General features: G+C 38.7%; 47 protein-coding genes and 1 pseudogene. 16 read left to right on the top strand and 32 right to left on the bottom strand.

The window, feature by feature from the left end; translation table 11 throughout:
* The first annotated feature begins 428 nt into the window (after positions 1-428).
* Positions 429-1,322 (top strand): AraC family transcriptional regulator, encoded by an 894-nt coding sequence (locus MKZ18_RS04065; RefSeq protein WP_025908170.1) that lies wholly within the window; start codon positions 429-431, stop codon positions 1,320-1,322.
* A gap of 60 nt (positions 1,323-1,382) precedes the next feature.
* On the opposite strand, the gene MKZ18_RS04060 is transcribed toward MKZ18_RS04065, so the two are convergent.
* From MKZ18_RS04060 to MKZ18_RS04040, 5 genes are all read right to left on the bottom strand, one after another.
* On the bottom strand, positions 1,383-1,625 hold the full coding sequence (locus MKZ18_RS04060) for a hypothetical protein (protein WP_025908171.1): 243 nt from the start codon (positions 1,623-1,625) through the stop codon (positions 1,383-1,385).
* 377 nt (positions 1,626-2,002) lie between these two features.
* Entirely contained in the window at positions 2,003-3,592 is a 1,590-nt protein-coding gene (locus MKZ18_RS04055; RefSeq protein WP_025908172.1) for a solute:sodium symporter family transporter, read from the bottom strand.
* Between the two features lie 852 nt (positions 3,593-4,444).
* Positions 4,445-5,595 (bottom strand): IS3 family transposase gene (locus MKZ18_RS04050; RefSeq protein WP_144594449.1). Its coding sequence is split into 2 segments (ribosomal slippage): positions 4,445-5,322 and positions 5,322-5,595, totalling 1,152 coding nucleotides; the frame shifts between segments, so codons are not numbered across the junction.
* Between the two features lie 114 nt (positions 5,596-5,709).
* Entirely contained in the window at positions 5,710-8,310 is a 2,601-nt protein-coding gene (gene clpB, locus MKZ18_RS04045) for an ATP-dependent chaperone ClpB (protein ID WP_025908174.1), read from the bottom strand.
* A gap of 103 nt (positions 8,311-8,413) precedes the next feature.
* Positions 8,414-8,593 carry a YjzC family protein gene (locus tag MKZ18_RS04040; protein ID WP_025908175.1) on the bottom strand — a complete coding sequence of 60 codons (180 nt, stop codon included), beginning with the start codon at positions 8,591-8,593 and terminating at the stop codon, positions 8,414-8,416.
* A gap of 224 nt (positions 8,594-8,817) precedes the next feature.
* On the opposite strand from MKZ18_RS04040, the gene MKZ18_RS04035 reads away from it, so the two are divergent.
* Entirely contained in the window at positions 8,818-9,630 is an 813-nt protein-coding gene (locus MKZ18_RS04035; RefSeq protein ID WP_061786502.1) for an undecaprenyl-diphosphate phosphatase, read from the top strand.
* Between the two features lie 37 nt (positions 9,631-9,667).
* Here the strand turns inward: MKZ18_RS04035 and MKZ18_RS04030 are convergent, their stop codons facing one another.
* From MKZ18_RS04030 to MKZ18_RS03990, 9 genes are all read right to left on the bottom strand, one after another.
* Complete coding sequence (locus MKZ18_RS04030) at positions 9,668-10,312, bottom strand: SDR family oxidoreductase (protein ID WP_076513392.1); 645 nt, start codon at positions 10,310-10,312, stop codon at positions 9,668-9,670.
* A 356-nt stretch (positions 10,313-10,668) separates the two neighbouring features.
* A complete protein-coding gene (argF, locus tag MKZ18_RS04025) occupies positions 10,669-11,619 on the bottom strand; it encodes an ornithine carbamoyltransferase (RefSeq protein ID WP_076513393.1) in 951 nt (316 codons plus the stop codon).
* The gene (locus MKZ18_RS04020; RefSeq protein ID WP_076513395.1) at positions 11,616-14,732 is read right to left on the bottom strand and encodes a carbamoyl phosphate synthase large subunit; all 3,117 of its coding nucleotides are present in this window, start codon (positions 14,730-14,732) and stop codon (positions 11,616-11,618) included. Before MKZ18_RS04020 ends, argF begins: the two co-directional genes overlap by 4 nt.
* The gene (locus MKZ18_RS04015) at positions 14,725-15,795 is read right to left on the bottom strand and encodes a carbamoyl phosphate synthase small subunit (RefSeq protein WP_061785610.1); all 1,071 of its coding nucleotides are present in this window, start codon (positions 15,793-15,795) and stop codon (positions 14,725-14,727) included. Before MKZ18_RS04015 ends, MKZ18_RS04020 begins: the two co-directional genes overlap by 8 nt.
* Before the next feature lie 69 nt (positions 15,796-15,864).
* A complete protein-coding gene (locus MKZ18_RS04010) occupies positions 15,865-17,019 on the bottom strand; it encodes an acetylornithine transaminase (RefSeq protein ID WP_076513397.1) in 1,155 nt (384 codons plus the stop codon).
* Positions 16,985-17,809 (bottom strand): acetylglutamate kinase, encoded by an 825-nt coding sequence (gene argB / locus MKZ18_RS04005; RefSeq protein ID WP_025908182.1) that lies wholly within the window; start codon positions 17,807-17,809, stop codon positions 16,985-16,987. Before argB ends, MKZ18_RS04010 begins: the two co-directional genes overlap by 35 nt.
* A gap of 12 nt (positions 17,810-17,821) precedes the next feature.
* Positions 17,822-19,054 carry a bifunctional ornithine acetyltransferase/N-acetylglutamate synthase gene (gene argJ / locus MKZ18_RS04000; protein WP_076513429.1) on the bottom strand — a complete coding sequence of 411 codons (1,233 nt, stop codon included), beginning with the start codon at positions 19,052-19,054 and terminating at the stop codon, positions 17,822-17,824.
* Between the two features lie 26 nt (positions 19,055-19,080).
* The gene (gene argC / locus MKZ18_RS03995; RefSeq protein WP_076513400.1) at positions 19,081-20,124 is read right to left on the bottom strand and encodes an N-acetyl-gamma-glutamyl-phosphate reductase; all 1,044 of its coding nucleotides are present in this window, start codon (positions 20,122-20,124) and stop codon (positions 19,081-19,083) included.
* A 199-nt stretch (positions 20,125-20,323) separates the two neighbouring features.
* Entirely contained in the window at positions 20,324-20,632 is a 309-nt protein-coding gene (locus MKZ18_RS03990; RefSeq protein WP_025908185.1) for a metal-sulfur cluster assembly factor, read from the bottom strand.
* Between the two features lie 451 nt (positions 20,633-21,083).
* Between MKZ18_RS03990 and MKZ18_RS03985 the strand changes: the two genes are divergently transcribed.
* A complete protein-coding gene (locus MKZ18_RS03985) occupies positions 21,084-21,236 on the top strand; it encodes a hypothetical protein (protein WP_153301193.1) in 153 nt (50 codons plus the stop codon).
* Positions 21,237-21,239: 3 nt separating this feature from the next.
* Positions 21,240-21,611 carry a hypothetical protein gene (locus tag MKZ18_RS03980; protein WP_061785607.1) on the top strand — a complete coding sequence of 124 codons (372 nt, stop codon included), beginning with the start codon at positions 21,240-21,242 and terminating at the stop codon, positions 21,609-21,611.
* Positions 21,612-21,653: 42 nt separating this feature from the next.
* On the opposite strand, the gene MKZ18_RS03975 is transcribed toward MKZ18_RS03980, so the two are convergent.
* Entirely contained in the window at positions 21,654-22,502 is an 849-nt protein-coding gene (locus MKZ18_RS03975) for a YitT family protein (protein WP_061785606.1), read from the bottom strand.
* Positions 22,503-22,711: 209 nt separating this feature from the next.
* On the opposite strand from MKZ18_RS03975, the gene MKZ18_RS03970 reads away from it, so the two are divergent.
* Both MKZ18_RS03970 and MKZ18_RS03965 read left to right on the top strand, forming a co-directional pair.
* Positions 22,712-23,575, top strand: coding sequence for a DegV family protein (locus MKZ18_RS03970; protein WP_025911871.1), 864 nt, complete (start codon positions 22,712-22,714; stop codon positions 23,573-23,575).
* A gap of 55 nt (positions 23,576-23,630) precedes the next feature.
* Positions 23,631-23,762: a DUF3941 domain-containing protein gene (locus tag MKZ18_RS03965; RefSeq protein ID WP_076513403.1), complete on the top strand. Its 132-nt coding sequence runs from the start codon at positions 23,631-23,633 to the stop codon at positions 23,760-23,762.
* A gap of 48 nt (positions 23,763-23,810) precedes the next feature.
* Here MKZ18_RS03965 and MKZ18_RS03960 read toward each other — a convergent pair whose 3' ends face one another.
* The gene (locus MKZ18_RS03960; RefSeq protein ID WP_076513404.1) at positions 23,811-24,674 is read right to left on the bottom strand and encodes a CvfB family protein; all 864 of its coding nucleotides are present in this window, start codon (positions 24,672-24,674) and stop codon (positions 23,811-23,813) included.
* Positions 24,675-24,863: 189 nt separating this feature from the next.
* Between MKZ18_RS03960 and MKZ18_RS03955 the strand changes: the two are divergent.
* From MKZ18_RS03955 to MKZ18_RS03945, 3 genes and pseudogenes are all read left to right on the top strand, one after another.
* Positions 24,864-25,354, top strand: a pseudogene (locus tag MKZ18_RS03955) (YajQ family cyclic di-GMP-binding protein).
* Positions 25,355-25,492: 138 nt separating this feature from the next.
* Positions 25,493-26,359 carry an SDR family oxidoreductase gene (locus MKZ18_RS03950; RefSeq protein WP_061785604.1) on the top strand — a complete coding sequence of 289 codons (867 nt, stop codon included), beginning with the start codon at positions 25,493-25,495 and terminating at the stop codon, positions 26,357-26,359.
* 110 nt (positions 26,360-26,469) lie between these two features.
* Positions 26,470-27,867, top strand: a complete 1,398-nt coding sequence (locus tag MKZ18_RS03945) for a sigma-54 interaction domain-containing protein (RefSeq protein WP_025911876.1) — start codon at positions 26,470-26,472, stop codon at positions 27,865-27,867.
* 10 nt (positions 27,868-27,877) lie between these two features.
* Here the strand turns inward: MKZ18_RS03945 and MKZ18_RS03940 are convergent, their stop codons facing one another.
* From MKZ18_RS03940 to asnB, 8 genes are all read right to left on the bottom strand, one after another.
* Positions 27,878-29,536 carry a M20/M25/M40 family metallo-hydrolase gene (locus MKZ18_RS03940; protein WP_144594081.1) on the bottom strand — a complete coding sequence of 553 codons (1,659 nt, stop codon included), beginning with the start codon at positions 29,534-29,536 and terminating at the stop codon, positions 27,878-27,880.
* A 68-nt stretch (positions 29,537-29,604) separates the two neighbouring features.
* Entirely contained in the window at positions 29,605-30,807 is a 1,203-nt protein-coding gene (locus MKZ18_RS03935) for an ornithine--oxo-acid transaminase (protein ID WP_025911877.1), read from the bottom strand.
* A 37-nt stretch (positions 30,808-30,844) separates the two neighbouring features.
* Entirely contained in the window at positions 30,845-32,392 is a 1,548-nt protein-coding gene (pruA, locus tag MKZ18_RS03930; protein WP_061785602.1) for an L-glutamate gamma-semialdehyde dehydrogenase, read from the bottom strand.
* A gap of 275 nt (positions 32,393-32,667) precedes the next feature.
* A complete protein-coding gene (locus tag MKZ18_RS03925; protein WP_025911880.1) occupies positions 32,668-33,687 on the bottom strand; it encodes a LacI family DNA-binding transcriptional regulator in 1,020 nt (339 codons plus the stop codon).
* Positions 33,688-33,776: 89 nt separating this feature from the next.
* A complete protein-coding gene (locus MKZ18_RS03920) occupies positions 33,777-35,222 on the bottom strand; it encodes an alpha-amylase family glycosyl hydrolase (protein ID WP_144594082.1) in 1,446 nt (481 codons plus the stop codon).
* Positions 35,223-35,648: 426 nt separating this feature from the next.
* Positions 35,649-37,046: an ammonium transporter gene (locus tag MKZ18_RS03915; RefSeq protein ID WP_061786621.1), complete on the bottom strand. Its 1,398-nt coding sequence runs from the start codon at positions 37,044-37,046 to the stop codon at positions 35,649-35,651.
* 26 nt (positions 37,047-37,072) lie between these two features.
* Entirely contained in the window at positions 37,073-37,414 is a 342-nt protein-coding gene (locus MKZ18_RS03910; RefSeq protein WP_061786622.1) for a P-II family nitrogen regulator, read from the bottom strand.
* A gap of 359 nt (positions 37,415-37,773) precedes the next feature.
* The gene (asnB, locus tag MKZ18_RS03905; protein WP_138117368.1) at positions 37,774-39,621 is read right to left on the bottom strand and encodes an asparagine synthase (glutamine-hydrolyzing); all 1,848 of its coding nucleotides are present in this window, start codon (positions 39,619-39,621) and stop codon (positions 37,774-37,776) included.
* Between the two features lie 172 nt (positions 39,622-39,793).
* Between asnB and MKZ18_RS03900 the strand changes: the two genes are divergently transcribed.
* Positions 39,794-40,354, top strand: coding sequence for a DUF2777 domain-containing protein (locus MKZ18_RS03900; protein WP_025911223.1), 561 nt, complete (start codon positions 39,794-39,796; stop codon positions 40,352-40,354).
* Positions 40,355-40,837: 483 nt separating this feature from the next.
* On the opposite strand, the gene MKZ18_RS03895 is transcribed toward MKZ18_RS03900, so the two are convergent.
* Positions 40,838-41,179: a DUF1516 family protein gene (locus MKZ18_RS03895; RefSeq protein ID WP_025911221.1), complete on the bottom strand. Its 342-nt coding sequence runs from the start codon at positions 41,177-41,179 to the stop codon at positions 40,838-40,840.
* Between the two features lie 203 nt (positions 41,180-41,382).
* Between MKZ18_RS03895 and MKZ18_RS03890 the strand changes: the two genes are divergently transcribed.
* From MKZ18_RS03890 to MKZ18_RS03865, 6 genes are all read left to right on the top strand, one after another.
* Positions 41,383-41,604, top strand: a complete 222-nt coding sequence (locus MKZ18_RS03890) for a spore germination protein (RefSeq protein WP_076513419.1) — start codon at positions 41,383-41,385, stop codon at positions 41,602-41,604.
* Positions 41,605-41,630: 26 nt separating this feature from the next.
* Entirely contained in the window at positions 41,631-41,903 is a 273-nt protein-coding gene (locus MKZ18_RS03885) for a spore germination protein GerPB (protein WP_061786000.1), read from the top strand.
* Positions 41,904-41,988: 85 nt separating this feature from the next.
* Positions 41,989-42,639: a spore germination protein GerPC gene (gerPC, locus tag MKZ18_RS03880; protein WP_225002436.1), complete on the top strand. Its 651-nt coding sequence runs from the start codon at positions 41,989-41,991 to the stop codon at positions 42,637-42,639.
* Positions 42,636-42,812 carry a spore gernimation protein GerPD gene (locus tag MKZ18_RS03875; protein ID WP_025911217.1) on the top strand — a complete coding sequence of 59 codons (177 nt, stop codon included), beginning with the start codon at positions 42,636-42,638 and terminating at the stop codon, positions 42,810-42,812. The genes gerPC and MKZ18_RS03875 overlap by 4 nt, the downstream gene beginning before the upstream one ends.
* Before the next feature lie 13 nt (positions 42,813-42,825).
* Positions 42,826-43,281, top strand: coding sequence for a spore germination protein GerPE (locus MKZ18_RS03870; RefSeq protein ID WP_025911216.1), 456 nt, complete (start codon positions 42,826-42,828; stop codon positions 43,279-43,281).
* Positions 43,282-43,341: 60 nt separating this feature from the next.
* A complete protein-coding gene (locus tag MKZ18_RS03865; protein ID WP_025911215.1) occupies positions 43,342-43,560 on the top strand; it encodes a spore germination protein in 219 nt (72 codons plus the stop codon).
* 28 nt (positions 43,561-43,588) lie between these two features.
* Here the strand turns inward: MKZ18_RS03865 and MKZ18_RS03860 are convergent, their stop codons facing one another.
* From MKZ18_RS03860 to MKZ18_RS03830, 7 genes are all read right to left on the bottom strand, one after another.
* On the bottom strand, positions 43,589-43,894 hold the full coding sequence (locus MKZ18_RS03860; RefSeq protein ID WP_025911214.1) for an HNH endonuclease: 306 nt from the start codon (positions 43,892-43,894) through the stop codon (positions 43,589-43,591).
* Positions 43,895-43,913: 19 nt separating this feature from the next.
* Positions 43,914-47,300, bottom strand: a complete 3,387-nt coding sequence (locus MKZ18_RS03855) for an SMC family ATPase (protein WP_340842928.1) — start codon at positions 47,298-47,300, stop codon at positions 43,914-43,916.
* 3 nt (positions 47,301-47,303) lie between these two features.
* On the bottom strand, positions 47,304-48,479 hold the full coding sequence (locus MKZ18_RS03850; protein WP_340842929.1) for a metallophosphoesterase family protein: 1,176 nt from the start codon (positions 48,477-48,479) through the stop codon (positions 47,304-47,306).
* A 51-nt stretch (positions 48,480-48,530) separates the two neighbouring features.
* Entirely contained in the window at positions 48,531-52,253 is a 3,723-nt protein-coding gene (addA, locus tag MKZ18_RS03845) for a helicase-exonuclease AddAB subunit AddA (RefSeq protein WP_340842930.1), read from the bottom strand.
* Positions 52,231-55,737, bottom strand: coding sequence for a helicase-exonuclease AddAB subunit AddB (gene addB, locus MKZ18_RS03840; protein WP_340842931.1), 3,507 nt, complete (start codon positions 55,735-55,737; stop codon positions 52,231-52,233). Before addB ends, addA begins: the two co-directional genes overlap by 23 nt.
* 178 nt (positions 55,738-55,915) lie before the next feature.
* Complete coding sequence (gene fabG, locus MKZ18_RS03835; protein WP_277716970.1) at positions 55,916-56,656, bottom strand: 3-oxoacyl-ACP reductase FabG; 741 nt, start codon at positions 56,654-56,656, stop codon at positions 55,916-55,918.
* Positions 56,657-56,988: 332 nt separating this feature from the next.
* A complete protein-coding gene (locus MKZ18_RS03830) occupies positions 56,989-57,591 on the bottom strand; it encodes a TVP38/TMEM64 family protein (RefSeq protein WP_025911206.1) in 603 nt (200 codons plus the stop codon).
* Positions 57,592-57,671 lie beyond the last annotated feature (80 nt).

The following is a 57,671-nucleotide window of genomic DNA, read 5'->3' as shown; positions in this document are numbered from 1 at the left end:
GAATGTAAAGAGTTTGGGACATAGCAAAATGATTGCTTCTAAAAGACGAACACTCGCTGTTCCCATCTCTTTGATTTGTCTCAACTCGTTCGTTCCATTGCGCTACGGTCACTCGCTTTCCGCGGGGAGGAACCTGAGCTTCCTCGCTGCGCTGCGGGATCTCCGTTTTCCCTCTCTTTCCCGCAGGAGTCGAGTGTCCTACGCTCCATTCCACCCTGTTTCCAACATTGTTTTCACAATCAACCAAAAAACCTGAACGATTAAAAGTTATGAACTCTCAATCGTTCAGGTATAGTAAGGACTGAATTACTTATGTCTCAGTCTCCTTTTTTAATATTTTCATAAATAAAGTGAAATATATATAGCGAAATGAAAACGATTACGTTAAAGTATAAATAACAACATTTTTAAAAAAAGAAGGTGAAAATTTGCTACCACAATTTCAAACAAAAGAATATGCTACCTATGCTTATCGTTTCTTCGAATCCCGTACCAGTGATGTTGCACAGCTATGGTCAGTGGGATGGGATGAAGTATACTCTCCTCTTTATAATTGGAGCGGGAAACAGCGAAAAGAGGTAGGGAAATATATTTTTCAATATACAGTGTCTGGATATGGAATGATTGAAGTAGACGGAACTCAATATAAGGTAGATGCAGGTAAAGCCTTTATTGTCAGCACGCCGGGAGACTATAGATATTATTTACCTAAAGAGAGTGAAAATTGGGAATTTATCTTTTTAACGTTGTATGGTGATGAAGTGAAAAAATGCTGGGATTACATCAAAACAAAGTTCCAGTCAGTCATTCGATTCCACCCCGAATCAGCACCGATACAGCTTCTGGCTCAAATCTATAAGGGAGCAAGTGAAAAAAACATTACAGATCCATTTTATGCATCAAGCCTGTGCTATCGCTTTGTAATGGAGCTTTATCAATATGTAAAGAATATGGACTCCTTTACTGAAGACTGGCCTGAGAGCATTATTAGCTCTATCTTATTTGCTAGAAACCATTATCATGAAGAAATCGGCCCAGATGAAATGGCGGAATCAGCAAATTTATCTCGCTATCACTTCAGCCGCTTATTTAAGCAAACAACGGGATTGACTCCGATTCAATATTTAACAAAGATGCGGGTTCAAAAAGCAGCTGAACTTTTGAACCAAACAAAATACTCAATTGAAGAGATTGCAGAAAATGTCGGCTATGCCAATGCTAATTACCTTACGAAGGTGTTTCGTAAAACCACAAATATAACGCCTGGACAGTATCGAAAGAGCAACGCATCAATTGATGAGCTTTTTATTCTTCCAAAATAATCGTACAAGCAAAAAAATCCCTTTGTTGTCCAAGATTCTCGACAACAAAGGGATTTTCATTTATTTTTCCGGTATTTCTACAACAACAGAGCCGTTTTCATAAATAAAAGTAAGTTTCTTACCCGGAATAATCATATTTTCTAAAATGTCGCGTGCTGCTTGCAAAGCAATTTCCGTACGCTGTCTTTTTTCTTTTATTTCATCATCTGCTTCTTCAGTGCATTCAACGCTTCTAATTTGTTGAAGTGCTTGATCAATAAAGTCATATGCCTCATCATATACGCGCTCAACATGTTCTTTCATAAATTCAACCGATTCCTTTCCTTAACCTCTAATCGAATTACGCTTTGTGCTTATTATCTTAAAGGATAGTACTTCGTTCGACAATATGCAAGATAAGAAATATTCATTCAACCCGTAAAATACTCTACTCTCTAGAGACAAGTTTGTTACATTGCGCCCCAGACACTTGCTTTCCGCGGGGAAGAATCCCAGCCTGTTCGCTTCGCTGCGGGTTCCCAGCTCTTTCTCTCTTTCCCGCAGAAGTCGTCTTTTACGCTTCATTCCACCAGTTTTTCAACTTGTTTTCGGAACGAACAAAAAATATCCGACCGATTGCAGGTTAGCAATCGGTCGGATATCTCGTTGACTGAAATATTTATATCCCAGCCTCTTTTGTCTTAAGAAGCAATTCCAATTGGTGAAAAGAGCGCGTAAACTACTAACATTGCAAGAACCGCTGCAATTCCCATCGGATACAGAAGCTTCCAAGGGGTTAAATCTACTGCTTTTTGATCTTCTAACACATATAGATCTTGCTTTGGAGCAATTTTTCCGATGATAAACATTAATCCGCTACATAAAACGAATAAGATGGCTAAAATGTGAAGATAGTGTAAGCCTGTATCCCATACTAGCTGCGTTACGGCATAGATTGAGATAAATACAGCTAATGACACTTTTGCTGCAACCGCAGGCACTTTTTTCGTTACATAGCCGATAAATACAATCGTAAAGATTGGAACGTTATAAAAACCGTTAACCATCTGAAGATATGCAAAGAATCCGTTTGGTACATTTGCAATTAAAGGCGCTACGCACATTGCAAAAATAGCTAAGAATACGCCTACCAATTTTCCATTTTTCACAAGCTCTTTATCCGTAGCTTTTGGCTTAAAATAAGGCTTGTAAATATTTAAAACAAAAAGCGTAACGCTCGAGTTTAACGCTGAGTTAAACGATGATAAAATAGCTCCGAATAATACAGCGGCAAAGAAACCAACAAGTGGCGTTGGCAATACATGATTAACCAGCTTTGGATACGCTTCCATCGGTGGAAGTCCTGGTCCAAAAATATTAAATGCAATAATACCAGGGATAATTAAAAATGCTGGTCCTAATAGCTTTAAAAATGCTGCAATAATTAACCCTTTTTGCCCTTCTTTAAGATTTTTGGCAGCTAATGCACGCTGCATAATATGCTGTGCTGTTCCCCAATAAAACAAGTTTACAAGTAGCATTCCCGTAAACATCGTGCTGAACGGCACGGGATCTTTCTCTCCACCAATTGAGTTTAGCTTCTCGGGGGTATTTTCCATAATTTTATTGAATCCATCAACTGGTGAACCATCACCTAAAGCCATCAGCCCTAAAAATGGAATCATTAATCCTCCAATCAATAAACCAATGCCATTTACCGTGTCTGATACAGCAACCGCTTTCAATCCTCCGAATATTGCGTAAATTGATCCAATAATTCCAATTCCCCACACTGTAATCCACAGCGCGGTCGTTGAACTAACTCCAAACATGCCTTGAACATTAAAGATGCTGCTTAGTGCAGTGGCTCCTGAATATAAAATAGGAGGTAATAAATTTAGTACATAGCCAAATAAAAATAAAATGGTAACAATCTGTTTAGTGCCTGAATCAAATCGAGATTCTAGAAAGTCTGGAATTGTTGTAATTCCACCTTTTAAATAGCGTGGAAGTAAAAATAACGCAACCAATACAAGAGCGATTGAAGAACCTACTTCCCAGCCCATTGCGGACATATTAAACGAATAACCATCCGCATTTAAGCCTACAAGCTGCTCTGTTGATAAGTTCGTCAATAACAGAGACCCAGCAATAACCCAACCAGTTAAGCTTCTTCCCCCTAAAAAATATCCTTCTGATGTTTCAAGATTTTCATCGCGAGTAAAGCGATATGAAATATATGCTACTAAAACGGTAAAGAATATAAATGATCCCACAGTGACTATATTCATTGATGAACACCCTTTTCTATTTTCTGTCGTGTGCATTTTGATGAAGGAGAGATATTTTTGAAGCAAACATCTACTTTCGTAACGCTTACAATTAGCTGTTTTCATATCATCATACTGTTTTTTGTCAGACAGTTCGATGATTTCTATACCTCTTTAATGAATCTATTTATACTGCTGCTTACTTTTTTTTATACGCTATTGATTCAACAAGCGCTAAACAAAGTAATGAAAGTAAGAGCTTGTCTTCTTTTCGTGCAAATTAACGACTTATTTTTTTTCATATTATATATGGTCGTAATTTTCAACGGAATTTTTTCATTTATAAACGAGCAGGTGTTACATAGCTATCGTTTATTTACGCTCGTATGTATGATTCCATTTTATTTCATTTTAGTCTGGCTTTCTCTTCACCTCTTTATAGAAATGAAAAAAAGCGCGTTGTTGACTCTTTCGTTAGGTGCTCTGCTATTAGCTTGTTATCCCTTAATATCGCTTATTTCGTTAGCATCACCTTTCTCTAGTTTACTATTGCTTTCCTCCTTTATCTGTATAAGTTCTTTTGAAACCAAACAAGTATACGCATAATTATTTACTGTCCGTTGTTTCTTTTAGGATCCCAAATAGTGCTTTGCTAAGAAAGCGAATTCAATAATTTATACTCATTCTATAAGCGCTTACAATTATAGTCAATAGTAAAAATCCATTCTCACAAAGGTAGTTTTTTGCTCATTAAAAAGATCGATTCTATAGCTCCAATGCTTACGAGAATACACTTCGTTTTTTAAAAGCACAAAAAGACCATTTAGCAATCGGGACTGACCCCTGTTTTTGAGACAGGAATCAAAACACCTTTTAAACAACCCGTTTTCTGTATTGTACAGGAGACTGGTTGTTTAATTTTGTTTGAATACGGGCATGGTTATAATACGTAATATAGCTTTTGACGGTTTGCTCTATGATGGTAGTCGTAGTGTATGTCAACTCGTCAAGGTAGAACGTTTCAGACTTTAGTGAGGAATGAAACGATTCAATTGAGGCATTATCTGCAGGCGTCCCTTTTCGGGACATACTCATGATAATGCCTTTCTCTTTAATTGTTTGTTGATAAGCATACGATGTGTACACAGAGCCTTGATCACTATGCAACGTGCACCCTTCCGGTAGAGAAGGGAGTTGGTTAAGCGTGTCTAAAACAAACGCGACATTTTGACAATCACCAATGGAATACGCAATAATTTCTCCGTTAAATAAATCTTGAATACTTGAAAGATACAATGGTTTCGGCCCAAAAGGCAAGTACGTAATATCGGTCACAAGCTTTTGAAGAGGGCGTTCAGCTCGAAAGTCACGATTTAATATATTCTCTGCAACCTGATAAGGTTGCCCTGTTCGCTGCCGTTTCTTCCGTTTAACGCGACATTGCCAACCGTATTTCTGCATGGTACGCTGCACAAACTTGTGGTTAATCTTCATGGTTCGCTTGAGTACAGCTGTGATCTTCCGATAGCCATATCGAAACTTGTGTGCACGACATTGTTCACCCACTTGCTGTTCCATCCATTTCTTTCGTGTATCCTGTTGACTATGCTGCTTCCAACGGTAGTAAGTGGACCGAGGAATACCAAGATGGAAACAGATTTGATAAATAGGGATTTGTTCTTTTAACTCTTCCACTAGGTTCACTGCGATTTCTGGTACCACTTCCTTTCCAATTCCTTGTACTTTTTTAAAATCTCGATTTGTTGCTTTAATTGTCGGTTCTCAGTCTTTAACTTAGCTGTCTCGTTTTCAAAATCAGGACCTTTTCCATAGGCATATTGCTTGCCTACTGGCTGTTCCAACCGGTGTACATCCCCATTTTGATACCACTTCATCCATGTTTTTAATTGGGTAGGATTCCGAATGTTTAGTTGTGATAAGACTTCTTTTACAGGTACACCGGCTAACCTCATTTCAATCGCTTTTAACTTTATTTCGACTGGATAACTGACTCTTGTTCCCATAGAAAAAACACCTCCAAGTGATTGTTAGGTACTACATACCCAGTTTTCAACTTAAAGGTGTTTTTTATTTGTCTCACTTTATGGGGTCAGTCCCATCACTAAATGGTCTTTTATTTATTGTTCAATAATGAACTCTTCACCTCTATTATCAATAACTACATCGCTATGATTTGTGATATGGCCAGCAATTAATTCCCTAGCAATTTTAGTTTCAACATACTTTTGAATAAATCGTTTAAGCGGGCGCGCACCATAAACAGGATCAAACCCTGCTTTCGCAATGTAATTTTTTGCTTCTTCAGTTAGTGTCAGCGTAATATGTCTTTCTTGCAAACGGCTTTCAAGCTGCTTAAGAAGCTTTTCAATAATTGATTTTACTTCACTCACTGACAGTGGCTTAAATAAAATCGTGTCATCCACACGATTTAAAAACTCAGGTCGAAAATGCTGGCGAAGCTGCTGAAGTACTTGTTCTCGACTTGACTCCTCAATGTTTCCATCTTCTGTTAAACCTTCTAACAGTGTTTGTGAACCAATATTCGATGTCATAATAATAATCGTATTTTTAAAATCAACGGTCTTTCCTTTTGAATCTGTTATCCTTCCATCATCCAACATTTGAAGGAGCACGTTAAACACCTCTGGATGTGCTTTTTCAATTTCATCCAGCAAGACCACGGAGTATGGTTTTCTACGAACAGCTTCCGTTAACTGTCCTCCTTCTTCATAGCCAACATATCCTGGAGGAGCACCAATCAAGCGTGAAACTGCATGCTTTTCCATGTACTCAGACATATCAATACGAATAATATGATCTTCGCTGTCAAACAACGTTTCAGCTAACGTTTTAGCTAATTCTGTCTTTCCAACTCCAGTTGGGCCCAGAAAGATAAACGAACCGATTGGGCGATTTGGATCTTGAATGCCTGCTCGTGCTCGAATCACCGCATCAGTTACAAGCGACACTGCCTCATCCTGCCCAATTACGCGCGCTTTTAAAATAGATTCCATTTTTAACAGCTTTTCTCGCTCTCCTTCTACGAGCTTTGACACTGAAATGCCTGTCCATCGTCCCACAATTTCTGCAATTTCTTCTTCCGTAACTTCTTCACGCAGCAAACGAGACTCTTGTTTTTTTGCAGCTTCGGCCTCAAGCTGTTTTAATTCTTTCTCATAGGCTGGAATATGTCCATGACGAAGCTCTGCTGCTTTATTTAGGTCATAACGCCCTTCTGCTTCTTCTAGATCTCGCTTTGCTTTTTCTAGCTTTTCCCTGACGTCTTGGACAGCTTGAATGGACTGCTTCTCCTTCTCCCATTGAAGCTTCATCACGTCTGCTTTTTCAGTTAAGTTCGCTACTTCTTCCCGAATAGCGGTTAGACGCTGTGTACTAGCAAAGTCCGTTTCTTTACTTAATGCAGCCTCTTCAATCTGCAGCTGCATGACTCTTCTTGTTACCTCATCTAATTCTGCTGGCATAGAATCAATTTCTGTTCGAATGGTTGCACACGCTTCGTCAATCAGATCAATTGCTTTATCGGGCAAAAAACGGTCAGATATGTAGCGATCTGACATAACAGCAGCTGAAACAAGAGCCCGGTCATGGATGTTTACACCGTGATGAATTTCAAATCGTTCTTTTAACCCTCGAAGAATAGAAATCGTATCTTCTACCGTTGGCTCTTCAACTAACACTTGCTGAAAGCGGCGCTCTAACGCAGGGTCTTTTTCAATATATTGACGGTATTCATCCAGGGTTGTTGCTCCAATGCAGTGAAGTTCACCACGAGCAAGCATTGGCTTGAGTAAATTTCCAGCATCCATGGCTCCATCTGTACGGCCAGCTCCTACAATGGTATGAAGCTCATCAATAAATAATAAAATTTGGCCATTGCTTTTTTTGACTTCTTGTAACACCGCTTTTAAACGCTCTTCAAATTCACCGCGAAACTTCGCTCCTGCTACTAAGGCTCCCATATCTAGAGCAAACACCATTTTATCCTTTAATCCTTCCGGCACATCTCTTCGCACAATACGCTGTGCAAGTCCTTCTACAATCGCCGTCTTCCCAACGCCTGGTTCTCCGATTAATACTGGATTATTCTTCGTTTTACGAGACAGGATTCGAATCACGCGACGAATTTCTTGATCTCGTCCAATAACAGGATCTACTTTGCCTTCTCGTACTTCTGCTACCAAATCACGACCATACTTGCTTAAAACTTCATATGTGCCTTCTGGTGTTTGGCTCGTAATGCGCTGGTTGCCACGAATTTTTTGCAGAACTTCCATTAGTTTTTGCTTCGTGATTCCGTACTGGCTAAACAACCTTCCCAAGCTAGTTGTAGAGGCCTCATTAGCAGCGGCTAAAAATAAATGCTCCACCGCCATGTACTCGTCTTTTAAACCGTCTGCCTCTTCTTGAGCTTTAACGAGCAGTTGCTGTAGAGCAGACGTAATATATATTTTGCCAGCTTCAACACCTGAACCTGTTACAGACGGCTTTTTCGCTAGCTCCGCTTCTACACTTTTTACAAACTTCTCTGTTTCAATATGTAAGTGCTCTAAAATACGAACTGCAATTCCATCTGGCTGATGAATCAATGAGTAAAGCAAGTGTAGACTATCAATTTCTTGATGACCTCGCTTGATGGCCTCAGATTGTGCGTTCATAACTCCTTCCTGAAGCTTTTGCGTCATTTTATTTACATCCATTGAAACCCCTCCGTTTTTGACTATTTTTGACCTTTATTTCATATTATAAAATGGTTTTCCCACGCAAGTAAAGCCATCTGCAGAAGATGGCTTTACTTGCGTATTATGGCTTTCTAATATATGTCCAATGACGATCATCATTAGACGTTTCTGGAAAGCGATCTCCTGCTTTTAACTTCACTTTTTTCGGATGATTCACGTTGCTTCCAGTTTCACCAATTTCTATATAAACACCGTTATTTGGCGCTTTTTGACCTGCTGTAAAATGACGATTTTGTCCCATTTCCCTTCCTCCTTCATTAATAAAATCCAGCTCTTCTCTTATACTATGCCCCCTGTTTTTCATTTCATAATCAGGATATGAACTAGGAAAACATTAGAAAAAGCGTTTACATTTAAAGGAATTCCCCTTTTCACTTCACAGTGGCGCAAAGTTTTTTTATACTGGGATATGTACCTTTAACAAGTATCTAAATTAACTATTAAAAATGTAGAAAGGATTTATGCATGGAACAATTTTATTTGCTTTTGAAATATTTATTTTTAGGCCTTTTCCAAGGGATTACAGAGCCAATTCCTGTCTCGTCTAGCGGACATATTGTACTAGCTCAACATTTATTCGGTTTAAATATTGAAGGCCTCAGTTTTGAAATTTTAGTCAATACAGCTTCTCTCATTGCGGTACTCATTATTTATCGTGAAGATATTATTCGACTTATTGTAAATGGCCTTAAGTTCTTAAAAACAAAAGATCCAAATTCGAAATCAGATTTTCAATTTATTATCTATTTAATTATAGGAACAATTCCAGCAGGCGTTATCGGTGTACTGTTTGGCGATGTAATTGAAGCCAATCTAAAATCATTAAAAGTGCTTGGTTTTGCTTTAATTGCTACAGGTATTGCCCTTTGGATTATTCGTAACCTTCGCGGGCGAAAAAATGACGCAGCGCTTTCTGTAAAAGACGCTATCATTATTGGATTAGCACAGGCCGTAGCGCTTATCCCTGGAATTAGTCGCTCAGGGGCAACAATTGTTGCTGCTATGCTACGCGGAACAAAGCAAGAAACGGCTCTTCGTTTCTCATTTTTACTTTACATTCCCGTGAGCTTAGGTGTAACAGTATTAGGAATTAGCGACATCTTAAATGATCCAAACGTTTCTGAGCTATTACTACCCTATACAGTAGCTTTCTTTGCTTCATTAATCGCTTCTTACTTCTCATTAAAGTGGTTTATGGGCATTATGGCGCGAGGAAACTTAAAATACTTTGCCATTTACTGCTTTATTGTCGGTGCATTAGTGGTTATTTTCCTTTAAACAAAAAATGCGGATGGTTTTTTCCATCCGCATTTTTTTAATGAGCAAATTGAATTGCTTGTTCAATTTCTGTTTTACCGCTTAATATTTCAAACGTTTTGCCAACTGTTGTTTCTTCATCTAAGCTTGCTACAAGTACTTTGGCAACGTCTGCTCGAGGAATTGTTGCTGATTTGTCAGCAATGTCTGTGTTCACATCAATTTCTCCAGTGGCTTTATCATCTGATAAACTTCCTGGACGAACAATTGTATACGCTAGGTTTGATTGTTTTAAATACTCATCCGCAATTGCTTTGGCACGAAGATAGAGTTGAAGCCCATCTGGACCTTGCTCAGGCGCATCCGTCCCCATTGAACTTAACATAACAAAGCGCTTCACTCCTGCTTTCTTTGCTGCATCAATAACATTCTTCGCTCCATTTTGATCCACGGCAATTGTCTTATCATCTCCCGTATGACCACCAGATCCTGCGGTAAAGATAACAGCATCCATTCCTTTAACTGCTTCTGATACGTCTTTTTCTAAATCAGCTAATACCACATCTACATTTTGTTGTTCGAATGCTTGTTTTTGTTCTTCTTCACGAACCATTGCATATGGTTGGTGTTGACTAGAGCTAGCTAATAATTCAACTACTTGCTTACCTGTTGTTCCATTTGCTCCTACTACTAAAACTTTCATTATGTCCTCACCTTTCGTTCTGCTTAATATGTTTATCGTGTTCCCCGGGATTGTCCAAATTAAACATGATACGAAAGGAACATATATACAACAAGCTGTGACATAACGAAATGATTCCATCTCTAAGACGAACCATAACGTTTCTAAACGAGTTAGGTTGTAAAAACAAGTTCGTTCCACTGCGCTTAAGACATTCGCTTTCCGCGAGAGTCGAGTGTCTTAAGCTCCATTCCGCTAGTTTTTAGTGGTTTTTCAAACCAACAAAAACTATCCGAGCTACCAAAAGAATTTAACTTTCAATAGCTCGGACAGTTCATTGGCTGAAATACTTATGTCCCAGTCTCTTTATGCCATCATTATGCTAATATTGCTTGCAGCAATGCTTTTTGTACGTGCATGCGATTTCCGGCTTGCTGGAATACAACGGAGTTCGGCCCGTCAATAATGCTTGCTGTTACTTCTTCTTCACGATGTGCAGGTAAGCAATGTAAAAACAGATAATCTGACTTAGCATGCTGAACAAGCTCATCGTTCACTTGATACGAAGCAAATACTTCTAAACGCTTTTTCGCTTCTTCTTCCTGCCCCATACTCGTCCATACATCTGCATAAATAGCATCAGCATTTTGAACAGCTTTAACAGGATTTTCTGTAATTGTAATGGTTGCTCCAGTTTCGCTGGCAACTTTTTTTGCATATTCCGTTACAAATTCCTTTGGTTCATAGCCAGAGGGACAACCAATTGAACAATCAACTCCCATTTTTGCACATGCAATCATTAGTGAATGAGCTACATTATTTCCGTCACCTACGTAAGCTACCTTTAAACCGCTGAACGTTTGTTTATGCTCATAAATTGTAAGCAAATCCGCTAGTGCTTGGCACGGATGATAATCATCCGTCAAGCCATTAATTACCGGGATAGAAGCGTATTCTGCCAGCTCTTCTATTTTAGAATGTTCAAACGTACGGATCATAATCGCATCGATAAACTGCGACAGCACTTGAGCCGTATCGCCAATTGTTTCACCGCGGCCAATTTGAAGGTCTTGACTGCTTAAAAACAAGGCATTTCCACCTAGCTGAAGCATGCCTGCTTCAAACGATACACGCGTTCGTGTAGATGACTTTTCAAAAATCATTCCCAATGTTTTTCCTTCAAGCGTTTTAACGATTTCTCCATTTTCATGCTTTTCTTTTAAGATAATGGCGCTTTCTAGTAAAAACATAATATCTTCTGGTGTTAAATCTTTTAACGTGAGCAAATCTTTACCTTTTAAGTTTGCGGATGCTGATACGGTACTCATGAGATTGTCACTTCCTTTTCGTTATGTTGAAACCATTCTTGTATTGACGATACACTATACTCACTTACATGATATGACTGTAAGAACAGTTCAAACGTTTCTAGTTCTGTTAGTACTAGCAGACCGTGCTTTAATGCAAGCATACGATTATCTTTCTTTGCAGAATCAAAACTTACAAATAGTAATGCTTCTTTACCTTTTGTCCAAGCTTGTAAATCTTTCGTATCTGCCAGTTTCAAGCCAGCATGGGTAATCGCTGTTTTTAACTCTTCTGATACTTCTGCTGCATCAATATAGACTTCAACAGCTTCTTTTTTAGATGTTACGTATTGATGAAATGCTTTTTTAGATGCTTCTTCAATTGTAGAAGCAATCGCAATTCCTTCTCCCGTTGATTTCATTTCCGGCCCAACAAGCGGGTCCACTCCTGATAACTTACTTGTCGAAAAGACAGGAAACTTAACTGTTACGTATGATGGGTCTGGCAATAAACCCGTTTGTTCGCTCATTTCCGACAAAGATTTCCCGAGCAATACTTGCGTTGATAGCGAAATAAGCGGAACATCGCATACTTTACTTACAACAGGGACTGTACGACTTGCACGAGGGTTTACCTCTAAAACATATACTTCGTCGTTATAGATTACATATTGAATATTCATAATTCCTTTATAGTTAAGCTTTTGAACAATTTTTTGAGCATATAAAACCATTTGTTGTTTATGAGCGTTCGTTACACTTTGAGCTGGTAGAAGCGCATAGCTATCACCAGAGTGAACACCTGCTTTTTCAACATGCTCAACGATTGTTGGAATTAAAACGTCTTTTCCATCGCAAACGACATCCACTTCAGCTTCTTGCCCTGGATAGTAAGCATCGAGAAGCATTGGGAAATGTGATGGTTTAATGGATGATAAACAATCCATGAGCTCCTGTTCACTTTGAAGCGTAAGCATTCCTTTTCCTCCAATAACGTAAGAAGGACGAATTAATAATGGAAAGCCCATTTCTTTTGCCTTTTTCACAAGCTGTTGCTCGTTGTCTGCCATCTCACCAGGAATATGAGGAATATGACAATCGTCTAACAGCTGATAAAATTGTTCGCGGTCTTCCAGTGCATCAATCATGCTGTTAGTAATACCAAGCAAGTTCACTCCTGCTTCTTCAAGTCCTTTAACTAATGAAATAGCCGTTTGCCCGCCATACTGAACGATAACGTCATTTACGCTTTCTGCTTCTAAAACGTTTAAGACATCTTCAACCGTAACTGGTTCAAAATAGAGGCGATCTGCTACTTCAAAGTCTGTGCTAACCGTTTCTGGATTGTTGTTAATTAAAATTGTTTCATAACCGGCCTTTTCAAGCGCCCACACACCGTGTACAGAGCTGTAGTCAAATTCTACACCTTGCCCAATTCGAATCGGTCCAGACCCGATAATTGCCACTTTTTTGTTTGAAGACGTTTCGATTTCATTTTCCCCATAGTAGCTAGAATAGAAATATGCAGTAGATGATTCAAATTCTGCTGCGCACGTATCAACCATTTTGTAGCTTGGATAAATCTTCATATTTTTACGCTTCGAGCGTACTTGCAGCTCTGAAACATTCCAGATCGATGCTAAATATGCATCAGTAAAGCCTTGTTCTTTTGCATTCTTTAGTGCTTCTTTTTCAATTGAATCCAAATTAACGTTCTTTAATTCTTGCTCTTGTTTAATTAAGTTACTGAAATGATTTAAATAGAAATAATCAATTTTCGTTTTTTCATGAATCTCTGTTGTTGTCACACTTCGACGTAGCAATTCTAAAATGATAAAGATTCGCTCGTCACTTTGATCTGCTAGCTTATCAAATAGAGCTTCTAAAGATAAAGCTTGTAGTTCTTCTACTTCTAGTCCATTTAAATCAATTTCAAGAGATGATAATGCTTTTTGGAAGCTTCTTGTAAAGGTACGATCAATCGCCATTACTTCACCTGTTGCTTTCATCTGCGTTCCGAGCGTTCTTTCTGCATAGAAGAATTTATCAAATGGCCATCTAGGAAACTTAACAACCACATAGTCTAACGCTGGTTCAAAGCTAGCATACGTATCGCCCGTAACAGGGTTTAATAACTCATGAAGGTTATATCCAACGGATAGTTTCGCTGCAATCTTTGCAATTGGATATCCCGTCGCTTTTGATGCTAAAGCTGATGAACGACTGACGCGCGGATTTACCTCAATCAGATAATATTGCTTGCTAGTAGGATCAAGCGCAAATTGAATATTACAACCACCAATAATACCAAGCGCTGAGATAATTTTAATCGATGATGAACGCAGCATCTGATACTCAACGTCTGTTAATGTTTGTGAAGGTGCGACTACAACAGAATCCCCTGTATGTACACCAACTGGATCAATATTTTCCATGTTACAAATTGTAATGCATGTTCCGTTGGCATCACGCATGACTTCATACTCTACTTCTTTAAATCCTGCGATGCTTTTTTCAACTAAACATTGGTGAATAGCACTTTCCCGAAGACCTGACGTAGCAAGCTTTTCAAGTTCTTCTAGTGAATGTGCAATCCCTCCACCAGTTCCACCCAGAGTATAGGCTGGTCGAACAATAACTGGAAAGCCGATTTCTTTCGCAAACGTTAACGCTTGCTCAACTTCTGTTACAACTTCACTTTCAGGAACCGGTTCATTTAGTTCTTGCATCAGAGCACGAAACTCTTCACGGCTTTCTCCTTGCTTAATAGATTCAATTGGTGTACCTAGCAGTTTCACACCGTATTTTTCTAAAATTTGATGTTCATGTAGCTCTAACGCTAAGTTCAGTCCCGTTTGTCCTCCTAGTGTTGCTAAAAGTCCATCTGGTTTTTCTTTTGCAATAACCTTTTCAACAGAATCCACTGTGAGTGGTTCAAAATAAATGCGATCAGCTATATGCGTATCCGTCATAATGGTAGCCGGGTTGTTGTTAATTAAAATGACTTCATAGCCTTCTTCTTTCAGTGAAAGACACGCTTGTGTGCCCGAGTAATCAAATTCCGCTGCTTGCCCAATGACAATTGGACCAGAGCCAATAACTAAAATGGTTTGTATTGTTTTATCTTTAGGCATATACTTTTTCGCTCCCAACTTGCTGTACTTGCTTCATAAATTCATCAAAGATATATGTGCTATCACTTGGTCCCGGATGCGCTTCTGGGTGATACTGTACTGATAACACCGGAAGTTGCTCATGTACAAGACCTTCAACTGACTGATCATTTACATTTTTAAATCGTACTTTAAGAGGCGTTTGTTCGATTGTCATTTCATCTACCACATAGCTATGGTTTTGTGACGTCATACATACTTTGTTCGTGAATAAATCAATAACAGGCTGATTTGCTCCACGATGACCGAACATTAATTTTTTGGTTTTTGCACCGAACGCTAGGCCAATTAACTGGTGACCAAAGCAAATTCCAAGCGTTGGATACTTACTGATAATTGCTTTGATTTCTGATAATTGATTCGCCACTTGCATCGGGTCTCCCGGTCCGTTTGATAGAACAATTCCATCTGGCTTTAAGTCTTTAATTTCGTCTAGTGAAGTCGAATAAGGAACCACCGTCACTTTGCAACCACGGTTTAACAATTCTTGTAAAATAGACTTCTTACAGCCAAAATCCATTAGTACAATATGTTGTTTATCTCCAGCGTGTGATACAACTTCTTTCGTTGATACTTGCTTAACTACGTATGGTTCAGAGTGCGTTACTACGTTACCTTGAGCAGAAGCGGAAAAGGCTGCTTGCATTGTACCCTCTTTTCGAATTCGTTTAACGACCGCTCTCGTATCCACATGTGTGATAAGAGGAATATTCCACTTTTTCAAATATTGCTTAAAGCTATACATCGCTTCATAATGGAATCCTTCATCGGAACATTCGTATACGACAACGCCTGCTACATGAGGTTTTTTACTTTCAAAGTCTTTTTCATTAATTCCGTAATTTCCAATCAATGGATAGGTGAAAACAATAATCTGGTCTTTATAAGAAGGATCCGTCACAACTTCTTGATAGCCTGTCATTCCTGTAAAAAAGACAATTTCTCCGCTTGCTTGGTGAGAGGCAGTATGTTCAATACTACCTTCAAATGAATCTCCGTTTGCTAAATGTAAATATCCATTCATTTTGCATCCCTCTTCGAATAATTATTTATTTTAAAGAATTTTTATACATAAATCCCAAAAAAATACCGGTTATATCGTTACCTTAAGCTCTTGAAATACTTGCTTTATAATATTTAGTGCTTCTGCCAATTCTTCATTACTTACTGTTAATGGCGGTAGTAAACGTATCACGTGAGGACCTGCACCTAACACTAAGAGCCCTTTTTCACGCATCTCAGTGATTAACTGTGCTTGATATTCACCGCATTCAATACCAATCATAAAACCTTTTCCACGAACTTCTTTAACAACCGAATAGCTTTCTAGCATTTCTGCTAACCGATTGTTGAAAGTGACTGACTTGGCATTGACTTCTTCTAAGAATTGCTTATTAAAAATAATTTGTAGCGTTGCTTTAGCCGATGCTAAGGCAATTGGATTCCCTCCAAATGTCGTACCATGGCTTCCTGGTCCAAATGACTCCGTTAAAAAGGCTTTCCCAATCATCGCACCAACAGGCATTCCGCTTCCTAACCCTTTTGCAGCTGTAATAATATCAGGAGATAAATTAAAATGCTGATAAGCAAATGGTTTACCTGTTCGACCGATTCCTGTTTGTACTTCATCGACAATAAACAGCGCACCGTATTCCTGACATAGCTTTTGAATAGTTGTTAAAAAACTTTCTGTTCCTGGCACTACCCCGCCTTCACCTTGAACAACTTCTGTCATGATTGCAGCTACCGTATCATCCATTTCCGCCTCTAAGCTTTCTACGTCATTATATGGAAGATAAACAAACTCATTAACAAGCGGTCCAAATCCTTCATGAATTTTTGCTTGCCCAGTTGCCGTCATTGTTGCAAACGTACGACCATGGAATGATTTCGTAAACGTAATAATTTTATGCTTTTTGGTATGCTTTCTCGCTAGTTTAATAGCTGCTTCGTTAGCTTCTGCTCCGCTGTTACAAAAGAATACTGCGTCTCCGCTTGAATTAGCAACAAGCAAGCTAGCTACTTCTTCTTGAATGGATTGATGAAATAAATTAGACACGTGCCATACTTTATTTAACTGTTCTTCTACTGCTTTTTGAACTTCCGGATGACGATGTCCCACGTTACATACGGCAATGCCTGAAATAAAATCTAAATATGTTTGATTCTTTTCATCCGTTAAATGTGTTCCGTTTGCTTCTTTTACATGTATATCAAGACGTTGATACGTTGGAAATAACGAGCTCATCTTTGTCCTCTCCACCTTTAATAGTATGTTTAATTGCAGTTCCGACTAAGTTTCCATTTTGATCTAAAAAGCCGTTAATACCGCTGATAATATTGACTTCGTGTAGCGTTGGAGACAGCGCTTTGACTGCTGACATGACCTTCGGAATCATACCACCATAAATGGTTTTCTCTTCGATTAGGTAGTTCACTTCTTCTACCGTCAATTCTGGTAACAGCTGCTGGTCTTTTAAAACACCTTGCACATCCGTTACAAACATGAGCTTTTCTGCTCCGAGTGCCTTAGCAATCGAACCTGCTGCTACATCAGCATTGATGTTAAATATCTCACCTTGTCTATTTAAACCAATTGATGAAATAACTGGAATATAACTTTGATCTATTAGCTGCTTTAAAAGCTGCTCATTAACAGAAACCACTTCGCCGACATAACCTAACTTTTCAAAGTCGATAGCTTCAGCTTCTAAGAGCTGTGCATCACACCCTGATAAACCAACTGCTTGGAGGCCTTGAATTTGAATATCACGCACCAGCTGTTTGTTTACTTTTCCTGAGAGCACCATTGTCACTACTTCTAAGGCTTCTTTAGATGTTCGGCGCAAGCCATCGACAAACTCTGCTTCAATATTAAGCTTTGCTAGCATATTCGCAATATCTGGACCGCCACCATGTACCAATACAATATTATGTCCACTGTCAATCAGCTTTTTTAAATCCCGAAAAAATGAATTGGTTAGCTGATTAATGATGCTTCCTCCACATTTTATAACAATTGTTTTTACACCTGACATCGTCTTCTCTCCTTACGTTCGGTAACTTGCATTAATTTTCACGTAATCGTAGGTTAAGTCACACCCCCATGCTTTCCCTTTGGCTGTTCCTTCATTAAGAGATACATTCACAGCTACATGTTCCTGCTGTAAATAGTTTTTAGCCGCTTCTTCATCAAACGCTTGAGGCTGACTATTTTTCAGCATCACGATGTCACCTAACGCCACCGTTATATCATTTGGATTAATTTTGACTCCACTGTAGCCAACTGCGCAAATAATTCTTCCCCAGTTTGCATCCGCTCCGTACATCGCTGTTTTGACAAGACTTGAACCAACAATTTGTTTAGCAATTATATTGGCTTCTTCGTTGGTAGCAGCGCCTTCAACATTTACTTCAATAAGCTTTGTTGCGCCTTCTCCATCGCGAGCAATTTGCTTGGCAAGATCCTCACACACAAGTCGAAGTGCCTCATAAAATGCTTTCCAATCAGAGTGATTGACCGTTAGCGTTTCGTTTTCAGCCTTGCCATTTGCAAGTACTAACACCATATCGTTTGTTGATGTATCTCCATCAACCGTAATTTGGTTAAAACTTTTATTCGTAATAGAGCGAAGCGCATCTTGTAAAACAGCTGATTCGATATTGGCATCTGTCGTTACAAATCCAAGCATCGTTGCCATGTTAGGATGAATCATACCTGACCCTTTTGCTGCTCCACCAATCGTAACGGTTTTTCCATCTACGACCACTTCATAACAAGCAGTTTTCATCACCGTGTCAGTTGTTAAAATCGCTGTTTGAAAAGCTTCTGCTCCTTTCTGTGTGTTTACTGGTTGGAGTTGCTTAATTCCTGCATTAATCTTCTTCATGTTTAATAGTTCGCCAATTACTCCTGTAGAAGCGACGGCTACATAATGAGCCGGTACGTGAAACTGCTCAGCGCTTGTAGCACGCATTTCATATGCGTCTTCTAAACCTTGCTCACCTGTACAAGCATTCGCACAAGCGCTGTTCACAACAACGGCTTGTAATTTTTGTTCTTGACTGATGCTATCTTTTGTCACATATAAAGGTGCTGCTTGAAACGTATTCAGCGTATAAACTGCCGCACAATTAGCAGGCACTTCACTCATAATAACCCCAATATCTTTTTTCTCATATCGAAGTCCTGCGTGAACTCCCGCAGCGGAAAATCCTTTTGGACTAACAACTGTACCATTCTCTATCTTTTTAATATCTAGCAAACTCTTTTTTACTGTAATCACATTATTCCCTCCTACGCTGCTCATCATGGATAAACAGGTAATCCATTAATACCTAAATTCTCTTCAAAGCCCAGCATGATATTTGCATTATGTACGGCTTGCCCTGCTGCACCCTTCATCAAGTTATCAATGACTGAGACAATTGTGACCCTTTTTGTACGCTCATCGTAATCAAGGCCTATATCACAATAGTTTGATCCGCTCACTTCTTTTGTTGATGGAAATTCTCCCAGCTTCCTCACTCGAACAAAAGGCTTTGCTTCATACGCCTGCACATACAGTGCATGAAGTTCTTCTATCGACTTTTCTTCTTTTAATTGTGCGTACATCGTAGTCATGATTCCTCGCGTCATTGGAATGAGATGCGTATTAAACATTACGTTACCAATTTCAGAATCCCATCGTGATAATACGGATTCAATTTCTGGAATATGTTGATGCTTATTAACTTTATAGATTTTCATATTTTCATTAATTTCAGCATAATGTGCGAGTTGAGACAGCCCACGACCCGCTCCTGAAATACCGGACTTTGCATCAATAATAATAGAATTAGAAACCACTATCTTTTCTTGAGCAAGCGGTGCTAGCCCTAATAACGTTGCCGTTGGGTAACATCCTGGGTTTGAAATAAAGTCAGCGGATGATACCTCATCTGCAAACCATTCTGATAAGCCATAAATGGCCTTCTCTAAATCTTCCAAACTAGCAGAAGGCTTTTTATACCATTGCTCATATAACTCTTCATCTTTTAATCGAAAATCTCCTGAGAGATCAACTACTTTTAATCCTTCGTTAATTAGTGTGGGAACTAGTTTACTCGATACCCCTGAAGGAGTTGCTGTGAAAACCAGTTCAACTTCTTTTGCCATTTCTTTAGGATTAATTTCTTTTAATTTATATGCAAAATGGGATAAGTGTGGATAAACTTCAGATATTGGCAAATCATTCTGTGAAGATGAATAAACCGAATGAATATTAAAATGTGGATGACCGTCTAACAACCGAATTAGTTCGACGCCACCGTAACCTGTTGCTCCAACAATACCGACGTTAACCTGTGTCATAATACTACTCCTTTTTCTACGTAACTGTTTGAATTATTTCTCATTATAATACTGTATAAAAATAAAATCAAACGAATATTTAAAAAAAGTCTATCTTTTTTGAAGTTTATTATTTTGTTTTAAATATACATACAAATTAATTTTTATTACATAATATTCAAAAAAAGTACTCCAACTTTTAAGCTGAAGTACTTTTTCTTCACTGAATGCCTAATGCGATTTTCGCATATCGTGACATTCTCTCCTTTTCCCATGGAGGGTTAAAGGTAATATTCACTTCGACATTTTCAACGCCGTCTACCTCGATTACATTTTTCTTTACGTCTTCTGTAATTGCTCCTGCTAACGGGCAACCAATTGATGTTAACGTCATCGTCACAACAACTGTTTGGTTTTCCTCCATAATTACGTCGTAAACAAGGCCTAAGTTTACAATATCAACGCCTAGTTCAGGGTCAACTACCTCTTCCAGTGATTCCATGATCTTTTCTTTTAATTGTTCATCCATGTCGCAATCTCCTTTCATATATGAGATTCTTTTTTGATTGTTTTACCGTAACAATCTCATTTCTATCTGTCAAACGTTGTGCTTTGTTCTTTCCACAAACTTATGTAAGATAGAAAATAAGCGAATGAATTACGCTCTTTTTTAATATATATAAATCCAACTAATTAAGTTCGATTACTTATTAAGATGTGTAAAGGAGACTGTATGAATACAAAAAACATTTAATTGCTTTAGATTTAGACGGCACGCTATTAGCTGATAATAAAACCATTCTACCTTTCAAATGAAGACAATGGTATTGCTTATTATTTGGAAAAGACCTTAAATTTATAACTTGACTATTTTTTGAAAGCACAGGTAATTTTTTTACGCTATCTTTTCATCAAAGCTGCACACACTATAATCGACGCTTAGTTAAGTGTCGATTTTCTTTATTTTAGAGGAGGAAGATATGATGGGTAGAAGCAATCGATCAAAGCGTTTTGTCAAACAAGGTGCAGATGCAGTACAAAAGCATGATGAACGTATTCCTTATCATATGACACTGGCGGAGGCTGAAGCGTTTCAAGCCCAGCAAAGCCACGCTCCTCATGGAGGTCAATAACGTATGAAACAGTCATTTTTTCAACAAGTAAAAGAGACAATCCAAAATGTTGTTTCAAATCGCTCTGAGCATCATAAAGGCGAGAGTCTTTCAAATCATGAAAATCATAAAAGCCACAACGGCGAACTTGATATTTCAGGCGAAATGTTAAAAGCCGTGATGTCGGATGCTTCACCTCAAGAACAGGAGCAAATTCAGCATTTCGAAAATTCTTTAAATCAAACATATAATACAAAGCAGGCTGCTTCATCACACACGCCAGCAGGTCAGATGGAAATTGCGGAAGATATGTTATCTCATATTGAAAACAATGCCTCTCCATCTGAACAAGCACAGCTGCATGAGCTTGCTGAAGATTTAGAAAAAAAGAATTAATAAAAGTAAAAGCACGCTATGTATTGCAGCGTGCTTTTGCTTTTATTCTTCTTTGCGAAATAACCCGAATATGCCTGTCGTTTGTACAATATTCGTAAACGCATGAGGATCGACGTCTTTAATAGTTTTTTCTAAATCAAAAAGCTCATATCTTGTCAAAACAATCATTAGCATTTCTTTTTCTTCATTTGTAAAACCACCTTTTGCAGGAACAGCGGTGATACCTCGTACCAACTTGGAATGAATGGCTTTTCTAAGCTCCTCGCCTTTTTTGGTTACAATCATCGCTGTCACTTTCACGTGACGCGTATGAATAACATCGATGACTCGAGTCGTTGTATATAAGGCAACGAGCGTATATAACGATTTTTCAGCCCCATATAACAGACCTGCAGCTGCAATAATGACAGCATTTAACGTAAATAAATAGCCACCGATTGGCTTATCTTTCATACGGGACAACACCATAGCAATGATGTCTAATCCTCCTGTTGAAGCACCAAACTTCAGCGTAATTCCTACTCCTACAGCTAAAATGACTCCTCCAAATACCGCGTTTAAAATGATGTCTTGAGATAAAGCTTCAATCGGTACAAACTCTAAAAACACCGTTGTAGCTAAAACGCTATAAAAGCTATAAATCGTAAACGTCTTACCTACCTTTTTCCATCCTAAAATTGTTACGGGAATGTTTAATAAAAGCAGCAAAATACCTGTGGAAATTGTAAACGGCGTATAGTCAGTTACAACGCTTGAAATTAATTGGGCGACTCCTGTAAATCCACTGGAATAAACATTCGCTGGAATTAGAAATAAGTTTAAAGCAACTGCGTTTAATAAAGCACCAACTGTAACAACAATAATTTTTTTGACTTCCAGCCACTTGTTCAATCGTTTCAAACCTCCAAACTTATGTATACATGTAGTATTTGCTCATTCTTTTTTTATAGTATGAACATTTTTATTTCATAAAAAAATTATTCATAAATTGTATTTTTTCCTCAGTGCTTATACACTAGTATTATTATTGTATTTATTTTCTTTTCATCAAACCGTAAAAAAATAAACGCTTAGATAAATGTAGTAGGAAGGTGACATTTATGTCAATAAAAATTTTAACAGATAGTGCTAGTGACTTACCTTGTTCTTTTTTCAAAGAAAATAACGTTTCATTGCTTCCTCTTCGCGTTCATTTACGCGACACGGAATATTTAGATTTAGAAACAATTAATCCTGCAGAAGTATACGAAGCCATTCGAGAAGGAGCAATGCCGAAAACATCTCAAGCTGCTCCAGCTACTGTATATGAAACATTTGAAGAGTTGGCTAAATCAGGTGAGCAATGTATTTATATTGCATTTTCTTCTGAACTCTCAGGAACCTACCAAACGGCTGTGATGGTCAAAAACGAACTATTGGAAACATACCCTAACTTCGAGTTAGAAATTATTGATACAAAATGTGCGTCTCTTGGGCAAGGTCTTGTTGTACACTATGCTGTTCAACAGCTGGCAGCTGGTCTCAACTTTAAAGAACTTGTATCTAAAACAAGACAATATGCGTCTAGCATGGAGCATATCTTTACTGTAGACGACCTTGATTTTCTTGCACAAGGCGGACGCGTAAGCAAAGCTTCTGCATTTGTTGGAGGATTGCTAAATATCAAGCCTTTATTACATGTTGAAGATGGTAAACTTGTTCCAATTGAAAAATTAAGAGGGCGCAAGAAAGTGTTAAAGCGTATGATTGATATCATGGACGAACGCGGTGCAAAAAATCTAGCTGATCAAACCATTGCAATTAGCCACGGTGATGATGAAGAAACAGCTATGCAGTTAAAAGCACTGATTGAAGAGCGATTCGGCTGCAAGTCGTTTTTAATTAACATGATTGGAGCTGCCGTTGGTTCTCACGCTGGACCTGGGACGATTGCTCTTTTCTTTTTAAACGAAATTATCGAATAATGCTTGTAGTTAAGGGTAATCTAACGATATGTTCTAAAAAGGAGTGTGTGTTAGAATGCCTCATACAAGTGATAACGATAAAAAGGCAAAAGATAATCAAGCAAAGCAAGAACAAAAGAATCTACATGAACAAAGAAATAGACAAGCAGGAAAACATTCATTTTCTAAAAAAACGGATCATCTATAAAGGCATCACAAAACCGCTTGGAAGCTTCCAAGCGGTTTTGTAATGCCTTTATTTATCTTTTTTGAAGTATGTCCATCCTTCTTCTTGATAAACCTTGTCTTCTTTCATCAGCTTTCCTAATGCGCGCTTAAACGCTGCTTTACTCATATTGAAACGCGTGCGAATATCTTCTGGGTAACTTTTATCCCAAAATGGCATAACGCCTCCGCGGCTTTCCATGTAATCGTATAGAACTTGCGCATCTTCATCCATACTTTCTTGCTTACGAGGTAGTAACGAAACATTTAGTGTACCGTCTTCTTTTACATTCACAACGCGTCCCGTTACAAGCGCACCAATCTTCGGTTCTTTCTTACGTTCTGATTCATGAATAAATCCAACGTAGCCTTCTTCTGTCATAATGAAAGATCCTACTCGTAGCACGCGATAGATACGACCCGTGACTTCACGATTAAACAGGTGACTTGGAGCCGGCTTAGCCATTGCTTTCATAACATCATCTGTTGCCACTTTCCCGTAAATTTTTCCATGCTTTGATATTTTCATGGTACAGTAAAGCTTGTTTCCTACATCAGGCCACAGACTTTCTAAAGCTGGAAGATCCGTTGAACCGATCAGCATATCTTTACTCATACCAATATCCACAAATACACCTAAGTCATCATTTACGTCAACTACTTCGACCCACGCATACGTTCCCTCTTCGACAACTGGCATATGCATAGTAGCAGTTAATCGACTTTGGTTATCTAAATATACAAACACTTCTACTTCTTCTTGCTCTGCTAGCTCTTGCGTTGTTTCATTTTTATGAAGAAGGATTTCTCCATCTTCACTGTCAAGCATATATCCCATCGGCGTTTCACGACTTACAGTCAAATATGCTCTTTGGCCTGGTTCTACTCTACTCATTTTTTATCCATCCTTTATGTGAAGTTCCTTTATTTCTTTTATGATCAAATTGTATTATCATCATTGATTCTACATTATGAAAACAAACGTTCAAAATTGTATTGTATCAATTTCAAGATGCTTGTTCAATATCAGTTGTATCCCCTTTTCGTTTTATTTATAATTAAAGAAAAAAACAAGGAGGATTCTATGGCAAAAGATAGCTCATTTGACGTAGTATCACAGGTTGACTTACAAGAAGTAACAAACGGAATTACAATGGCTTTAAAAGAAATTCGAAACCGCTATGATTTTAAAGGAAGTAAAAGCGACATTTCTGTCGATAAAGAAGAGCTTGTATTAATTTCCGACGATGAGTTTAAGCTAGAGCAGCTAAAAGATGTTATGGTTTCAAAATTAATTAAGCGCGGTGTACCAACAAAGAACATTGAATATGGAAAAGTTGAGAACGCTTCAGGCGGTACGGTCCGCCAGCGCGGTAAACTGATTCAAGGTATCGATAAAGAAAATGCTAAAAAAATTAATAATTTAATCAAAAAAGCGGTTTAAAAGTAAAGAGCCAAATTCAAGATAATCAGCTTCGCGTAAGCGCTAAAAGCCGGGATGACCTACAGCAAGTAATCGCAGCGATTAAAGAAGCGGATTTGTCAATTGACGTGCAGTTTATTAATTACCGCTAAGTTTATTCATTATTGTTAAGGGTAAAGACCAGTAGCTATGCTATTGGTCTTTTTTTCCTTTATGCATACTTATTCTAGCACCACGCATACTATTTACATTCTATATCATCAATTACTTTTAAAGGAGTGTATAAGCAAATGAGTCAACAACAGCAAAAACAAACCTTTCCCCCACAACATCAGCAAAAACAACCTGGCATTGAATCAGAAATGAACCCAAAACCAACTGCGATTGAGCCGGAATACAAAGCTAGTGGAAAACTTTCTGGAAAAGTAGCGATTATTACAGGCGGTGACAGCGGTATTGGACGTTCAGTTGCGTATCATTTCGCAAAGGAAGGCGCCAATATTGTTATTACGTATTTAGATGAGCATGACGACGCAGATGAAACGAAGAAGACCATTGAAGAATATGGTGTATCATGCTTAGCTCTTTCTGGAGACATTGGTGAAGAGCCGTTTTGTGAAAAAGTAGTTCATGAAACCGTTGAGAAATTTGGACAGCTTGATATCTTAGTAAATAACGCTGCTGAGCAGCACCCTCAAAAAGATATTACACAGATTAGTGCTGAGCAGCTGCAGCGAACATTTCAAACAAATATTTTCTCATTTTTTTATTTTACAAAAGCAGCGATGCCTCACTTAAAAAAAGGAAGTTCTATTATCAATACAACATCTGTGACTGCTTACCATGGTCACGATCAGCTTATTGATTATTCATCAACAAAAGGAGCCATTGTATCATTTACGCGCTCGTTGTCAGCATCATTAGCTGCGAAAGGTATTCGAGTAAATGGTGTTGCTCCTGGACCTATTTGGACACCTCTTATCCCTTCAACCTTTGATGAACAACAAGTAGCTTCATTTGGTGCAGATACGCCGATGCAGCGTGCTGGCCAGCCTTCTGAGCTTGGACCTGCTTATGTATTTTTAGCAAGCAACGATTCATCCTATATATCTGGACAAGTTATCCATATAAACGGTGGAACCATTGTAAATGGATAATACGTTACTGAAGCTGTAGATTTCCCTACAGCTTCTTCTTTTTTGCATATAAAAGACATATCTGCTTAAATAATAAATGATAAGATGCTGCTTTAAAGGGGATTGAGGAAATGACAAAGTCTAACTATTCTACACCGCTGGTTCAGTCCATCTTTGAAAAAATCATTAATGAAGTTGATGCTGGTATTCATGCAATTGATGAACATGGTACAACCATTATTTATAATGAACAAATGATGAAAATGGAATCAATGGAAAAACATGATGTGCTTCATAAGAACTTGCTTGATGTCTTCATGTTCCAAGATAATCAAGAAAGTACGCTTGTCAAAGCTCTACGTGAGGGTAAAACAACCATTAATGTCAAGCAAACGTACTTTAACAATAAAGGAAAGGAAATTACTACAATCAATAATACCTTTCCAATTATTGATGATGGAAAAATTAAAGGGGCGGTTGAAATTGCGAAAGATGTAACTCAACTTGAAAAGCTCATCCGCGAAAACAACCGACACCGAGAGTCAAAAATGGTGACGTTTGAGCAGATCATCGGTAGCAGTACCGCTATTCAAGATGTAGTGAATATCGCTAAACGAGCCACGCGCACTCCTTCATCCGTTTTGATTGTAGGTGACACAGGCACCGGGAAAGAGTTATTTGCTCAAAGCATACATAATGGAAGCAGTCGATCAGCTAAACCGTTTATTTCACAAAACTGCGCAGCAATTCCAGATACCTTAATGGAAAGTCTTCTTTTCGGCACAGTGCGTGGTGCTTTTACGGGCTCAGCAGACCAGCCTGGACTTTTTGAACAAGCTAATGGAGGAACACTGCTGTTAGATGAAATAAATTCGCTTCCTACAAATCTTCAAGCAAAGCTGCTTCGTGTTTTGCAGGAAAAAACGATTCGTCGCATTGGTGACACGAAAGAAAGAACGATAGATGTTCGCATTATCGCTAATATGAACGAAGATCCCATTGACGCTATTAACGAAAACCGATTGCGAAAAGACTTATACTATCGCTTAGGGGTCGTTACGCTACAGATTCCTCCTCTAAGAGAGCGTAAAGAAGATATCCCAGAGCTTGTTCAAACATTTATTCAAAAATACAACGATCGCTTTCAAATGGAGGTAATGGGAATTGATGAACGAGTCATGTCGTCTTTTTCACAATACGAGTGGCCAGGTAACGTTAGAGAGTTAGAACATGTCATTGAAGGCGCGATGAATCTCATGATTGGTGAGGAGGAAATTCATTATCATCACTTGCCATTTCAATATCAAAACCGCTTCCTTCCCCCTGTTAATACCAAAGTGATAAGCCAGGTACGGAATGAAGATCAAGCCTATGTCCCTTTGAAAAAACAGCTTTTACAGTTTGAAGCTCACTGTATTAAAGAGGCGCTAGAACACCATGAAGATAACATTTCACAGACAGCTAAGGCACTAGGAATGAGTAGACAGAGCTTACAATATCGGATGCGCCGTTTGAATATAACGAAATAAGGCTTTTGCCTTATTTCGTCTTCAATAGCTCCGTTGTCACATGCTGGATGAACTGAGGTAAAATCTTAAATGAATAAGGCTTATAGACTCTTTCCGTCCATTTATGACCATCTTTTCCGTATACGCCAAGGTTGATAGATGGAATGTCTAAATCCTTAATTTCTTGAAATGGGAGGGTTTGATCAAACTCCCAACCTGGAAAATTCCTCGTGAAAGACTGTATTTCTTCTTGCGTTTCTGAAAATGATAAAAAACTTCCATCAGATAAATAAGGAAAAAACTTTCGCACTTCGAATTTCTCATTCGTTTCAGAAGTGAACTTTTCCACACAAGCATGTATCACGTTCACAAGTTCATGCCCTTTCTCAGTGCTTACGTCTACGTGATTATGCGGTAAATAAGGTGGTGCATAAAACAAAATCACTCGAGGCTTATGAGAAGCATCCAAAGCTTGAAGTGCTTCTACTAGTTTAAAAGCTTTCATTCGAGCTTCTAACGACTCATATTTAATTAGCGTTTGCTCGATATGAGAGCGCGGATCAATGCCTTGTATTTGTAAGTCTAGAAGGTACTGGTGTAACGTAACGACTTCTACCTCAAATGACAGGGTGCGATTAGGCAATTGTGCTCTTCTACAAAAATCTTCATACGCATGAGCAAGCCTATGTTCAACCTCTTTACATGCTTGACGTGCCACTTTCAACAATTCATTCGTTACTTCATTGATTTTCTTTTCATACATAAAATAATTAAAGTACAAATGCGTATATACAGCCGTCTGCACATTATATGCGTCTTTTCCATCTCTCTGGTACAAACAAGTCGGTGGTAAAATCATTTCACCTTCAAGCTCTTCTGCTAAGCTCATATTATTATGAATACTTCGCGTCAGCTCAGAGGCAATCACATTTGGATCAATTCCTAGCAGCGTATCGCCTACGTGCACCGTACGACCATGAATGTAAAAGCATGGCAATACCTTTCCAGCCGTACCCGTATAGAGATAGCGTGTTTGATCTCCTTCATACAAAGGCGCAATGAAGTCATTGTTAATGGCCGTTACGTAGTCTAGCTGATACTCTGCTTTCACTCGTTTCAACTCTTTAACAGCAGCTAAGATTCCTCGGTGCTCACTTTCTTCATCCCCATTAATGACCAATAATACATTTCCTTCGAGCTCCTTAATTCTTTCCGTAAAGTAAAGAGTGTTAACAAGATGAACTGCAATCCCACTTTTCATATCAAGGGCCCCACGACCAAATAGCCAGTCACCAGATGCTGCATCAACTTGAACTTCTGCATCCTTTTGCTGAATCATAAAATATGTCTTTAATTCATCAGCATCGTATGCAATGTGCTTAAGGTGTCCATAATCATCTACCCCCACCGTATCTAAATGTGCATGGTACACAATGGTTTTTGCCGATTGCTTTTTACCTTTCACAAATGCAAAGATATTTTTTCGATTCACGGGATCTTGAGGAACGCTTTGTACCCATAGGTGATGGGGGTTTTCAATAAAATAAGGAAATGTTTGAAGTAACTCTTTTACAAATTCAGCAAGCTTCTCCTCTCCTTCTGTTCCGTTGACGCTTTCGATTTTCACCAATGTTTTTGTGAGCAGCTCCACTTTTTGTTCCAATGACAAATGAACAAGTTGTTCATACATATTATCAACATCTCCTTCTATCGTAAAAAAGCTCAGTCGCACGATGTAACACCGTACGACTGGGCTTTTTAGATATGAAATACTTTTTGAATTCGCTCAATTGCCCAATCAAGCTCTTCTTTCGAAATCGTGAGCGGTGGAGCAAATCGAATAACTGTGTGATGCGTTTCTTTACATAAAAGTCCTTCTGCTTTTAACTTTTCACAATATGGTCGAGCTGCTTCGTATAGCTCTACACCAATAAATAGACCACGACCTCGAACTTCTTTAATAATCGGGTTTCCAATTTTGCTGAGCTCTTCTTTGAAGTAATTACCTAATTCCAATGAGCGCTTTGCTAACTCTTCTTCTTCAATCACTTCTAGCGATGCTAGGGAAACAGCACAAGCAAGTGGGTTTCCTCCAAACGTAGAACCATGCGACCCTGGATTAAATACACCTAGAATATCATCGTTTGCAACAACGCATGAAATTGGGAATACGCCTCCCCCTAATGCTTTTCCTAAAATCAGCATATCAGGCTCAAAACCTTCCCACTCGTAAGCAAATAACTTTCCAGTACGAGCCAGCCCCACTTGAATTTCATCTGCAATGAAGAGTACATTATTTTCTTTACAAAGTTCAAAAGCAGCTTTTAAGAATCCTTCTGGTGGAAGTACTATCCCTGCTTCACCTTGGATGGGTTCAATAAGAAATGCTGCTGTATTTGGTGTAATGGCAGTTTTCAAAGCTTCTAAATCACCATATGAAATTATCTTAATTCCAGGTAGCATTGGACCGAATCCTCGTTTATACTCCGCTTCTGATGATAACGAAACAGCTGTCATTGTACGGCCGTGGAAATTTCCTTCACAAGCGATAATTTGCGCTTGATCTTCCGCAACGCCTTTTATATCATACGCCCAGCGACGAGCAGCTTTAACTGCTGTTTCAACCGCTTCAGCTCCCGTATTCATCGGCAATGCCATATTTTTATTTGTCATTTTGCAAATTTTTTCATACCATGGACCTAACTGATCATTGTGAAAAGCGCGTGACGTTAACGTAACTTTATCTGCTTGGCACTTTAGTGCCTCAATAATCTTAGGATGACGATGACCTTGGTTCACTGCTGAATACGCGCTTAGCATATCCATATATTTATTGTTTTCTGGGTCATGCACCCACACTCCTTCTGCTTTTTCAATAACAATTGGTAGTGGATGATAATTGTTTGCTCCGAACCTTTCCGTTTGTTGAATAATTGTGTCTGTTTGTTTTACCTGTACCATTTAAGTCATCCTCCTTCGTTTTATTTTACGTATATTATTAGAACATTTCAGATGTTGTTTTTGCTTGCATATGAAGCAGTAAATAATCAGGACCACCAGCTTTTGAATCAGTACCCGACATATTGAATCCACCAAATGGTTGGTAACCAACAATCGCTCCCGTGCACCCTCTATTAAAATATAAGTTTCCGACATGAAATTCTTCACGCGCACGCTCAATATTAGCGCGTGTATTTGATAGGACTGCGCCTGTTAATCCATAATCCGTGTTGTTCGCAATTTCTAACATATGATCAAAATCTCTCGCTTTACAAACCGCTACAACAGGCCCGAAGATTTCTTCCTTCATCAAGCGAGCATCTTGATGTATATTCCCAAACACAGTTGGCTGGACGAAGAAACCGTTAGATGAATCCCCTTCCCCTCCTACTAATAAATCTCCTTCTGTTCTACCAATCTCAATATATTTCATAATTTTATCAAACGACGCTTGGTGAATAACCGGTCCCATGTACGTATCTACGCTTTCTGGATTCCCTACTTTTAATGTTTTTGTTAAGGAGACAATCTTTTCGACGACCTCATCATATACGTCTTCATGAATAACTGCTCTTGATCCTGCTGAACACTTTTGACCAGAAAAGCCAAAAGCAGAGTAAACGATGGATGAAGCAGCTAACTCTAAATCAGCATCGCGGTCAACCAACACAGTATCCTTGCCACCCATTTCTGCAATCACACGCTTTAGCCAAATTTGGCCTGACTGTACTTTTGCTGCGCGTTCATAAATACGACATCCTACTTCTCGAGAACCTGTAAACGAAACAAATCTTGTTTTTGGATGCTCAACTAAATAATCTCCAATAATAGATCCTTTACCAGGAATAAAGTTAAGGACACCTTTCGGTAAACCTGCTTCTTCCATGAGCTCTACAAACTTGGCTGCAACAACGGGCGTTGCATCAGCTGGTTTTAATAGAATGGTATTGCCAGTTACAATGGCCGCAATTGCTGTTCCAGCCATAATTGCAAGCGGGAAGTTAAAAGGTGAAATGATGACCCCTACCCCTAACGGAACATAGTTATATTGATTATATTCGCCTGGACGACTATTAACTGGCTGCCCTTTTGTAAGCTCTAGCATTTGCCTTCCATAATATTCAATAAAGTCAATTGCTTCTGCTGTGTCTGCATCCGCTTCGTTCCAAGGCTTCCCAGCTTCTTTGACTAGATAGGCAGAAAACTCATGCTTTCGGCGTCTTAGCATTGCTGCTGCACGGAACAAAATATTTGCTCGGTCTTCAGCTTTCCATTTTTTCCAATCTACAAAAGCTTCTAACGCAGCATTCATTGCTTTTTCAGCTAGCTCTTGATTTGCTAATGACACGTAGCCGATTACTTCTTTCTTATTTGAAGGGTTAATAGACGTTGTTTTTTCATCCGTTTCAATACGCTCACCGTTAATGATGAGAGGGTATGTTTTTCCTAATTGTGTATTCACGTATGATAAAGCCTCTTGAAATAGCTCTTGATTCTTTTCATCTTTAAAATTAGTAAATGGTTCATGTTGATATGTACGCACCATGTAAATACCTCCTAAAGTTGACTTTTCTACTCACTAATCTTTATTGCAAGATTGATGCCAACATGCGTATCTCCGTTTTTTTCTTATTTTTCAAGAAATTCAGCTCCGACCAATAGCAAAAAATATTTGCACGCAAAAGAAATATCTATCAATAAGCAAAATTATTTTGCGTAACCTTATGCACCCTCACTCCCACAGGGTTTTTGGTATTTAAACAAACGTTTGATTAATAAAAAAACGACCGTATATACACATATACAGTCGTTTTCTACTCATTACCGCTTTTTACACGATTGCCTTGTCACAATTGAATGTGGAATGCGAATACTTTCAATTGGTTGAGAAGAAGCTTCGATTTTTTTCGTCAAGCTACGTACAGCCTGATATCCTAATTCAAAAATATTAATATCAATTGATGTGAGTGCAGGTCTTGCCATTTCAGCAATTAATACATTATTAAAACTAATAATCGACATATCTTCCGGAACTGAAATTCCAATTGCATCAAGAGTATTGAGTACACCTAAAGCCATTAAATCATCTGCTACAACGAGAGCAGTTGGTCGTTCCTCTAAGCTTAATAGCTCACAAACAGCTTCTTTTCCACCTTCTTGTAGAAATTCTTCATGAATGACATATTCACTACGGTAAGCAATCCCAGCTCCTTGTATTGCTTTATCGTAACCTGTTAAACGATCAATCGTTACAACAAGGTCCAAACTACCTCCAATAAACGCAATTCGGTTATGCCCCAGTTCAATTAGGTATTCTGTTGCTTCTTTCCCGGCTTTGAAATTATCGTTGTCTACATATGTGATATACTCACTATCTTTGAACGGTTTTCCCACTACGACAAATGGAATGTTTTGTTCTTTTAAATATGCTAATACCGGATCATCAATTTTAGAATATAAGAGAATCAGCCCGTCTACTCTTCTCCCTTGTACCATTTGCATTACTTCTCTTAAAATTTCTGATTCTGCTTCACCGGTTGACATATATATAGCTCGCTTTTTTTCATGAGCACCTGTACTGATTCCACGCAGTACTTCTGGGAAAAATGGATTTTGAAAAACGTTCCCAGCAGAACTTGGCATAACTATACCAATTGCTTCTGTTGTTTTATTAGCTAAGTTACGAGCAATAATATTAGGGTGGTATCCTAATTCTTCCATCGCTGCGCGTACTCGTTGTTTTGTTTTCTCACTAATTCTTGAACTATTTGCAATTACGCGTGAGACTGTAGAAGGAGCTACCTTTGCTAAATTTGCTACATCTTTTATTGTTACGCTCACCGCATGTCCCCTCCTATATGATCATCTCTCCATTACTTGATAGCGCTGACATTTTATAGTCAAATAGTATCATCAAACGATCGAAAATCCTATTGTTTTTCAGCATTGATTAACTTACCTTTTTTTCTTTTTTTAGAAGCAGCAATCAAAAAAATCAAAAAGCCTCCATAAACAAAAACCATCATACTAATATACCATATATTAACTCCTTTATCTTCAGCTATTCGATATATATTCGAAGAATCTGAATCTAACTGAATATGATATTGTCCACCTTGAGACCGAATGATGCCACCTTCTATAAGACCTCTCAACTCTTGATCTTCACCTATTTCTTTTTCTTCTATTTGAGCAACTTGCACGCGAGAATCATTATTTATAACAAACAACGTTTTTTCACCCTTACTTTTATGAAGGTACACGCCCATTCCTTTATCATCTGAAAGCTGAGTGACATCTCCTTGGCGAACGGACAAAAGCTCAGCTCTCACGCCTGCCAACTTTGTGAGATACTCAATAATTTCAGGGTTCGATTGAAAGTTCATGAGCCGATGTGCATCGCTTCCTTTTCCACCATCTAGCGCAATTTCCGTACCATAATAAACAATCGGCACAGAAGAAGACAAATACAAATACGCTAATGCTTGTTTGGTTCGTACCACCGGGTGTTCCTTAGCATCTAGTACGGTTCGTGTAAAACGCTCAGTACGAGGATTGTCTAAGAACGTACCGCTCGCTTCGTTTGAATAATAACTTAACTGAGGAAGTGCACCACCTTTACTTAATTGTTGAGTCTGTGCATTAGACTGCTTTTGGTTGACAAATAAATCCCATGAGAGAGATTCTATATCGGAATCTTTCGTACCTTCACCAATTAAATAAAAGCCTGCTTTCTTATTATGAAATTGCTGGGATAGCCGATTTACAAACGCTGCTGGAAAATCATCGACACCCGCAAAGTAATAGCCATCTAAGTTTGTTTGTTCAATCCACCATTCTCCAACTTCTTCTATGTACTTCTGCACATCCGGTTGCTTGACTTGTAGCTCTACACGTTCTCCTTGCTCGGTAAACCACTGCTCCTTACTCAAATCTTCTAGCATAGGATGCTTCTTGCTGACCGTTACAGGCAGCTCCATGACCACTTTCATGTCTTCTTTATGAGCTTGTTTGATAAATTCCTTCAATTGTGGAAAGGTTCCAAAGCGTTCATCCATTTGATAATGATCGATAACGTTATAACCATGATATCCACGTTCATCATTCTTGAAAATTGGCGTGATAATAATGGTTGTAAACCCCATATCTTTTATATACGGAATTCGATTTTCCAATCCTTTTATGTCTCCACCGTAAAAGCTAAAAGGATTATTATAGTCTATTTTTACATCATTGCTCTCGTCTCCATTTTGAAAACGATTTACCATTACATAGTACATAATTTCATCTTTAATTGATTCTCTTGCATCGGCTTGTACCGGAATAAAGCTAACAAACAGCAAACCTAACAGTAAGCTAATAACTTTTCTCCCCAATCCTCATCTCCCCTGTCATAGAGCCTTTCCTCTAGAGTATCGCTTTTGACAATTAAACTCAACGCTTTCTTATCCCCTCTTAATTAACACAATAAAAAAAGAGTTTGGGACATAACAAAATGATTGCTTCTAAGAGACGAACAATAGCTGTTCCAATCTTTTTGGTTTGTCTGAACACGTTCGTTCCATTGCGCTGCGGCCACTCGCTTTCCGCGGGGAGGAACCTGAGCTTCCTCGCTGCGCTGCGGGATCTCCGTTTTCCTTCTCTTTCCCGCAGGAGTCGAGTGTCCTACGCTCCATTCCACCCTGTTTCCAACATTGTTTTCACAATCAACAAAAAACCTGAACGATTAAAAGTGAGAAACTCTCAATCGTTCAGGTTTATCATTGGCTGAATTACTTATGTCCCAGCCTCTTAATATCTTTCTAAACCGATTCTTTAACACCGCTATTTACTTTACTAGAGCTTTTTCCGACGCTGTTCAAGCGATCAATTAGCCCTAATCCAAATTCCGGATTGATATCTGCACTTCCTTTAGATAATAAGTTTTCACGAAATTCGTAAGCTGATGAGCCATGCTCTGCGAAATCTAAACCAGCAATTTCTTCTTCGCTTGATACACGAATGGATGTAATTCTCGTTAAGACGAATAAGAAAATTCCAACTGTCCCCATTGTCCAAGCCATAACTGCTAGAATACCAATCGCTTGAACTCCAAGTAATTGAGCGCCTCCACCATAAAATAATCCATTTGCTGTATCGAATAACCCAACTGCTAATGTTCCCCAAATTCCACATACGCCATGAACTGTAATCGCTCCAACGGGATCATCCAACTTCATTTTACTATCAATAATATTAACAGCTTCAACAAGGATTACACCAGAGATTAAACCTATCACGATTGCACCTGGAATAGATACATTTGCTGTTCCTGCTGTAATACCAACTAACCCAGCCAAAGCACCGTTTAACGTTAAGCTTGCATCAATGCGCTTGTAACGTAATTTCGTATAAAGTGCTGAAGATAATACTCCACAAGATGCTGACATTAACGTTGTGGCAATAATTGAAGGCACTAATGATGGATCAGCAGCCAGTGTACTTCCACCATTAAATCCAAACCAGCCAAACCATAAAATGAATACACCTAACGCTCCAAGAGGGATGTTATGTCCTTGAATTGCATTTACAGAACCATCTTTACCGTATTTACCAAGACGCGCTCCTAAAAATGAAACTGCAACAACCGCTCCTAATGCACCTGTTAAGTGAACAACCGTGGAACCTGCAAAGTCCACAAATCCTAGTTCCGATAACCAGCCACCACCCCAGATCCAGTGGCCTACAACTGGATAAATAACGGCTACCATCGCAATCGTTAACAACATGTAGCTTGATAGCTTCATACGCTCTGCAACAGCACCTGAGATAATTGTTGCACATGTAGCAGCAAATACAATTTGGAATACAAAGAAACTCATTTGATCGCTTTGACCATTTAAGAAAAAGCCACTTGTTCCAATAAAGCCGCCGCTTGAATCTCCAAACATTAAAGCGAAACCAATAACAAAATATAAGACCGACGAAATTGCCACTGTTAGCATATTTTTCATCAAGATGTTTAATGCGTTTTTAGAACGTGTAAAACCTGTCTCTACCATGGCAAAGCCGGCATGCATCAAGAATACTAACACCGCTCCAAACATGACCCACATCATATCAACCGAAGCGCTGACCGATTCTACCGTTGGATCTGCCGCGTAAGCTGTTGTCGATGTCAACAAACCTAACATTAATAAGGTACCTATTTTCTTCTTCATACAATGATCATCCTTTCACACTGTTTTTATAATATCGCTTGTAAACCCACTTCGCCTGTGCGAATACGAACCGCATCTTCAACTGAATAGACAAAAATCTTACCGTCACCAATTTGGTTTGTTGAGCAAGTAGATTGAACGATTTTGATAATTTCATCAACATGTTCTGCTTCTACGACCATTTCAACCTTCACTTTAGGAACGAGTTTAATTTCGAAGCTCTGACCTCGAAACAACCCTTGCTCTCCCTTTTGTTGACCACAACCCGCAACTTCTGAAACGGTTAAACCGTTAATCCCCACTTCTTCTAACTTCTCACGTAACGATTGAAACTTTTCTGGACGGATAATTGCTTCCACCTTCTTCATTCATCGTTCCCCCTGTTTAAATGTAAGATTTTATTACATTGTATGTTATGTTTAATATCATATGATGATTTTTCAAAAAATTCAAGCTAATTTCAATAAAAAATAAGTTTTTTTTCAAAAACATGTTATGTAATCGTTATCACTAAATAATTAAGAACAAAGTTTGTATTTTTTGTAAAAAAATTCATTTTTTTTGTGTTTTTAGACACAAAAAAGAGCAAGTAGTTTAACTACTCACTCTTTTACCCTACTCTATAAAAATATGTATGTGTTGTCCAAATAAAATAGACGTCTCTAGCACGCCATATAAAAAGCCTTTTGATTCAGTAGAAATTTCTGAATCAAAAGGCTATATAACTTTACTCTTTAATTTGAATGTTATTATGCGCAAACCACACGTGAATTTGTGCTAGGTGAGCAAGCAGCTGAGGTCCTGTCATTAATTGACCAAACCAAGGCACTTTAAAGTCTTCTCCACCGGATTTAATAATCGCGTTTAATTGCTCACGATTAAAGAATTCATGAAGCGCTGAAGATTTGTCTCCTAAAAGCGACTCCAACCAGAGCGTTACTGCTTTTGTATAGGCTGGATTATGGGTTTTAGGATAAGGACTCTTTTTACGATATAAAACATCATGTGGTAAAACCCCTTCTAATGCTTTTCTCAAAATCCCCTTTTCTTTATTACCAACCATTTTCATATCCCAAGGAATGTTCCATGCATATTCTACTAGTCTATGATCAGCAAACGGAACCCGTACTTCCAAACTAGCTCCCATACTCATGCGATCTTTTCGGTCTAATAAAGTTGTCATGAACCAAACCATGTTTAAATAAAATAATTTGCGGCGCTGCGCATCTTCACCTGATTCTCCATCTAGTTCAGGCACTTCTTTAATCGTCTTATCGTAGGTAGCTCTTACGTATTCTTCTAAATTAAGTTTCTTTCTCCAAGAATCTTGTAGCAAGTTCATTCGTCCTTCTAAAGAACGCATCCAAGGAAACGTATCGGATTGCAGGTCGTGTTGGCGATGAAACCACGGATATCCCCCAAAGATTTCATCTGCACATTCTCCAGATAATCCAACAACAAAATCCCTCTTAATTTCTCTACAAAACCATAATAATGAGGAATCTACGTCAGCCATTCCAGGCAAATCACGTACAATTACAGCTTCTGTTAAATGATGCACAAGGTCTTCCGTTGATATAACGCAACGATGATGATTGGTTTGGAAGGTATCAGACATGAGCTGAATATACGTATAGTCTGAGTTCGGCTGAAATTCATTTGCTTTAAAGAATTTGTCATTGTCTTCATAATCAATCGAATACGTATGAAGCTGACCTTTCCCATTCTCTTTAAATGAATTAGCTGCAATTGCTGTAATGGCGCTGGAATCTACTCCACCTGATAAAAATGTACACACTGGAACATCCGATACTAATTGACGCACAATCGCATCTTCAACTAAAAACTTTACTCTTTCCGTTGTTTCTGCTAATGAATCCGTATGCTTTGCACTTTTCACATTCCAATATCTCCACACTTTAAGTCCACTTTTACTTAGCGTCATTGCATGAGCAGGCCTTAATTCATCAATTCCTTTAAAAACACCGTGCCCTGGAGAGCGTGAAGGGCCTAATCCTAACACTTCAGCTAATCCATCTAAGCCAATTTCAGCTGGTACTTCTGGGTGAGCTAAAATCGCTTTTAATTCTGATGCAAATTGTATTCCACCATCATACGATCGATAAAATAAAGGCTTGACGCCTAGACGGTCACGTGCGATAAATAACTTTTCTTCAGACGCATCCCAAATAGCAAAAGCAAAAATTCCGTTGAAATAGTCCACACACTCCTCTTTCCATTCAACATAAGCTGTTAGTAGTACTTCCGTGTCAGAGTGCCCTTGGAATTCATACCCTCGCTTCAATAACTCTTTGCGAATATCTTCTGTATTATAAAGCTCACCATTATAGCAAATCGTATATTCTTTTTGCTCTTTCTGTCTAGTCATCGGCTGCTTGCCACCTTGTGGATCTACCACAACCAATCGCTTATGCCCAAACGCCGCATGCTGTTGAACCCACACGTTTGTATCATCAGGACCTCGCTTTTCTAATGTTTCCGCCATTTTTTTAACGGTGCCTTGTTCACCTAACAAGGACCGTTTAAAATCAACCCATCCGGTGATACCACACATTAGTTATCATCCTTTCCTTACGCGCTTTGTAATGAATGAAATAATGCCATTGTATGCATGGAATTCACACAGTTGATTTGTCCATCTATTTTATTTCAATTATTTTGGTTATAAACGCCTTTGTTTTAGGAAATACAAACAAATAACAATTTTGTATATGGAGGTTTGTAAAATGAAGAGTGATTCAAAACATTCTATTCTACAAAATCAGCCCCGTTCTTTTATGACGGGAACTGTTGAATACATTGATTCAGAATGGATTTTCTTTGATGAGGAAACAGATGAAGCATCTATGCTAAACGATATCTTAAACGAATCCGTTGAGCTATACGTCAATATGAGTTGGGAAAAGGGACTATTCGTCTCAGACCACCAATTTAAGATTCACAACATGATTTATCGAATTAAAAATGGTGATAAGCTTCGCGTAACAAGAAAGCTTCCATACGCATATGAGCAATTACTGAAACACCTAAAAAAAGAAGCTTTTCACACCCTTACAACTCACTTAAATTCATTAAATATCTCACTTTATGACTGTATCTATTGTCACAATACGCTTTGTTTCCTGCCAGAAGATAAAGATACAAAAGGAGCAAACTTTCTAATCTTTGATAATGAAGAAATCATTTGTTCCGTTCAACACTTATTTGAACGTGGCGAAAACGGTTTAGACCGCTTCGAATACACGTTAAGCGACGGAAATCGCTCAATGAATTTAATTCTTCACTAAGCTGCAGAAGTACAATCATACATCAATAAGCAAAACAAAGAATACAACACACCCATGACATTAGCGGGCCCATACAATTGTACGGAAAGAATCCTTTGTTCCGTACGATTTCTTTGTTAAACGCAATCTAAAATAAGGATGTATAACAAGCAGTATAAATGATAAATAGATAACGTGAAGAGGATGGGACATAACAAAACAAATTTTCCAAAAGACGAACACTCCCTTTTCTCACCTCTTTACGTTGTCAGAACACGTTCGTTCCATTGCGCTACGGCCACTCGCTTTCCGCGGGGAGGAACCTGAGCTTCCTCGCTGCGCTGCGGGATCTCAATTTTCCCTCTATTTCCCGCAGGAACGTAGTGACGAGGAAGTTCAAAGCGAGCCCCGTGGAAAGCGAACAATCCGGAGTGGAAATCACCCCAGTTGCATGCGTCCTTCCCTCTTTCAAATAACAAAAAAAGCTGCCTATATCAGCAGCTTTTAACCTAAAACAACATATCCGTAATAGAATACTAGCACAAGCGCTACGATTAGAAGTGCCCATGCACCTCCCGTTGCTTTCGCTTTTTTCGTTCTAACAAGTACCATTTCCATACCAACTAGCACTAGAACCCCAGCCAATCCTTTAATAAGAGCTTGTCCTTTAAACTGATACCAGTCTGCTAGCAAATGAGCACCTGATAACAACACAAGCACATACAACAGACGAGTAATCATATGTACAATCTTTGCGCCTCTTCCTTTACCAGACTTCGTTAAAACAACCGCTACCACAAAACCAATCAACAATAATGTCCATAATGTTACATGTAAATGAATCATCGTATCCACTCCTTTCATTCCATATCATACCACGAATACATGCCTTCTCACCACTGCACATAAGCACCAAACAACAATGCACTTATCACTTTCACATATCTGCCATATATCGCTTTAAATATGAATACATATGAACAGAAAGAACTTTTTAACATTCTTTTCATACCATGATAAGAGACTATAATGAAAAAGGATGTTTGCTTATGCCAGCCATCGTCGGTGTTGTCAACGTAAACAGTGTCGGTTCTTCTGGAGTTCTGCATATTGGCGATGTATATAGTATTGCTCCCATTTCAACAGCTAAAACATTCGCTGGAGCGGGATCGTTTAATACTGGAGACCGCCTGCATGTCATTAACCAACAAAGCGCAACGAATGTTCAAGATAGTGATTTGAATGACCAAAACATTACCGCTAATGCTTAAGTTTTAACAGAAAGGAGCTATCTCCATTGAACTTCTATGTAAATCAAAGCATTTGTATCCAAAGTTTAAAAGTAAGTGCTGTCAGTAACTCATCTGTATTACAAATCGGCAGCGCAGGCATCATTAAACCTAACTCTAACTTATTTAATACAGGTGGCTTTACTGGACCAGCCCCTGATGAACAAAAAAAAGGGATTCTCGGCTCAGTTTCTCCATCTACTTTCACACCGACACAATCTTCAGCCGTTCCAGCACCTTATTCTCAGTCGCTCACCCCACCTGTTCGGCCGAACAACTGACATGTTCATAACTTCTTCACCATATGTATAAAATATATCATCTTTAAATGACAATTTGCATACAGGGTGAAAGAAGGTGCCAAATATGAAAAACATGGACTATACACAGCAAATGCATCGTTATATTGAACAGCTATCAGTGCGAGTTGCTACCCTTGAATCAACCGTTCAAAAACTAGAGCAACAGTTAAAAGAGTTAGAAGAACAAACGCCTATTAATATTGAAAAAATTGAATATAAATTTGAACAACTAAAAATCGACTCCCTTGATGGCACATTAAACATTGGCTTAAACCCGCTTACACCAGACAATCTAGAAGACATTATCATAAATAATCAAACTCCTGAAATTACGCTTCCACAGCAAGGACCACAAAACCCGAGTCTAAAGCCACTTGATCGTAATACGCTGAAACATTGGGTTGAAGATATATACGCATCTATGACGTCTGAACTTGACCAACACGGCTATTCAATGGTTCAGCATGTTCTTGACCAGCGCTCTATGACCATTGAAGGAGCGTACTACGACTTTATAATTGAAGACGTAAAAAAGCAGTTAGAACAACGTATTACCTATTATCTAAATCAAGTTCAACCTGAAGAATTAGAACAAAACTTTGAAGCAATTAAGCCTCAAATTATAGAGAAAATTTATGAAGATATCAAAAAAGGCATCGATGCTTTCTTAACTTATTTACCCGATTCCTTAAAGAAAGGCGGTCACAACCAATGAACTATACCGTCATCAATCGAGAATTAATGGTTGGAAACATTGATATCACCGGCGTATCTTCATCCTCTGTATTTTTAATTGGAGACGCTCACTATATCAATTTATCAGCAACATTTGATACACCAGCGGAATCTCTTATTATTGGTCCTTACGTTCCACTATCTCTTTCATAAAGGAGACTTTTTTATGCTATCTAGAATTTCTCAAGTCAATCATTTGACATTAAATTCTCTTTTATCATCCTCATTATGCCAGATTGGAGATTCTACTCATATAGTATTAAAGACGCGTGTCCTAGCAATAAAGCGGGAATATCCTTTATTTTATGGACGTGAAGGAGATTTCAATTCTTACGATGTTTTTAATGAGCCTATACCACAGCCAATAAATGAGTTTATCAATATGCAAGTAAATAATACTGCCCCACTTATTAAAGTGGACCGCGTTACTATTCGAGGATGCTCATTCTCTTCAGTTATTCATGTGGGCTCCACATGTACCATTGATGCGGAAGCACGAATTAAACATATCCGCCAACTTGAAGGAGATACACCACAAACTCCTGATATCGGCCTAGAAAAACAGCTAAGTACAACAGCCAGTGAACTTCAAGACACCCTTCAAGACGATGCAACAAGATGAACAAATCTTACCGCTTCATCATACACTAGATTATTATCACGATAGTAAAGGGTGGATATTATGCCAGCTTTAATCGGTCCTGTTAGTATTACAAGCGTGGGCGGCGGTGTTGTAACGTTTGGAGATACCTTTTATGTGTCCCCAAAAAGCTCATCAAAAACGAGTACGGGCTCAGGAGCAGTTAACACCGGTAACTTCGTCAATACCAATACCGGAATCTCTGGAACAAATACGCTTGATCCCGATTTTGCAGATCAAAACAACGTTGCCAATGCATAAAAAAACAGCTGAAATGTCAGCTGTTTTTTTATCTTTTTTTTCGTTCATTCGACTTTTTAATTTTAGGCACTCGTGAAGATGGCTGCTTTTGAATCCACTTTATAAATGAATGAATCTGTGGATCATCTCTTAGTAGAGCAATTGTATTTAAGCGAACCGCTAATTCTGCATTCGTATAAAGCGCATGTATTTGCTTATGACACGGAATACAAAGGTTAGCAGTAGGCTCAAATGTCCCTCCCATTTCTTTGGGAGTGAGATGATGAACGGTAATTTCAACATCTTCTCGTTCACATAATTCGCACCAGCCAACGTGACGATCTTTTTTCCCCACTGCTTTTCAACCTTTCCCTTTATAACGTTTCAACGGCTACTCGTGTTCCCATACCAGTAGCATCAGCAGGCTGTACAATTAAACGCTTAGGTAAGCGTGCTCGAAGCTCTTGCACGTGACTAATAACTCCGATTGATAGGTTATCGGACTGTAGCTTTTCTAAAGCCGTCACAACCGTATCGAGAAGCTCTCCATCCAGTGTTCCAAATCCTTCATCTAAAAAGAAAAATTGTAAAGGGTACTCTCCCCGAAGCTGGATTTGTGCAGATAATGATAGGGCTAATGCAAGAGACGTTAAGAATGTTTCTCCTCCTGAAAGAGTTGAGACCGGGCGCTTAACTCCACCGTTAGCATCGTCTCTCATAATAAATCCACCTTGAGAATCCACTTCAATTGCATAGCGGTGACGTGTTAAAATAGCTAATCGCTCTGAAGCATCTCGACTAATCGCCATCAGCTGTTCTTCAGCCATATACTCAACAAACGTATTACCTTTAAACACAGACTGTAGCTTTTGATACTGTTCAAACAAAGTTTCTTTCTCTACCCTTTGCTTTTCAAGCTCGTTAAAGCGTTCATGTCTCTTTAACATATCTTTTAAGGTCTCTTCTGCTCCACCCTTTAGCTGATTTGCTTCGCTAACCGCTTCTTTTCTGTTTACCAGCAGAGATTTAGTTTCTTCCCACTTATCTTTAGTTATAGCTTTACCATTAAGTTTTTTCTCAACTTTAGCTATGTCAGCTTTGGCTTGTTTTAGCTTATCCTCAAACTCTTGAATTTCTTCAGTTAATTTCTGTATATCATCACTTGTTTGAACTGCTTTTTTTACTTCCTCTTTTTCTGTAAAGCCTGACGGTTGAAGCTGCTCTTCCCATTGTTTTTTAACTTCTTCATACCGTTCTGTCAAATCTTCTAATGCTTTACGCTCTGCATGCTCATTTGCCTGTAGCTTTTGATAGGTCACTTGCATACCATTTAGCGTTTCATAACAGGCATTCTCCGTTTGATCTAGCTCACGAATGCGCTGTTCAACCTCTTTTAGCTCTGACGCTACATCTCCTGCTTTTGAAAGTTCCGTAAGCATGCTTTTTTGTTCTTGGAGGGCTTGATGAAGGTTTTTCTGTTCTGCTTCTAACTGAACACTCTTACGCGTTGCTTGATCATACCCTTCTCTCGTATGCGCAATTTTAAGTTGGTGTTCATCAAAAAACTGATAGCTTTTATTGATGCGTTCAACAAGTGTTCGCTCCTCTGCAATTCGCAATTTCATTTTTTCTTGAACTTCATGAATATTATTCATCTCTAGATGTGGATATAGCTGATGCCATTCTTTAATAAGCGTATCCTGATGGTCGTTGTGCTTACTTAACTCTTCAGTAAAATTTTCCACCTCTTTTATGAGTTGCTGCTTGCTAAACAGTAAATCTTGCTGCTGCTTTTCACTTTGTTTATAGCGCTGTAACAAGTCTGATTGCTTCTCGCGAACTTCAATGTAATCTTGCTGTAAGGCTTTCAGCTCAATTTTTAACCTAGTGCTGTATTCACCGCCATTCTCTTCTAACCGCTGGATAGCCGGCAAGTCATACTTCGTATCAGCGACCTCGGGGTAAGCATCGAGTAACATTGAATGAAGCTGCTCTAAGCGAAGTTTTAACGCTCCGTACTCTTGCTTTTGCTCATCCAGTATATGCTTCTCTGATTCATAACTGGTAATCTGTTCATCCAATTGTAAGTTGGTGTGTACCTCATTAGATACTGCAGGTGAAGGGTGGTCATTTGAACCGCACACTGGACATGGTTTTCCTTCACTGAGACCATCGGCTAGCTGGTGAGCTAAGTGGTTAACCTTTTCCTTCATTTGTTGCTCACGCAGTGACTGTAATTGACGATTTACCGAGCTAAAAAGCTGTTCAAATTCACGTTCACGCTCACAAACGATATGATACGTGCGCTGAGTGGATACAAATAGCTTTTGTGCTTGAGAAGCTTGACTTTGTTTTAACTCTTTTTGTTTTTCAATGTTTGCTTCAGTTGCTTTCAGCTCTAACTGCTTTTTCTGTACTTTTTCTTCTTGTTCTTTTATAACTCTCTTTAATTCCACTGCTTTTTCTGCTTTTATTGCAGCTTCATAAACTTGTTCACGCTCTGTGTCAGAAACTTTTACCGTTTCTAATTCTTTTTTCAAGCTACTTTGAAGCAATTTCCCTTTTTCTAACTGTGCTTCAAGCTTTTGTAGCACTTCCAAACTCTCTTTTACATCAGCTGAGGCCTGGTTATATGCTGCTTGCTTTTCAACGTAGTTCTTTTCTAGCTCCTGTATCAGTTCTTGAATTTTTTTCGCTTGCTCTAACTGTTCTTTCCGAATAAAGAGCTTTGGCTGTTCTTGCTGTTTCGTTAACCGTGCTTGGTCATACGCCACCTGGCTTTTTTCATACTTATCATACTGGGTACGCAGCTTCTCTTGAATAGCTGATACGTTTTGACGAGTCTTTTGCTTTTTCACCGTAAGCTGCTCGTACGCGTTTAGATATGGCAACAATTTTTTTGCTTCTTCAGCTATAGCTACTTGTTTTCGCTTCTCATTTATAAGCAGCTCTTGCTCATTTAATTCTTTTAACGTTTCTTCTAATTCATGTTTGATTTGCATCTCATTCCAAATCGCAGTTTGTTCATCGTACAACTTTTCAATGTCTTTCAGTTCGCACTCACGCTTTTCCAGCAAAATGATACGCTCTTGAAGGACCTGCTCTGCTTGCTTAACACTTTCCTCTGATGCTTCCCCTAATCCCGTCTGCTCTGCAGAAATCGTATCAATTTCACCTTTTAATAGCTGAACATTTGAACGAATTTTTTTGTTAAGTTGATCACCGTACTGCTCTAAATTAAATAAACGCTGCAGCATTTGACGGCGCTCCGTGCCTTTCAATGATAAAAACTCAGCAAATTTCCCTTGTGGCAATACAACAGCGCGCGTAAAGTCGTCGATTGTTAAACCTAATAGCGACTGAACCTGCTGGTTTACGTCATTTGTTTTATCAGCCAGTACGATTGTTTCATCTCCTATTTCAATAAAACGGCTGGTTGCTGACCTTACTCGCATTTCATCTGAACGCTTGAAGCTACGCTCGACGGTATAGCGCTTTTTATGATTTGCATTTTCTAATTCAAACGTAAAAGCAACTTTTACTTCGTTTTCGGCGTGATTTAAAATGCCATGTGTGTTGTTAGCTGCCCTTTCTACTTTGCCGTAAAGCGCAAGAGTCATCGCATCTAAAATAGAAGATTTACCGCTGCCTGTTGGACCAAAAATACCGAACACACCGCCAGAACATAAGCTTGTAAAATCGATAACTTGTTTTTCTCTAAAGCTGTGCAAGCCTGCTATTGTTAACGTAATTGGCTTCATCTTCTACTCCTCCTCTTCTGCTTCTCGTGTATGAATCAATGATAAAAAGAGTTGAACCAACTCGTCGCTTGGTGTCGCTCCCCCCGTTTGCTTCCGATAGAATTTAGCAAACGACTCTTCGATTGGAACGTTTCGCTGTTCTTGTTGAACTTGAACAGTTTCTTCCTCTTTAAAAATCGGTCGGATATGAATGAACCCTTTGTGCAGCTTACGTAATCGGTGAATTTCTTCAAGAGACAATGCATCTTCTAAGTGAATCTCTAAATCAATCCAAGCAGTGCTATCTTTTCCTTCATCCAGCCACTGGTACACTTCTGCGATACCGTTTTTCGCTTTCCATCTTGTAAGTGGTCTTCCGCTTGATAAAGGAATTTCCGTTACCTTCACTTCTTCTCCCGGCTTAGCATCGAGTATCGTTACGGATTTGGTATAGCCTGATTCAGAAAAGCTATAGGCAAGAGGTGAACCCGAATAACGAGCTTTTGTAGAAGCTCGCTTGATGTCCTGAGGTCGGTGAAGATGCCCAAGCGCTACGTACTGAGCTGCCGCTGGAAGGCTTGACGCTGCCACCGTATACGCTCCACCTACTTCAATTGGCCGTTCAGAATCTGTTGAGCTTCCTCCCGCAACATAGATATGACTCATGGCAATGTTTACACTGTCGTTTGTAAAATGTGAGCTCATCTTTAAAAAGATTTCGCCTACTCGCTCATCATATGAGTTTCGAAGCAACAATTCATCGTCTTCCTCAGCCAACATTTCCTTTAATCTTGATTCTGATGGATAAGGAAGTGCACCTACTTTTAACGTTTCTTCAACAGTTGGAAGGTAAATCTCTTGTACATCAGTTGTCGGTAAACCTATGAGCGTAATATTTTGTTCAAATGCAAGCGGAGAGGCTGCAGATAAGCGATCGGGATTATCATGGTTACCCGCAATTACAATAATTGGACGCTTGCCTTTTTCACTCAGCTTCGACATACTATCATAAAATAATTGCTCTGCTGCTGCGGGCGGATTAACGGTATCAAATACATCACCGGCCATTAAAATTGCGTCAACTTTTTCTTCCTTTACAATTTGAGCTAACTCATCTAAGAACTGAGCTTGTTCTTCAATTCTGCTCCTACCTTCTAAGGTTCTCCCTAAGTGCCAGTCGGCCGTATGTAATAACCTCATGTGCTCCCCACCTTTTCTTGACAAAAAGAAGACGAAAAGCTCGCCTTCTTTTTACTCTTCTATTTCTATTACATGTCCACCATCTAAAAAATATAAATAGCTATGTGCTATCGGCTTTTTCACGATGGTTTCTACCGCTTTTCGATACAGCTTCAGCTGCACTTCATAGCGGTTTTTCAAGATTTCTTCAGCGCTGTTAAAGTCATTGCTAAAGCGATTTTTTATATCATCGGTTTTGTAATCAACGAGGATTAGCTGACCATTCCATTCATATAAGCAATCTATAATCCCTTGGACTAAAATTGCTTCATTATCGTTCCACCCGTATACTTCTTCCGTTGAAACATTTAAGCTAAACGGCATTTCACGATAAACCTTTTCTGCTTCTTTGAGCTGTTGTCCAATGAAACTTTCCGTAAATTGAGCAATGTCAGAAGGGTTAATACTTTCTGCTTGCTCAGTTGTTAAAATTTCATTGGTAACGAGGGAATCAATAAGCTCTTGTACGGCTTCAATTGTTAACGATTCCTTAAATGGTAAATGCTGCATCACTGTATGCACAGCTGTTCCACGTTCTGCTGCGGTTAATGAATGCGACTGCATAAAGGCCGGGCGATCTTCAATGGTTGACTTAAAGCCTGTTATAAGCTGACTTTCTTGTTCTTCACCGCTCGCTTGGTACTGTCTCTTTAAATCAGAAACAGATTGCTTAGAGCGATGTGTTGTTGCTTCTAAATGACCATACTCCCAACGTAATCGCTCTTCAATGCGTTCTTTATGGATACTTTCAATATGAACTTGATCACCTTTTTGTACCGCAGCTAACAGTTCTTCATGCTCCAATTGTTCTTCAACAAGCTGTTCAGATAGCTCCGCCGCTTGGATCGTTTGAATTTCCCACTTGGAGCTGTGCTCATACACCTCTTGCAACACCGCTCTTTGTTCTTCTGGTATCCATTTTTCGAAGTGACGATGTCTGGCCAGAGCAAGACCAATCCAATCAAGATAAGACTTTGCATCTACACGCATATAAGCGGGCAGTTCCCATTGATCATGGGTCAACACGTGACTCCATTTTTTCATTTGAGCCTCAGCATCTTTTACAGTTCCTACTAAAATTAATTTTTCTTTAGCACGTGTCAGCGCTACATATAAAACACGCATCTCTTCGGCAATGCTTTCTTTTTTCATTTTTTGTTTCATTACTTGCTGAAGCAACGTTGGGTACGTAATACGAAGCTTTGGATCAATATATTTAGAACCGAAGCCAAGTTCTTTATCTAGAATATAAGATTTATTTAAATCCATTAGATTAAATTTACGATTCAATCCAGCTACGAAAACAATAGGAAACTCTAAACCTTTACTGCTATGGATTGTCATTAAACGAACAACATCTTCTTGCTCACCTAAAGACCTTGCCGTTCCTAAATCATTTCCACGCTCTTTCATACGATCAATAAACCGTAGAAAGCGGAATAAGCCTCGAAACGACGTCGCTTCATATTGACGTGCACGGTCATATAAAGCTCTTAAGTTTGCTTGACGCTGCTTACCTCCAGGCAGACCTCCTACAAACTCATAAAATCCTGTATCACGATAAATTTGCCAGATAAGTGTAGATAAAGAAGTTTGACGTGCTTTTGTTCTCCACTCACTAAGCTTTATGGAAAAATGATGAAGCTTTTCTTGAAGATTTCCTTCAGGAGATATGCGCACATAATTTTTCATCGCTTCATAGTACGTTCCCTTCTTATCCTCAGCACGAATTAAAGCAAGCTCTTCATCTGACAAGCCTACAATTGGAGAACGCAATACAGAAGCAAGCGGAATATCTTGATATGGATTATCAATGACTTTTAATAAAGACATCATCATCATTACTTCCGTTGCATCAAAATACCCTGATGAAAGATCTGCATAAACAGGAATTCCTTCTTGCTTAAACTCTTCCATAATTTGTGGTGCCCAAGGCATAGAACGCAGTAAAATAACAAAATCTCGATACGTTACGTTTCGCATCACATCTAGCTTACGATCGTATACTTGAAAACGATCTTGAACAAGCTGTTTTATCTTCCGAGCCATTGCGCGAGCTTCTAGCTGAGCTGTTTCTAGCTCTGCTTCTGAAAACCCTACTAAATCCGACTCTTCTTCCTCTGCTCCACCTTCTTTGGAAATGAGCAAAAGTTCAGACTCCATCTCACTACTGCTAGGATACGATGCTCCTAGCTTCAAAGATGCATCATTGTCATAGGCGATTTCGCCAACTTCTTCATCCATTAACTGCTGAAAGATAAAGTTGGTCGCATCGATAATCTCAGAGCGACTGCGGAAGTTTTTATTCAAGTCAATTTTCATACCATTTTTTCGACCGTCATGTGTAAAAGTTTTATATTTTCCAAGGAACAGAAACGGTTCTGCTAAACGAAAGCGATAAATAGATTGCTTGACGTCACCAACCATAAAAAGGTTACCATTTTTACCATCATTATGCGTCACAAGCTGAATGAGGGTCTCTTGTACCATATTCGTATCTTGGTATTCATCTACTAAAACCTCAACAAACTGCGTTTTATATTTATAAGCGACTTCAGAAGGTTCAACCCTTCCATCTACAGAATGGCTTAAAATTTGCAAGCAATAATGTTCTAAGTCTGAAAAGTCCACGAGCCCTTTCGCTCTCTTTTCTGCTTCATAGCGATTACCAAACTTCCTTACAAGCGATACGAGAACTTCTACTACAGGATACATTTTCTGAAAGTCACTCATGTATCCACTGAGCGGACGAGAAAATAAATCACCTTGCAATTTTTCAAGAGCTGCTTTTGCTTTTTTACGAAGCTCTCCAAACTCATCAAGTAAGGCAACATCATACTCGTCACCTTTACACGGCTTTAAACGCGTAAAGCTAAGAACTTGCATATGTTCATGTAGCTCAGCAAAAGTGCCAGCTGCAAGCATACGGTTAACCTGAGCTAAGTCATCTTCAATATTTACTTTTCTTGGGGCTGGACCTCCAGGCATGGTTGTGAGCCTAGAGGCTTGGTTTAGCATAGCTTGAACACCGCTCAGCTGCTTTTTCACTTCGTCCATTAAAAAACTCATAAATGGAAGAGAGTCAATTGTAGCTTCTTCATCAATGCTATATTGGCGAAGGAGCATATCTAACCACCTATTTGGATTTGGATTAGAACGAGCAAAATCGTATAATCTGCGAACCATATGCTGCACGTCCAAGTCATGACGGTCACTCGTATAGCGGTCCACCAATTCAAAGAATGATTGATTACCTTCAAGGCTATACTGCTCTTCAAAAAGCTCGTCTAATACTTCTTCTCTTAAGAGTTCCGCTTCAGTATCGTCTGCGATTCGAAAACCTGGATCTAAGTTAATCATATAGTAATAGGTGCGAATAACTTCCAGACAAAATGAATGAAGAGTTGAAATAGACGATCGGTTTAGTAAGTGTAGCTGTCTTCTTAAATGTAAGGAAGATGGATTTACCTTTAACTCTTTTTCTAAAGCTTCTCCTATACGATGACGCATCTCTGCTGCTGAAGCGTTTGTGAACGTTACGACTAACAAACGGTCGACGTCCACTGGATTTTCAGGATCGATAATTTTTCGAATAATACGCTCAACTAACACAGCTGTTTTCCCTGAACCTGCGGCGGCTGCTACTAAAATATCTTGCCCAGATGATACAATGGCTTTCCACTGGTCATCTGTCCACTGCGAATCCGCTGGCTTACTCATTCGTTCCTGACTCATGCTTATCCTCCTCTCGTATTTTTTCTAGAATGCTATTTTGATTTTCATTTCTTAACTGACGATATTCATTTTCGCTTAATGCTTCATCAAATTGACAAATCGAACGATAGTCACAAAAAGCACACGGTGTTTTATCTTTAAGTTTATAGGGAGCAATGTCAATTTTACCTTCAGTAATTTCTGTCCCTGCCTCCACAAACTTTTTACGTACATATTGTCTAAGATGTGTAAAGTCCGTTTCAGATGCAATAGAAGAATTCGAATAGAAACCACCTGTTTTTTTAATACCAGCTGAGATAATTTGTGAATGACCGGACTCAAGCGTTTCGTCCATTAGGCGAACCGCTTCTTCATCACCTAGCAGTAAGCCTTTCATCTTAAATTTCTTAAAGATTTCTTCTTCAATCTGATTTTCACTCAGACTATTTGTACTATTAACCATCGGATTATGAACGTGGAAATATAAAACACCTGCAGGTAAAGCACCTTGGTTAGTTTTCAAAAGCTGCTCAGCGTGAGTTACCACTACATCCAAATATGCGAGAATTTGAAGTGAAAGTCCATAATAGACCTCCAGTAAATTTAACGCTTTGTCACTCGATTTATAATCGACAATCCGAAGTAGTATCCCTTTAGAGCTTTCTGCTTTATCCACTCGATCAATTCGTCCGACTAGCTCCATCGTATGCCCATTTGGAAGCGTAAAGGTCATGGAAGGTAGCTCTGCATTAGGACCAAATCCTAACTCTAGTCCAACTGGTACAAAACCGCTCGCTCTTGCATGTTGGCTTAATACAATCGACGCTCTTTCAATTACTTGCTGTAACTTATATGCGAGATATTGATGACGATTCGAGCTCAGCAATATTTCGTTTTGTAAGCGCGGCGCTAATTCTTGAACTGCAGTGGCTGAAAGGGATTGACAATCTTTTTTCGTTAACTGCTTCCAATCTTTCTCACCAGTTCGTAACTTATCCGAAATATGCTTTAACGCTGCGTGAAAAAGCTCACCAATATCAGGTGCCGCTAGCTGAAATACTTTTCGATCCTTCAGCTTTAAGCCATGAGAAGCAAAATGCGAATAAGGACAGGCTTCAAACTTCTCCATGCGTGATACGCTTGCTTGAATATGTTTTCCATACAAGCGCTCACTCGTCTTTTTACTTAATCGCTTTGCATCATTTTGATAAAATAAGCTGCTCAAAACTCTTTGACTATACGTTTTCCAGTCTGAAGTCATATAAAAGTTATAAACGTCCCACCATGCATCGCTCATTGGATAATGTCGTTTCCAAGCCTGTAAGTTACTTGCTAAATAAGCCATCGTAGACAACGGATTCGCAATATAGTCAAGCTGCTTTTCCTCTTCTAAACTTGTAGGATCATTCATTAACAACGTTTCTTCAAGTAGTGGAAAGAGCTCTTTCAGTCGGTTAATAACTAAAGACGGAAGCAAAGACTTCCCTTCATCATTCGCTAGTGGGTAGCTGATATATAACTTTTCTTCAGAACTTACAAGCGCTAAATAAATCAAGAAATGATCATCAAACAGCTGCTGCTTACCAGTTGGAGCTAGCGTCACACCTGATTTGAATAATTCGTCGCGGTCTTGATCAGATAAAATACTGTCTCCCTGCGGCTTAGCTGGTATTACACCATCGTTCACACCTACGATAAAGGTAGCTTTAATATTAGAAAAACGAGAGCGTTCAAAGCTTGCAACAAGGACTTGGTCAAGCGATGGTGGGACAATAGCAAACTGCATGCTATCTAATCCTGTCTCAAAAAGCTCAGCAAATAGCTTGATGGACACTTTTTCTTCTCCCATCATTTCTACAAATTGATCAAACAGGTTTAAGACAGCTTTCCATACTTGTTCATGTTCCCGTGCTTCCTGTACCTTTCCATTTTCTTCACAATGGTCACGAAGCTTCTCAATTTTTTGTGGGATGCTTAGCTCTGTCAAAAAGAGATAAAGAGCTTTTGCTTTTTCCTCTCCCGTCTTTCCTTTCTTTAAGGCCTGCTGTAGTTTCATAAGTGGGTTTACAACAAGTTCTTTTAGCTCATTAATTTTTTCTTCAAACTGTACTTCCTCATCCGTTTTTGGTAGATTCATATCCTCTAATGAACGATATTTTCGGTATTTCCACCTTTCACCATTCGTCCACTTAGTACCTTGAATCCCGTATGCTAATACGTAGTTTTCAAATTGATCCATACCTTCTCTCAGTGCTTCAACCTCAGCTTCTATCGAAAAAAACATATCTGTCTTAATAGCACGAAAAATACTTTCATAGCGCCACGAACCACTCACTACCTCTAAGCTGGAACGAATAAACTCAATGATTGGGTGATGGAACATTGCTCTTTTTTGATCAATAAAGTATGGAATTTCATAATCACGAAATACGGTTTCAATTAATTCGCCGTAGTCATTTTTATTTCGAACAACTAGAGCAATATCTCGATACCGATAATTGGAGTCTTTAACTAGTAGCTGAATTTCTCTTGCAATTCCTTCTACCTCTGCACGACGACTCACAGCAGGATATAAAGAAATGTGAGTTGGCTTTTGAGAAAATTCAGCAGCTGGACGCTCATCATAATACTTCTCCAAATGAGACAGCTCTGGGCTGTTTGCATGGCGAATATTATCCTTTAATAAAACAGGGTCTTTTATTTCAATTCCATGTTCTAGTGCTGCTGTTGTTAATTCTCTATATGTTTCTCCAGTTAATCTAAAGAGCTGCAAATCAGTTGGTATATAACTTGCTTGTGTATGATCTCCGGTCAATGCGATAGTTACATCTGAACAAGCTTTCATAAGTTCAACTAAGACATCTAGTTCTTGCTTTGTGAAATGATGAAATCCATCGACATAAATAACTGCTTTCTTTAAATATGAGGAAAGCGGAATTTTTTCAGCTAATAGTTTTAAATAATCTTCGCTATCTACATATTTCATTAGCAGCTGCTTTTCTAGTTCTTGATATATAATTCCTAAATCATGCAGCTTGTCCGCTAGCACGTGCTCGTTATTGTCTTTTAGCTCTTGTTGCAGAGCCCCTAACGATTCAGGCTCTAATCCATACTGCTTAAATTCTTTCAACATTTGTTCTAGCTTTGTGATAAACCCTTCTTTCTCAGATGCTGCTGCAAATAAAGTGAGCTCTTCTTTTTGTTGCTCTATAATTTTTCTGAGCATCATATGCATGCCCGTTTGATCAATATGATAACGGCTAATGCCGCCTGCTTCCTGGAGAACTCGCCACGCCAAACGCGTAAAACTATAAACTTGAGCTCTCATCATCCCGCCCAATCCCGGCGTTTGGATAAGCTCATACTCTGATTGGAAGGTCATTTGCTCTGGAACAATATAAATAATTGGGTTGCCCAGTGGCTCTCGCACCAATTCTTGGCGAATAGCATTTAAACACGCTGTTGTTTTACCACTTCCAGACCTACCCAGCATAAACTGTAGCATCTTGTTCACCCCTAACGAATTTGAACGCCACAAAAAAACGTGACGTTCAACAAGTTCTTTTTCTATACTTTTATCGATTTTTATCCTTTTTGTTACCATTTATTTTACTGGACTTACGTAAAGAAATCCAATAAAATAAACCGTTTTGGCTCATTGCCAAAACGGTTTATTTTTCCTATTACATCATAATTCCACCATCGACATGTAATACGGTTCCGTTTACATAATTAGATTCATCTGATGCTAAATATAAGTATGCATAGCCAATATCAGAAGGCTGTCCTAATCTTTGAAGCGGAATCGTCGACTTCATTTGATTAATGACTTTCTCTGGAACAGCAGCTACCATGTTCGTTTCGATAAACCCTGGCGCAACGGCATTTACGTTGATTCCCTTACGCCCAAGTTCTTTCGCCCAAGTCTTAGTCATTCCTACGACCGCAGCTTTTGCCGCTGCGTAATTGGTTTGTCCAACGTTCCCATATACGCCTGAAACAGATGAGGTACTAATAATTTTCCCTCTACCTTGAGCCACCATATGAGGGACAACAGCTTGTGTACAGTTAAAAACACCAGTCAAGTTAACGTTAATAACTGCTTGAAAGTCTTCCATTGTTAGCTTAGTTAACATTGCATCTCTGGTAATTCCGGCATTGTTAACTAAAATGTCTATCTTGCCGTAGACTTCTACTACTTCTTCTACCATTCCATCTACATTATCACGATCTGCCACATTAACTTGAAAGAACGTGACGTCTCCACCTTCATTTCGTAAAACCTTTGCTTTCTCTTCACCTAAAGCTTGATCATAATCAACGAGTGCTACTTTTGCCCCTTCTTTTGCAAAAATTCGTGCAGCTTCAAAGCCTAATCCATTTGCAGCGCCTGTAATAATTGCCACCTTATCTTTTAATCTCATCTCCTACCACATAGTATGAACGTTCGTAAGAACAGGCTTGCCTTCATACTATGCATAGCCCCCTTTTACTTGACGACAAGCACGTCGTATTCGTAAAGCATGTGCAAAAGCGATGAATTAAACAACCCTTTTACTAACATATGTAGTAGAGAATTGTCCAAAACATTCATAACTTTTCAGAAAACAGGGAAATCAACAGATTAAAGTGAGGTAAAGAACATGTAAGGCTTCTAGAGAACTTAGCAAAACCTGCTAATTTTATCCTTATTTTAACATATATTCTACAAAATCGAAATCATGAATTCAGAAAAGAAAATCTCTCTTCATTTTTACTACTGATTTGTACGAACATTTAGACGTCTCTCTATTTGTTTTCCCACAATCCATAATACAAAAACAACAATTAAAACAACAATAGCTTTTGTAGGCTGTTTTATAAAGGAGATAAAGTCAGCTCCTATAAAGCTCATCATAAAGATCATCACCATTTTTCCTGCTAAAACTGCTAATACGAATTGTGACATACTGACCCTAGATAAGCCAGCAACAACATTAATAGCAGCTGACGGAGTAAATGGGAAGCATAGCATTAAAAACAGTGGACCAAACCCATGACGTTCAACCCAAGTCATAATCTTTCGAATTTGAGCATGTCTACTGATAAAATTCAAGAAGCGAGCTTGTCCATATCGACGAAAGATAAGAAAAACAATAATCGCCCCTACACATGACCCGACCCACGAAATTAGAAACCCTAGCCATAAGCCAAATGCTGCAGCATTTGCCATAACGAAAGCAAAAAGAGGTAAAATTGGAATAAATGCTTCAAGAATAGGAAGTAATAATCCCGGTATAATGCCAAATGATTGATATTCTTTTAAAAGTTCAAGCACACCTTCAAGCGTTAAGTATTCCTTAATTGTATCAAAGTCCATTACTTAATCTCCTAACTGATGACTACTAACTTAATCAACATTGTACTACTTTCATTACCGAAACAAAAGCTACTCAAACA

It is taken from the genome of Priestia sp. FSL W8-0001, from assembly GCF_038050335.1.
Classification (GTDB): Bacteria; Bacillota; Bacilli; order Bacillales; family Bacillaceae_H; genus Priestia; species Priestia flexa.
Note: the sequence above shows the minus strand (reverse complement) of the source record. Positions and strands in the feature narration are given on the sequence as shown.

Bases quoted from the DNA above. Each gene is read 5' to 3' on its own strand.
- MKZ18_RS04030 (WP_076513392.1), bottom strand. From the start codon at position 10,312: ATGAAAGTTTTAGTAGTAGGAGCAAATGGAACAACAGGTAAGCAAGTA.
- MKZ18_RS04020 (WP_076513395.1), bottom strand. From the start codon at position 14,732: ATGCCTAAAGATAAAACAATACAAACCATTTTAGTTATTGGCTCTGGT.
- MKZ18_RS04035 (WP_061786502.1), top strand. From the start codon at position 8,818: ATGGAACAATTTTATTTGCTTTTGAAATATTTATTTTTAGGCCTTTTC.
- clpB (WP_025908174.1), bottom strand. From the start codon at position 8,310: ATGGATGTAAATAAAATGACGCAAAAGCTTCAGGAAGGAGTTATGAAC.
- MKZ18_RS04040 (WP_025908175.1), bottom strand. From the start codon at position 8,593: ATGGGACAAAATCGTCATTTTACAGCAGGTCAAAAAGCGCCAAATAAC.
- MKZ18_RS03900 (WP_025911223.1), top strand. From the start codon at position 39,794: ATGAAGAGTGATTCAAAACATTCTATTCTACAAAATCAGCCCCGTTCT.
- MKZ18_RS03855 (WP_340842928.1), bottom strand. From the start codon at position 47,300: ATGAAGCCAATTACGTTAACAATAGCAGGCTTGCACAGCTTTAGAGAA.
- MKZ18_RS03970 (WP_025911871.1), top strand. From the start codon at position 22,712: ATGTCAATAAAAATTTTAACAGATAGTGCTAGTGACTTACCTTGTTCT.
- argB (WP_025908182.1), bottom strand. From the start codon at position 17,809: ATGTCAGGTGTAAAAACAATTGTTATAAAATGTGGAGGAAGCATCATT.
- gerPC (WP_225002436.1), top strand. From the start codon at position 41,989: ATGAAAAACATGGACTATACACAGCAAATGCATCGTTATATTGAACAG.
- addB (WP_340842931.1), bottom strand. From the start codon at position 55,737: ATGCTACAGTTTATGCTGGGTAGGTCTGGAAGTGGTAAAACAACAGCG.
- MKZ18_RS04055 (WP_025908172.1), bottom strand. From the start codon at position 3,592: ATGAATATAGTCACTGTGGGATCATTTATATTCTTTACCGTTTTAGTA.
- MKZ18_RS03895 (WP_025911221.1), bottom strand. From the start codon at position 41,179: ATGATTCATTTACATGTAACATTATGGACATTATTGTTGATTGGTTTT.
- MKZ18_RS03985 (WP_153301193.1), top strand. From the start codon at position 21,084: ATGATGGGTAGAAGCAATCGATCAAAGCGTTTTGTCAAACAAGGTGCA.
- addA (WP_340842930.1), bottom strand. From the start codon at position 52,253: ATGAGTCAGGAACGAATGAGTAAGCCAGCGGATTCGCAGTGGACAGAT.
- argF (WP_076513393.1), bottom strand. From the start codon at position 11,619: ATGAGTACCGTATCAGCATCCGCAAACTTAAAAGGTAAAGATTTGCTC.
- MKZ18_RS03865 (WP_025911215.1), top strand. From the start codon at position 43,342: ATGCCAGCTTTAATCGGTCCTGTTAGTATTACAAGCGTGGGCGGCGGT.
- MKZ18_RS03875 (WP_025911217.1), top strand. From the start codon at position 42,636: ATGAACTATACCGTCATCAATCGAGAATTAATGGTTGGAAACATTGAT.
- MKZ18_RS03990 (WP_025908185.1), bottom strand. From the start codon at position 20,632: ATGGATGAACAATTAAAAGAAAAGATCATGGAATCACTGGAAGAGGTA.
- MKZ18_RS04015 (WP_061785610.1), bottom strand. From the start codon at position 15,795: ATGAATGGATATTTACATTTAGCAAACGGAGATTCATTTGAAGGTAGT.
- MKZ18_RS03950 (WP_061785604.1), top strand. From the start codon at position 25,493: ATGAGTCAACAACAGCAAAAACAAACCTTTCCCCCACAACATCAGCAA.
- MKZ18_RS03935 (WP_025911877.1), bottom strand. From the start codon at position 30,807: ATGGTACAGGTAAAACAAACAGACACAATTATTCAACAAACGGAAAGG.
- MKZ18_RS03960 (WP_076513404.1), bottom strand. From the start codon at position 24,674: ATGAGTAGAGTAGAACCAGGCCAAAGAGCATATTTGACTGTAAGTCGT.
- MKZ18_RS03890 (WP_076513419.1), top strand. From the start codon at position 41,383: ATGCCAGCCATCGTCGGTGTTGTCAACGTAAACAGTGTCGGTTCTTCT.
- MKZ18_RS03915 (WP_061786621.1), bottom strand. From the start codon at position 37,046: ATGAAGAAGAAAATAGGTACCTTATTAATGTTAGGTTTGTTGACATCG.
- MKZ18_RS03945 (WP_025911876.1), top strand. From the start codon at position 26,470: ATGACAAAGTCTAACTATTCTACACCGCTGGTTCAGTCCATCTTTGAA.
- asnB (WP_138117368.1), bottom strand. From the start codon at position 39,621: ATGTGTGGTATCACCGGATGGGTTGATTTTAAACGGTCCTTGTTAGGT.
- MKZ18_RS03870 (WP_025911216.1), top strand. From the start codon at position 42,826: ATGCTATCTAGAATTTCTCAAGTCAATCATTTGACATTAAATTCTCTT.
- pruA (WP_061785602.1), bottom strand. From the start codon at position 32,392: ATGGTGCGTACATATCAACATGAACCATTTACTAATTTTAAAGATGAA.
- MKZ18_RS03850 (WP_340842929.1), bottom strand. From the start codon at position 48,479: ATGAGGTTATTACATACGGCCGACTGGCACTTAGGGAGAACCTTAGAA.
- argC (WP_076513400.1), bottom strand. From the start codon at position 20,124: ATGACACAGGTTAACGTCGGTATTGTTGGAGCAACAGGTTACGGTGGC.
- MKZ18_RS03965 (WP_076513403.1), top strand. From the start codon at position 23,631: ATGCCTCATACAAGTGATAACGATAAAAAGGCAAAAGATAATCAAGCA.
- MKZ18_RS04010 (WP_076513397.1), bottom strand. From the start codon at position 17,019: ATGAGCTCGTTATTTCCAACGTATCAACGTCTTGATATACATGTAAAA.
- MKZ18_RS03940 (WP_144594081.1), bottom strand. From the start codon at position 29,536: ATGTATGAACAACTTGTTCATTTGTCATTGGAACAAAAAGTGGAGCTG.
- MKZ18_RS03910 (WP_061786622.1), bottom strand. From the start codon at position 37,414: ATGAAGAAGGTGGAAGCAATTATCCGTCCAGAAAAGTTTCAATCGTTA.
- fabG (WP_277716970.1), bottom strand. From the start codon at position 56,656: ATGAGATTAAAAGATAAGGTGGCAATTATTACAGGCGCTGCAAATGGA.
- MKZ18_RS04060 (WP_025908171.1), bottom strand. From the start codon at position 1,625: ATGAAAGAACATGTTGAGCGCGTATATGATGAGGCATATGACTTTATT.
- MKZ18_RS03830 (WP_025911206.1), bottom strand. From the start codon at position 57,591: ATGGACTTTGATACAATTAAGGAATACTTAACGCTTGAAGGTGTGCTT.
- MKZ18_RS03980 (WP_061785607.1), top strand. From the start codon at position 21,240: ATGAAACAGTCATTTTTTCAACAAGTAAAAGAGACAATCCAAAATGTT.